Consider the following 56,296-nt stretch of genomic DNA (forward strand, 5'->3'; position numbering starts at 1 on the left):
CGGCGCTAACCTGGGGCCGGAGCAGCGCGGAGCGGAACGGGGCAGATGAGTCGGGCGGTGGAGGAGTCGAACCGGGCGATGCTGCGCGCCCGGGACGCGATGGACCGGGCGTACGCCGAGCCTCTGGACATTCCCGCGTTGGCCCGGATCGCGCACGTCTCGCAGGCGCACTTCATCCGTACCTTCCGGGCAACCTTCGGTGAAACCCCGCACCGCTACCTGCAACGCCGCCGGGTGGAGCGGGCGATGTCGTTGCTGGTGGAGACCGACCGGGACGTGACGGACATCTGCTACGCCGTCGGCTTCGGCAGCCTGGGCACGTTCAGTCGGACGTTCCGGCAGATCGTCGGGGAGTCCCCCTCGGATTTCCGGCGTCAACGCGTCGCGCCGGCCAACGTGCCGTCGTGCTTCACCAAAGCCTGGACCCGACCCAGCAGTTTTGGATAAGCCGCAGGTCACGGTCTACCTCTAGCGTCATGGGCATGACGATGAACGCGATCAGCCGCTCCCAGATCTACGTCCTCGACCAGGACGCCGCGCTTGACTTCTACGTCAACAAGCTCGGCATGGAGGTCAACACCGACCAGGACCTCGGCTTCATGCGGTGGCTCACTGTCAACCTGCCCGGCGACCCGGAGCGCGAGATCCTGTTGGAGAAGCCGGGCCCGCCCGCGCTGGACCCGGCCACCGCCGAGCAGGTCCGGGAGCTGCTCACCAAGGGCGCCCTCGGCGGGTACCTCTTCATGACCACTGACGACGCCCGCAAGACGCACGAGGATCTTGTGGCGAAGGGTGTCGAGATCACCGACGAGCCGACCGAGCGCCCGTACGGGATCGACTTCGGCATCCGGGACCCGTTCGGCAACCGGATCCGCATCGGCCAGATGTTCCCGCGGGCGTAGGGGGGCGGGCGATGAGCCAGGCCGCGGCGTTTCCAGTGGTACGACCGACCGCCGTCGGTCGGGACCGCCTGCTGTTGCTCGGCGGGGTGCTCGCCGGCCCGATCTTTGTCGGCTCGGCGATGGTGCAGGCGGCGACCCGCGACGGCTTCGACTTCCGTCGCCACCCGGTCAGCGTGTTGAGCACCGGAGAGCTGGGTTGGATTCAGATCGTCACGTTCCTGGTCACCGGGGTGCTCTGCGTGCTGGCCGCCCAAGCGTTGCGCCGCCGTACCGGCGAAGGCAGCGGATCGGTCTGGCTGCCCCGACTGCTCGCGCTGTACGGCCTGGGCCTGGTCGGGGCGGCGATCTTCAGCGCCGACCCGGCCGACGGGTTCCCGGTCGGTACGCCTCGGGGCGCCGGTGAGATCAGTTGGCACGGGGGCCTGCACTTCCTGGTGGCGGCGGTCGCCTTCGTGTCGCTGATCGTGGCGACTGTGGTGGCCGCCCGTCGGGCCGCCCGGCAGGGGGCGCGCGGTCGAGCCGCGTACAGCCTGGTGACCGGGATGTTCTTCGCGGCGGCCTGGGTGACGCTGATCGCCCGGCCGACTCCGGCGGTGATGGTGGCGTTCGGCCTGGCGGTGACGGCCGGCTGGCTGTGGGTGTCGGTCACCTTCGCGCGGGCGGCGTCCGGTCGGGTCGACTGAGCCGACGGCCGCAGGACCGGGGGGTGCGGGGTCGAACTCGTACCTCCCGGTGTGTTGAGGTGGGGCCATGGTGACCCGGTTGCTGTACCTGACCCGACACGCCGAGCAGGATCTCTCCGAGCCGAGTGGGCCGGATGCCGGCGAACCGGATACCGGCCTGTCGGAGCGCGGCCGGCGGCAGGCCACCCTGCTCGGCGAACGCCTGCGGGCCCGGCGGTTCGCCGCCGTCCACCACGGGCCGCTGCGCCGGGCCGCGCAGACCGCCGAGCTGGTCGCCAAGTCGCTGTCCGACGTTCCGGTGTACGAGACGGAGCTGGCCGGAGACCACCTCCCACACGACACGGATCCGGCTGGCCTGCCGCCCGCGTACGCCGAATTCCTGACGCAGTTCTCGGCGGCCGAGCGGGTCGACGGGCCGCGAGTGACGGCGGACGCGGTGCGGCGCTTCGCCGGCCCGGTCGCCGAGGGGCCCGCCGGCGGGGAACCGGTGCGTGAACTGGTCGTGACGCACAGCTTCCTGATCGCCTGGCTGGTGCGGCACGCCCTCGACGCGCCGGAGCGGCGGTGGCTGGGTTTGAACTCACACAACGCGGGGCTGACCGTCATCCGGTACAGCGCGGCCGGCCCGCCCAGTCTGATCGCCGTCAACGACGTGGCCCACCTGCCGCCGGAGCTGCGGGGCACCGGCCTGCCCCCGGACTACCTGGTCTGAGTGTCGGTGGCCCGCAGCAGCAGCTCGACCAGCGCGCGGGTGGCTGGCAGCCGTTGCGCGTCGTCGCTGGGGCAGTCGTCGTACCCGATCTCGGTGGTGCCGACGGTCAGCCGGTAGCTGAACACGTCTGTGCAGTTGGTCGCGCCGGCCGTCTGGCGGGCCTCGGCGGACAGCCGGGAGTCGGCGGTCAGCCCGCGCAGCCGGCCGAGGTCGGCGGGGTTGAGTTGGCCGGTACGCCGACCGCCGGCACGGTCCACGGCCATCCACCGGCCGTCCGGCTCGACGGTCACGGTGTCAGCGCGGCCGGCGAAGCCGCCGGAGCGAAACAGCATCACCCGCGTCGACGCGATATCGGTGGCCGGCAGCCCGGTCGGCAACGTGGAGGCGGGGGCCGCGGTTGGCGGCGGCGGGGCGTCGGTGGCCGACCCGGTCGGGGTGGGGCCGGCGCTGGTCGGCGTTTGGTCACGAGCGGCGCCGCTTCCGTCGGTGCTGGTGCAGCCGGCCAGGAGTGCGACCAGTAGGGCGAACGTGACGCCGGCTGTCGAGGCGGGTCTCATGTCCGTCGGACGTGCCGGGGCGGGTGTTGGTTCCCTCGTCAAGCCCCTCATCCGAACGGTCAATGTCGATGTCTGACATCGGTTCAGGCCTTCTCTTTTCTTCAACACATAGCTATATGTACATGTGTGACTACCTCCGTCACATCCTTCTCCTCACAGGAGCGCACGTGAAAAGAGCTCTTGCCGCCGTCAGTGCAGTGCTGCTCACCAGCGGCCTGCTGACCGGCGTCGTCACCCCGGCGCATGCGGCCCCGCCCACCTCTCCCGCGCCGGACGCCTCCGCCGCGGCCCGAGCGGCAACCGTCCTACGAGCGAACCCCGGAGCCGTCCAGGGTTCGAGCGCCGAGTCCTACCAGGTGCACAGCACCAAGGTGGACGCCAACGGTGCCGCGCACACCCGCTACACCCGGACCTACCACGGCCTGCGGGTGTACGGCGGTGACTTCGTCATCCACACTGCGCCGAACGGCACGTACGCTGGCAGTTCGGTCGGTTTGGCCGCGCCGCTGACCCTCGCCACCTCGGCCGGGACCACCGCGGCGGCCGCGAAGAAGGCCGCCAGTGCCCGGTTCGCCGGTAAGGCCGAGGCGGTGGGCACACCGGAACTGTTCGTCGACGCAAGCTCCGGCACGGGCCGGCTGGCGTGGGAGACCGTGGTCAGCGGGTGGCAGCCCGACGGGCAGACCCCGTCCCGGCTGCACGTGATCACCGACGCCGCCACCGGCGCGACAGTCGGGTCGTACGACGAGATCGAGTCGGTGGTCGGCAGCGGCCAGGGCATCTACACCGGCACGGTCAGCATCGACACGACGCTCTCCGGCAGCACGTACCAGATGATCGATCCGTCGCACGGCAACGGCCGTACCTGCGACATGAACAACGGCACGTCGACCTGCACCACCTTCACCGACGCGGACAACGCGTGGGGCACCGGGGCAAACTCCAACCGGCAGTCCGCCGGCGTGGACGCGCACTTCGGCGCGGCGAAGACGTTCGACTACTTCAAGAACGTGCACGCCCGCAACGGCATCTTCGGCAACGGCGCCGGCGTGCCGAGCCGGGTGCACTACGGCAACAACTACGTCAACGCCTTCTGGGACGGCGCCCAGATGACCTACGGTGACGGCTCCGGCAACTCCCGCCCCCTCGTCTCGCTGGACGTGGCTGGGCACGAGATGAGCCACGGTGTCACCGAAGCGCTGGCCGGCCTGGTCTACTCCGGCGAATCCGGCGGCCTCAACGAGGCCACCAGTGACATCTTCGGCAACATGGTGGAGTTCTACGCCGCCGCGCCGAGCGACCCGGGCGACTACCAGGTCGGCGAGAAGATCAACATCAACAACAACGGCACACCGCTGCGCTACATGTACAACCCGTCGCTGGACGGCTCGTCGGACAGCTGCTGGTCCACCAGCACCAAGAACAAGGACGTGCACTACTCCTCCGGCGTGGCCAACCACTTCTTCTTCAACCTGGCCGAGGGCACCGGCGCCACCTCGTACGGCACCTCCCCGGTCTGTGGTGCCGCCCCCGCGGTGACCGGCATCGGCCGGGCCAAGGCCGAGAAGATCTGGTTCCGGGCACTTGACGTCTACTTCACCTCCAACACGGCGTACGTCAGCACCAGCAACCCGGCGAACACCGCCCGCGCCTACAGTCTGCGGGCGGCCACCGACCTGCACGGAAGCTGCTCCACCGAGTACAAGGCCGTGCAGGCCGCCTGGACCGCGGTGAACGTCGCCGGCAACGACGCGCCCTGCTCGACCGGCAACGACTTCTCCGTGGCGCTCTCGCCGACCGCCGGCTCGGTGAACCCGGGCAGCTCCGCCGCCACCACAGTGTCGACCGCCACCACCAGTGGCTCGGCGCAGACGGTGACGTTCTCCGCGTCCGGCCTGCCCAGCGGGGCGAGCGCCGCGTTCAGCCCCGCCTCGGTGACCTCGGGCGGCTCGTCCACCCTCACCATCAGCACCTCGGCGAGCACCCCGGCCGGCACGTACTCGATCACCGTCAACGGTGCCGGCGCGGTCACCCGCAGCGCCACCTACCGGCTGACCGTGAACGGCGCCGGTGGCGGTTGCACCGCGCCGGGTCAGAAGCTGGCCAACCCGGGCTTCGAATCCGGCGCGACCGGCTGGACGGCAAGCTCCGGCGTCATCACCAACTCCAGCAGCCAGGCAGCCCGCACCGGGTCGTACAAGGCATGGCTGAACGGGTACGGCAGCACCCGCACCGAGACGCTCGCCCAGTCGGTGAGCCTGCCGGCCGGCTGCGCGTCGTACGCCCTCAGCTTCTGGTTGCACATCGACTCCGCCGAGACCACCAGCAGCGTCGCCTACGACAAGCTCAACGTGCAGGTGCTCAACTCGAGCGGAACCGTTCTGGCCACCCTGGCGACCTACTCGAACCTGAACAAGGCCACCGGCTACAGCCAGAAGTCCTTCTCCCTGGCCGCGTACGCCGGCCAGACCGTCAGCCTGAAGTTCACCGGCACCGAGGACTCCTCGCTCCAGACGTCCTTCGTGGTCGACGACACCGCGGTCACCGTCTCCTGACCTGACCACGAGCCCAGCGACCCGCACAGTGGTCGCTGGGCTCGCCGGTGCGGTGCCGGCAATCTTGGACAGTTTCCGTTCAGCGCTGACGGAAACAGTCCAAGATTGCTTCGGGCAGTCCGCGTGGTCTGACCAATCGCCGCGCCGTTAGTGTCGCCGCACTGGTGCACGGCGTCGGCTCGCCAGATCGGCGTCGTCGAACGGGTGCGCGGGAAGGGGCGGACGTGTCGGACGCGGAGTTGACCGTCGAGGTGACCGGGCCGGTCGCCACCGTTGTCATCAGCAATCCGGCCCGGCGCAACGCGATGACAGCGGCCATGTGGCGTCAGCTCCCCGAGCTGCTCGACCGGCTGGAGCCCGACCCCGACGTACGGGCTTTGGTGCTCACCGGCGCCGGCGACGCCTTCTGCGCGGGCGCCGACCTCGGTGACCTGGCCGAGTTGCTGGACGCCGGTGACGCCAGCATCGCGGTGACCGCCGAGGAACGGCTGGCCCGGTTCGCCAAGCCGACGATCGCGGCCATCCGGGGCGCCTGCGTCGGCGGCGGGGCTCAACTCGCGGTCGCCTGCGACCTGCGGATCGCCGCGGACGACTCCCGTTTCGGCGTACCGCCGGCCCGGCTCGGGCTGGTCTATCCGGCACCGACGACGCGCCGGCTGGCCCGGCTGGTCGGCCCGTCCGCCGCCAAGCATCTGCTGTTCACCGCCGAGCTGATCGACGCCGAGCGCGCCCTGCGGATCGGCCTGGTCGACGAGGTGCTGCCGGCCGACCGGCTCGCCGCCCGGGTGGACGAACTGACCGCGACGATCGCCCAGCGGTCGCCGCTGAGCATCGCCGCCGCGAAGGAGATCATCGAGGAGCGGGCCGAGCCCGCGCGGATCGCCTGGTGGCACCGGAAGGTGACGACGACCGGCGAGGCCCGCGAGGGGGTGGCGGCGATCGCCGAACGCCGACAGCCCCGCTTCGCCTGGCGGCCACCGACCGACGCCTGAACGCCTCGGCTGCTGCGGGTCCCATGACTACACGGAGCCACCCGAGCCGATGTTGAAACCTGCCGGCCCCGAGGCGCCCGACAGCTGATCGCGTTTGTCGTACGACCATCGATGGGTATCCCGAGACCAACCAGGGGCGGGGGCCTTCATGGAGATGGTGACTTCATCGCAGAGCCGCAATCGTCGGCGACTGATGCTCGTGGTACCGCTGTTGATTCTGGCGGCTGCCATCATCGTCGGCGCGGTCGTGGTTGGTCGCGACACCGGCATCGTCGGCGGCGACCCGCCGGCCTGGGCGGCCGCTCTCGGCGGCGTCCTGCAACTCGGCGGGCTCGCCCTGACGATCGCAACGCTTGTCTGGCTGGTGCGCAGCGGCCGGTTCCGTGCCGACCGCGAGTCGTTGCTGCGGCGGCTGCACCCGTCGGACACCCGAAGCCTGCAGCAACAGGTCAGGCGGGGCGCGCCGCAGGACGATGCGGACTTCGGACTACTCCGGGCCGCCGCGCGGACGATGATCAACCAAAGTTGGTATTCAATGGTGCTTCTCGGCTTCGTGATCTCGAGCTTTGGTCAGGTGCTGCTGAAGTTCACACCGCTGTTCACCGGTCTTTTCGCCGTCATGGCGACGTTGGGCGTCGGTGCCGTCGCGTTCTCCTTCCGTGATGCCAGTCGGGCCAAGGCATTCCTCTGCGCCCACCCGGAACCGGAAGAGCAGGAGTCGCACGACTGACGCGTCTCACCGCAGCATTCGGCAGTCTCGGCCCGACCGGCGGCCGGCGAGCGTTTTGGCTGCCATCGTCGATGGGTAGTTTCCCCGCCACGCGGTGATCGGGGGACCACTATGGACGCGACAGCGACGGATCCGGACCGGGCCGGGCGGAAACAACGGCGACTCCGTCTGATTCTTGGGTTCGTGCTGCTGCCCGCCGTGGTCGGCGCGCTCGCGGTCGGTGTCGCGATGGGTGGCCAGAACACCGGCATTTTCGACGGTGATCCGCCGCGCTGGGCCAGTAATCTCGGACGCGTTCTGCTGATTCTCGGAGTCATCGTCGAGGTGGCCGCTGTCGTCTGGGTCGTACGCACCGGGCGCTACCGGGCGTCCCGACAGTCCCCGTTGCTGGCCTTGAGCTGGTCGCGCCGTCGGCGGCTGGCGCGGCAGGTTCGACGCGGCACACCCGAGGCCGACGAAGACGCGGCCTTCCTGGTGGAGACCGCCCGACAGTTCGTCGAGCAGCGCTGGTTTGTGGTGCTGGTCGCGGGGTTGGCGATGACGAGCGTCGGTCAGGCATTCCTGGGGTTCGCGCCGTTCTTCGCGATGATCGGCGGGTTGCTGCTGGTGATCTGGGCGGTGCTGACCGTGTCGGTCCTGCGAAACGCCCGCCGGGGCGAGGCGTTCCTACGGGACCACCCGGATCTGAGCGGACAGTAGCCGCAAGCCGACCCCACTCATCGCGGGATTTCGATCCCGGGTGCCCGGTTCTCAGGCCGGTACGGCAGGCTGTCCGTCGTGCAGCGTGATCAGTTGCTTGCGGGCCGCTACCGGCTCCTGGAGCGCCTTGGCAGTGGCGGCATGTCGGCGGTGCATCGGGCGTACGACGAGGTGCTCGAACGGGACGTGGCGGTGAAGGTGTTGGTCGCCTCGGACACCAACGCCCGACAGCGGATCCGAGGCGAGGCCAAGGCCGCGGCCCGGCTGTCGCATCCCCACGTGACGGGCGTCTACGACTACGGCGAATCGGTGCTGGACGGTGCCCAGGTCCCGTTCGTGGTGATGGAGTTGCTCGGCGGTCACACACTCGAACACCGGCTGGTGGTCGGGCCGTTGCCGCCGCGCCCCGGTCTGCGGGTGTGCGCCGAGGTGGCCTCGGCCCTCACCGCCGCGCATGAGCAGGGGTTGGTGCACCGCGACATCAAGCCGGGCAACGTGATGCTCACGCCAACCGGTGCGAAGGTGCTCGACTTCGGCATCGCGGCAGCCGCCGGCGCGCCGGAGATCGACTTCGAGGGGCGGCTGCTGGGCACGCCGGCGTACCTGGCGCCGGAGCGGTTGCTGGCCGGCGAGGTGCTGCCGGCCAGCGACGTGTACGCCCTCGGCCTGCTGCTGTACCGGGTGCTCACCGGCCGGTTGCCGTGGCCCGCTGAGACACAGACCGGGATGCTCCGCGTGCACACGCTCGTCGAGCCGGACCCGCTGCCCCCGATCGACGGCGTACCGCCCGAGGTGCACCGGCTCTACCGCTGGTGCCTGGCCGGCGACCCCGCCGACCGGCCGTCGGCCGCCGACGCGGCCCGCATACTGCTCGCCGCCGCCAGCGGCGCCGCCCCCGAGGCGGCTGCCGCTGCCTCGGCGGCAAACGTCGCAGAGTCGACCGGCCCCGGGTCGACCGGCGCCACAACCACGGCCGCACCAACCGGCACCGGGTCAACCGGCACCGAGCCGGCCAGGGCCGGACCGACCGGCACCGGGCAGACAGGGGCTGGGCCGACCCGGGATTCGGCGGCGCGGATGAGGCGCGGGCCGTGGCGTCGGCGGCGAGCCATTCTGACGGTCGGCGGAGCCGTGATCGCCGCAGTGGCGCTCGCCGGGTCGCTCGGGGACTTCAGCAATCGTCGACAGGGACAGATCGAAGCGCCGACCGGCAGCGGCCCGGGCACCACCACGGTGGGGATGCCCCGCACCGAGGAGTCGACCGACGCTGCCGATGCCGGACCGACCGCGGTGCCGCCGACCAGGAACACCGCGCCCGCTACCCGGATCAGCCCCCCGGCCGCTCCGGGCGGGACACTGGTCCCGGGCCCGACGAGCCCCACTTCTGACCCAACCCCGACCGCGCCGACTCCCACCGCTGCCGCCGCTGTACCCGTCGACGCTCGTGGCGGGACGGTCACTGCTCGCTGCGTGGGAAGGTCGGTCGAGGTGCTCACTGTGGTGCTTGCGCCCGATTTCCGGGTCGAGGGGTACGACCCGGGTCCGGCGAAGCAGATCGTGGTCGAGTTGACCTCTGCGGAGCACCGCAGCGAGATCCGGGTGCAGTGCCCCAATGGGCAGATGCAGTCGAAGGTCAAGGAACGCGCCGTCTGACCGGGGGCCGGCGGGTGCCGCGCCCGGGACGTACCCGGGACGCGGCCCCCCGTACCCGCCGGCCGGTCCGTCACCGCCCGGCCAGCGCCGCCCAGCCCGGGTTCACCGGCTCCCGACGCAGCGGCATGCCCGCCTCCGCTGGCGTCCGGTCCCCCTTGCGCTGGTTGCAGGCGTAGCAGGCGGCGGTGGTGTTCCGCCAGGTGTTCCGGCCGCCGCGCGAGCGGGGCACGACGTGGTCAATGGTGGAGGCCGGGCCGCCGCAGTACGCGCAGCACCGGTCGTCGCGGCGCAGCACACCGGCGCGCGACCAGGCCGGCCCGGAGTTGAACCTCCACCTGGTGACCACGAAGCGGACCAGCCGCACCACCCGGGGCAGCGGGAAGACCCCGATCACCCGGTCCGGCTCGGCCTCGTGGATCTCGGCCACCCGGCGGCAGAGCATGCGGACAGCGTGTTGAACGGTGACCCGGTGCAGCGGGCCGAGGTCGGCGTTGATGACGAGGACGGCGTCCACCGGGATCTCCCTCCGTGCTGATGACGAACAAGGCGACGACTTACAAGGCGACGACGAACAGGGCGATGAGGGACGGACAGCAAGAAGCCGCCCGGTCCGGCTGTCGGACGAGGCGGCTCAGCGCGTACGGATACGCGTCAGTCGGGCCGGCCCGCCCAGGGACCTTCCGCTCGGTAACCGTCACCGGGCAGCGTCGACAGCACGGTGCTGACGTGCCATGTCGTCATGAGCTGCTCCCGCGGTGGTGGTTGACCTTGCGCGCTCACGGTAGGTCGACCCGGGAGACACGGGCAACGTATTTCGATCGGCCAGCCTCGTCGGGACGCCGCTGGCGACGGGTGCGGGGAGCTGCTTTGGCCGAGACCTGGGCGGTGGTCAGCGGCCGGTTCAGCCGCAGGGCCATCCGTGCGGTGAGTTCGCTGTCCAGCAGGGGCCGGTTGACCTCCCCGGCGACGGCGAGGGCGGGCCCGGAGACCGACCTCCAGATCGCGGCCAGCCCGGCGCCGAGGCCCACCAGGGCGACGGTGGCCCGGGTGGTCGGTGAGCCGGCGGCCGCGGCGGCACTCACCCCGACGACCGCGAAGAGCACCAACAGCAGGGGTACGAGCACCGGCCAGAAAATGCCTCGGGCCGCCTGCGCCACCAGTCGCCGGTCTCGGATGATCAGGTTCCTGGCGATCACCGCGTAGTCCTCCTCGTCGAGCAGGTCGCGCGGGTGCAGGCCGCCGGTGAGCACGTCGCGCCAGAGGTCACCCTGGCCGCGCAGCGCCCGGCTCAGGGTGGCGGGCGTCGGCTCGGTCGGGTCCCCGTGGCCGGCCCGGTCGACAGCGCTCGCCCAGGCGGCCAGCGAGCGGCGCACCACCGCGGCCGAGTACGGCGGCAGCACGCTGGCCAGCTCGTCCAACCACCTGCTGATCTGGACCTGCCGGCCGCCGAACTGCCGCAGCAACTGCGTGACGTCACCGGCTCGGACGGTGTCGGCCACTGAACGGCCCAGTCGGTAGGCCAGCCCGACCCGATGGTTGGCGGCCATCGCCCAGCGCAGCACCTCCACGTTGAGGTCGTCGAGGGCGAGCAGCAGCGGCACCGGGTCGGCGGGGTCGGGCTGGCCCAGGTCGGGGAGCAGGGTTCGGGCGGCCGACGTGTCGGGCACCGGCCCGGTGTGCCGGGTGAGGTCGGCGATCTGGGCCAGGGCTACGTCCACCCCGTCGAGGTACATCCGCATCCGGCGGTGGGCGGACATCTCGGTGAGGTTGGAGAGTTTGGCCGGCGGTACGGCTGGGCGGGCCTCGACGAAGGCGCGGGGCTCGGCGTGCTGCCCGTGGTGATAGGCGTCCGCCATCCACCAACCCAGCCGGAGCGCGGTGACGATGCAGGCGCGCTCGTCGCGCATCAGCGGGTACGCGTCGTCGCGGCCGATCTCGTCGATCGACGAACCGTTCTCCGCGCCGGCGCGGTGCAGTGGTGACATCTCCCGCTGCCCTCCCGCCCGGCCGATCGACGGTTGATCATTCGAGCGTACGGCAGCGTACGGTGGCTTATGTTGTGTTTTGTCGATTTGGCCCGGTGCGACCGGCCAACAGCCCACGCGGTCGGATCGAGCGCACCGGCTCGGCCGCGCCACCCTCCGCGCGCAGGATGTGGTTCGCGGCGATGATCCCGGTCGCCGCCGAGCGTTCCATCAACGCGCTCGGGAAGCCCGTGGCGATGCCGTCGCCAGCCAGGTAGAGGCCGTTCGCGTCGGTTCGTACCCCCGGCCGCCAGGCGTGGCTGCCCGGCGTGAACGCCGGCGCCTGCGCCTCCACCCGGGCCCGCAGCTCGCGGACCCGCAGGTCGCCAGCCTCCGGCCAGAGCGCGACCAGCTCGCGGCGCATCCGCTCGGCCAGCTCCTCGGCCGGCACGCCGGGCTCGCAGGCGTACGCATGCAGCTCGACGACCGACCCTCCGGTCTGCTGCGCCCAGCGCCGCGGCTCGTTCTCCAGCCGGTGGTAGAGCGTCACCGAGTCCAGAGTGGGCTGGCGGGACACGCCGCTGAACACCGCCCGCTCGGCGGCCACGTCCCCGTCACACCAGTACCGCGCCACCGCGTACGGCGGGCCGGGGGTGCCGAAGGCCGGCATCCGTGCCGCCAGCTCGGGTGCCTGCTCGGCCAGGTCCGGGGAGGCCGCCACCAGCGCGGCGAGCGCCGGCGGGTCGACGGCGAGCACGACGTGACCCGCCGGATGGCTGCCGCCGTCGGTGGTCGTCACCCGCCAGCCCTCGGCGTCGCGGTGCACCCCGGTGGCGGCGCAGCCGGTGAGGACCCGGCCGCCGTGCTTCTCCACGTGCCGGGTCAGCGGCTCCCAGATCGCCGTGGCGTAGTCCTCGTCGGGGCAGTCGAAGGCCAGCCCCTCCGGGTTGCCGAGCAGATAGAAGTGGAACTGGGCGACCATCTCGGCGGCCGACATCTCCGCCTCGTGGTTGAAGAACGAGTGCGAGAAGACCTCGAACAGCATCGCCCGCGCCCGGTCCGGCAGTCGCAGCGACGCCAGCAACTCGTCGGCTGTGGTGTCGTCCAGGTCGGCGTAGGTGCGCACCGGGTCGTAGCTGAGCAGCGGCAGCGCCGCGTCCCGGTCCATCAGTCGCAGGTCGGCCAGGCGCAGGCTGGGGCTGCGCAGGAGCAGCGCCAGCAGGTTCGCCGGTGGCGCGGGTGGCAACCTGCCGAACTCCTCGGTCGGCCACTGCTCGCTGAGAATCGGGTAGCCCGGGATGGGCTTGAGGAAGCCGAGGTCACTGTCGATCCGGCGGAGGATGGACCGCCAGTTGTAGTACTGCCGGAAGAACGCGTGGAAGCCGTGCTCGTTCTGCTGGCTGCCGTCGGCGAGCGCCTCCGGCCAGGCGCCCAGTCGACCACCGAGGGTGGGTGCCGCCTCCAGCACCGTGACCGCCACACCCCGCTCGGCCAGCACCACCGCCGCCGACATCCCGGCGATGCCGCCACCCACCACCAGCGCCGTGGTCGGTCGCGGCACCCGGTCGGCGCCACCGCCGCCCGGGTCCACCTGGTGCTGCCGTACGCCGATCAGCCGACCTACCACTTGCGACAGCGCCATGGGCCCAGTCTGCCCCACTTTGGATCAGTCGGCTGGTAAGCAACGGCGGGGACGGTCGGAGGCCGGCCAGACGTACTCCAGATCCTCCGGCACGTCGTCGCCGAACAGCGGGCGGTAGTGCGTCGGGTCCTTGCGCAGCAGCGACGAGCGGTGACTCAGGTGCAGGTCGTCGCGGCCCAGCCACGGTGGCAGCTCACCGGCTCGGGCCAGCTCGTCCTGGGTTCGGATCACGCCGGCGCCGCAGGCGGCGGCGAGGTCGACGGTCATCGTGGTGGCGCAGGTGTCCGCCCGCCCCGGTTCGGTCCAGACCGCGCACATGTCCAGCCCGTAGCGGACGAGCGCCTCCTCGTACCCGGCCCACATCTTCACCGCCGGGTGGTTGCGCCAGCCGTACCCGGGTCGGGTGAGTCCACGCAGCACCTGGATGGCCTCCACCCGCTGCTTGCCGAGCCGCTTCTGGTCCAGCGTACGGGCGCTGGCCAGAAAGCCCGGGTACGGGAGGAACGTCTGCATGGCGCTGCTCTACCCGTCGCCGGAGCGGACATACCTGGTCCCGGGATGATCCGGACGGGGTCGCCCACCGTGGCCGTGCTGATTACGATCCGGGCATGGCGGAGCCGTGGCGGGACCGGGCGCGACGGGCGGTCGAGTGGAACTGGCGGCTGCGGTCCGTCGGTGATCCGCGCCCGCACTACGTGATCTGTGGCAGGGACGCGCTCGCCTACTACGTGGCCCGGGCGATGCTCGAATCCGAGCTGCCGACGGGTGGGGCCCGGGTGACAGTCGTGGTGCCCGAGCGTTACCGCAGCAACGGGCCGGACGTGGCCGGGCTGCGCGGCGTCCGCGTGGTCCGTTCGGACCGGCTGGACGTGGCCACCTTCGAGGCCGCCGGTCTGGCCGGCGCGACGGGGCTGGCCCTGTTGCACCAGGACGACGTGGGCAACCTGCACGCCGCGCTCTGCGCCCAGGCTGTCGACCAGCGGGTCCGCCAGGTGCTGCGGATGTTCAACGGCACTCTCGCCGACGGCGTACGCAAGCTGCTCAAGGCCCCGGTCGAGGTGCTCTCCGACGCCGAGATGGCCGCGCCGGCCTTCGTGGCCGCCGCGCTCAACGAGGTCGACCCGAGTTCCTTCCAGCATCGGGACAAGACGCTGCGGGTGGCGCGGCGGGCCGACGTCCGACCGCAGGACGTGGTCTGCGCGTTGGCGCACCTCAGTGAGACGCAGGGGGTGGAGCTGCTGCCGGCCGAGCAGGCCGGCGCCGACCTGGTGCTCGCCGAGGCGACCGGTCAGCCAGCGGGCACCGAGGTCGCCGCCCGCCGACTGGTCAAGGCACGTCGGCGGCGTCGTCCGGTCGCGGTGGTGATGGGGGCGGTACGTGGCTTCGCCACCCGCAAGATCGGCATAGCGGTGATGGCGGTGCTCGCGCTGATCGCGGTGCTGGGAGCGCTGATCTCCCGGGCTGAGGACGTCTCTCCGCTGGAGGCGCTGTACCTGACGCTGGTCACCACGCTCAGCGGCGCCGACCCGGACACCACCAAGGCGGCGGACGCCCAGATCATGCAGGTGGTGCTCAACCTGGCCGGGTTGGCGCTGATCCCACTGATCACCGCCGTCGTGGTGGACGGCATCGTCAACGCCCGGCTGGCCCTGCACACCGGCCGCCTGCAACCCGCGCGGGTCGGGCACGTGGTGGTGATCGGCCTGGGCAACGTCGGCACCCGGGTGATGGCGCAGCTGCGCGAGTACGACGTCGAGGTGGTGGCGATCGACAAGGACCCGGAGCCGCGCGGCGCCGCACTGGCCCGCCAACTGGAGGTGCCGCTGATCGTCGGCGACGCCGCGTTGCCGGAGACGCTGGTCGCCGCGTCGGTGGCCGACTGCCAGGCGCTGGTGGTGGCGTCCACCGACGACGTGGCCAACCTGGAGGCGGCGCTCGCTGCCCGCGACCTCCGCGCCGACCTGCGCGTGGTGCTTCGGCTCTTCGACGGTGACTTCGCCGAACGGGTGGAGGAGACCTTCGCGCTCGGCGTGTCCCGCTCGGTCTCCTACCTGGCCGCCCCTGCCTTCATCGGGGCGCTCACCGAACGCGCCGTGATCAGCACCATCCCGGTCGACCGGCACGCGTTGCCGGTCGCCGAGGTGCCGGTCGCCGCCGGCTCTGAGCTGGACGGTCGACCGCTGGGTGTGGTCAACCGGGACGGGCAGGTCCGGCTGATCGCCCGCACCCCGGCGGGCGGCGCCAAGACCATCTGGTGGAAGGACCTCGACCCTCGGCAGGTGATCTTCGCCGGTGACCGGCTGACCGTGGTCGCCCGGCGGCGCGGGTTGGACTGGCTGACGCGGCAGTGCGCCCCGCCCGCCTCGGCAAAGGTGACCATGCCGCAGGGGCACGTGGGTTCGGTGCCCCGGCCCGTGCCCACCCAGTCGGGCGCCGTTGCGGCCGAGCCCACCGCTGGCGAGGAGCCGCCTGTATCGACGGCGGTCCCCGGGTCGTTGCCGGCGTCGACCGACTGGGAGGTCGCCGCCTCGGCCCCCGACGCGACAGGGCAACCGGCAGGTCACCCCGCACCTTCCAGCGGTAGTGATCCTCGAACCCGAACGAGCGAAGAGCAGTGACCAGACGCTCCGCGCCGGACGTGTCTGTCTTTTGAGCGGTATTCCTCTGAGTCATAAATATGACTCAGAGGAATACCGCTCAATGCGAGCAGGCCCATCGCGCGGGCTTGTCCCCGATGTACGTGGTGTGGGACAACGAGCACCCGGAGCGTGAGTGGCCCTCCTAAACCGAAGGGTCGACGGTTCGGGCCGCAGGAACCGGCGCGCGGTGGGCGACAATCCATGGCATGCGTTTCCGCATCCTGGGGCCGACCCAGGTGGTGCTGGCCGACGGGCGAGAGGTCCCCGTGGGCGGTCCGCGGCTGCGCGCCCTGCTGGCGCTCCTCCTGCTCGACGCGGGCCGGGTGGTCTCCGCGGAGCGCCTGATCGACGGCCTGTACGGGGAGCATCCGCCCCGGGGCGCGGCGAACGCGCTCCAGTCCCAGGTGTCGCGGCTGCGCCAGGCCCTGCCCGCCGGGCACGACCCGGTCGAGTTTCACCCGGCCGGATATCGCCTGGCGGTGGACCCCGACGACGTCGACGCGTACCGGTTTGAACGGCTCGCCGAGGCGGGGCGCCGCGCGCTCGTCGACGGCGACTGGCACCGCGCGGCGGCGGTGTTGCGCGAGGCGCTGGAGCTGTGGCGTGGTCCCGCCCTGGCCGATGCCATCGGCGCAGCCGGCGCGCCCGCGCAGGCGGCCCGGCTGGAGGAGCTGCGGTTGGCCGCCATCGAGGATCGGGTCGAGGCGGACCTGGCGTTGGGCGTACACGGCACGCTGATCGCGGAGTTACGGGAGCTGGTCGTCGCGCATCCGTTGCGGGAGCGGGCGCGGGGCCAGCTCATGCGTGCCCTGGCGGCACTGGGTCGGCCGGCGGAGGCGCTGGCCGAGTTCGAGGACGCCCGGCACACGCTGGCCGAGCAGCTCGGCGTCGACCCATCGGCGGAGTTGGCCGCGGTCCACCTGGCGGTGCTGCGCGGTGAGGAACGCGGGTCGGCCGAACCGGTGCTGCCGAGTCAACTCACCACCTTCGTCGGGCGCGAGGAGGAGCTCAAGCGTGTCGGCGACCTGCTCGGCGATCGCCGGCTCGTCACCCTCACCGGCCCCGGGGGCGCGGGCAAGACGCGCCTGGCGATCGAGGCCGCGGGCCGGGTCGACGGGGAGGTCCGTTTCGTCGAGCTGGCCGGGCTGGCCGACGGGTCGGACGTTCCGCAGGCGGTGCTGAGCGCGCTCGGCCTGCGCGACGCGGGCCTGCGCGCCCCGGCCGAGTCGGGCTGGCAGACCACCGACCGGCTGGTCGAGGCGCTCGCCGAGCGGCAACTGCTGCTGGTGCTCGACAACTGCGAACACGTCCTCGTCGACGCGGCCCGGCTGGCAGCCCGGTTGCTGAGCGCGTGCCCGGCGTTGCGCGTCCTGGCCACCAGTCGGGAGCCGCTCGGGCTGGCCGGTGAGGCGCTGTGCCCGCTGTCCGGGCTCACAGTGCCGCCGCTCGGCGCGTCCGTGCTGGACGCCGACGAGTACGCGGCGGTCGGCCTCTTCGCCCAGCGGGCCGCCGACGTCGCGCCCGACTTCACCGTCACGCCGGCCAACGTCGAGATGGTGCTGCGGATCTGCCGCAGCCTGGACGGCCTGCCGCTGGCGATCGAGTTGGCCGCCGCGCGGCTGCGTGCGCTGTCCGTGGCCGAGGTGGCCGCACGTCTCGACGACCGGTTCCGGCTGTTGTCGACGGGCAACCGGGCCGTGTCGCCGCGACACCGCACTCTGCGGGCCGTTGTCGAGTGGAGTTGGGATCTGCTCGACAACGCCGAACGGGAAGTGGCCCGACGGCTGACCGTCTTCGCCGGTGGAGCCACGCTGGAGGCGGCCGAGCGAATCTGCGGCCTGCCCACCGCCGAGTTCGTCGACGCGCTCACCGGTCTCGTCGACAAGTCCTTCGTGGAGATGACCGGCGGTCGGTACCGGATGCTCGAAACGGTGCGGGCCTTCTGCGCCGAGCGTCTCGCCGAGGCCGGCGAGGCCGACCAGCTCCGTCGCGCGCACACCGCGTACTTCCTGGAATTCGCCTGGACCGCCAGCGATCACCTTCGCTGCGCGGAGCAGCTGCACTGGCTGCGACGGCTCGACGCGGAGCGGGACAACCTGCACGCGGCGTTGCGCCGGGCCACCGCGGCCGGTGACGCGTCCGAGGCGGCCGGAATGGTCGCGGCCCTGTCGTTCTACTGGTGGCTGCGCGGCATGCGCGGGGAAGGGGCGCGGCTCGCCGCGGACGTCCTCGAACTGCTCGGCACCGAGGCGCCGCCGGGGTTGGGTGAGGAGTTCGCCCTCTGCGTCTACAACGCCTCGCTCGCCGGCTCCGGTCCTCTGCCGTCCCTCGGGACGCAGCGGTCCGTGATCCGCAGCCTCGACGGGCCGCCCCGACAGCCCTTCCTGCTGTACCTGTCGGGGATCTCGACGGGACCGCCGTCCGGCGGTGCCGAGGACGTCGACGAGCTGATGGGGGAGCTGCGACGGCTGGTCGGCCCGGACCCGTGGATCAACGCGCTCGGCGCGATGGGCACCGGCTCGGCGCTGATGTGGAGCGACCAGCGGGACCGGGCCAGGGCAGCGCTGGCCACCGCGCTCGACGGCTTCCGCGGCACCGGGGACCGGTGGGGCACCATGATCACGCTCGGTGCGCTCGGCGAACTGGCCGCCTGGCAGGGCGACCCGGAGACCGCGGGCACCCACATGGATGAGGCCATGGGACTGGTCGAGGCGCTCGGGTCGGCCGTCGACCAGGCCGACATGCTGCGTACCCGGGGCGAGATCAGGCTGCGCGCCGGTGACCTCGCGGGGGCGCACGACGACTTCGCCGGTGCGTTGCTCCTCGCGCAGCGCAGCGGCGCGCCCGAGTTCGTGGCCAGCGCCCGGCTCGGCCTCGCCCAGGTGGCCCGGGTGCGCGGGGACCTGGCCGCCGCGAGGCGGTTCTGCGAGGAGGCGTTGACCGGCGGGCTCACCGGCTGGTACGTCGGCGAGGCCGCCCGTGCGGAGATCATTCTCGTCCTGAAGGAGATCACCGAGGCGGAGAAGGCCGGTGCGCCGCCGTCAGCGGGCGGTGCGTGATCCGTCAGCGCCCCGCCGCACCGTGGGGGCATGACGACATTCGAGGTGGTCGCCGAGGGTCTGGGCAAGCGGTACGGCCCGACCCGCGCGCTCGACACGTTCGACCTGACCGTGCCGCCCGGCACGGTCCACGGACTGCTGGGACCGAACGGCGCGGGCAAGACGACTGCCGTACGGATCCTCACCACGCTGCTGCGCTTCGACACGGGAAGGGCCACAGTGGCCGGGTACGACGTGCTGCGCCGGCCGGAGGAGGTGCGCGCCCGGATCGGGCTGACCGGGCAGTACGCCGCGGTTGACGAGATCCTCAGCGGCCGGCAGAACCTGGAGCTGTTCGGCCGGCTGTTCCGGCTCGGCCGACGAGAGGCCCGCCGACGCGCCGGTGAGCTGCTGGAACGGTTCGGGCTCGACGAGGCGGCGGCTCGGTCCGCCGGTGAGTACTCGGGTGGGATGCGTCGCCGACTGGACCTCGCCGCCAGCCTGATCCGCACACCGCGCGTGCTGTTCCTGGACGAGCCGACGACCGGCCTGGACCCGCGCAGTCGCAACCAGGTGTGGGACCTGGTGCGGGGTCTCGTGGCGGACGGGACGACGGTGCTGCTCACCACGCAGTACCTGGAGGAGGCCGACCAGCTCGCCGACCGGATCTCGGTGATCGACGCCGGTCGGGTGGTGGCCGAGGGCTCACCGGACCAGCTGAAGGCGATGACCGGCGGCGACCGTATCGAGGTGGTGGTCCGCGACGCGGCCGAGCTGAGCCACGCGGCCCGCCTCGTCGCGCCGATCTGCGGTGCGGAGCCCGAACTCGACCCGGAGGTCCGACGGCTCAGCGTGCCGGTGGTCGATCGCGTCGCCGGCCTGGTCGACGTGGTTCGCGCGCTGGACGACGCCGGGATCGCGGTCGAGGACATCGGCCTGCGGCGCGCGACGTTGGACGAGGCGTTTCTGCACCTGACCGGGCACCGGCCGGACGAGGCCCGCGAGCCCGTGGCGGCGGGACGAAAGGCGGACGTGGCATGACCACTGTGATCGCTGACGGCTGGACGATGACCAGGCGGAACATGACCCATGTGATCCGCGCTCCGGAGGAACTGATCCTCTACTTCTCGCTGCCGATCATGTTCGTGCTGGTCTTCGGGTACGTGTTCGGCAGCGGCATGCAGGTGGCGGGCGGTGGCAGCTACCGCGAGTTCCTGCTGCCGGGGGTCTTTGTGATGACGATGCTCTACGGGCTGGGGGCCACCGCGACCGGCGTGGCGCTGGACCTCAGCCGGGGTGTGGTCGACCGGTTCCGGTCGATGCCGATGGCACGGTCGGCCCTGATGACCGGTCGCAGCGCCGCCGACCTGCTGCGCGCCCTACTGGAGATGTCCACCCTCCTGGTGTGTGGGCTGCTCGTCGGGTGGCAGTGGCGACAGGGTGTCGGCAAGGCGTTGCTCGCCGTCGGTCTCCTCCTGCTGCTGCGAATCGCGATCACCTGGGTCGGGATCTACCTGGCGTTGCTGGTCCGCAACCCGGACACGGTCGGTGTGATCGTCTTTCCGGCGGCGTTCCCGTTGAGCGCGATCTCCAACGTCTTCGTGTCGCCCGAGCTGATGCCTCCGGTCATCGGGACGATCTCGGAGTGGAACCCGTTGTCGGCCACCGTGGCGGCGATCCGAGAACTGTTCGGCAACCCGGGCCTGGGTGGCGACTCCTGGCCGGCGGAGCACGCGATGCTGTTGGCGGTGCTGTGGCCGGTGCTGCTGATCGCGACGTTCGCCCCGCTGGCCGTGCGCCGCTACCAGCGGTTGAGCCGATGACTCCGGCCGCCCGCCGGGGTCAGCGGCGAGCCCGCAGCGCGTAGAAGGCGGCACCGACGGCGAGCACGCCGAAGCCGGCGAGAACGCTGCCCAGCGGCAGGTTGACCGCCAGCAGCAGGCAACCGAAGAGCCCCAGACCGGCGAGCACCCGGACCGGCAAGCGTCGGTCCGGGTCCCGGCCCAGTGTGAGCGCAGCCGCGTTGGTGATCGCGTAGTAGACGAGCACCGTGCAGCTGGAGAAGCCGATCGCCTCGCGTACGTCGCCGAGCAGCACCACCACGATCACCACGCCGGCGACCGCCAGTTCGGCGCGGCGCGGCACCTGGTGCACCCGGTGCACGGCGGCCAGCGCGCCGGGCAGGTCACGGCGGCGGGCCATGGCGAGGGTGGTCCGACCGACCCCGGCGACCAGGGACAGCAGCACCCCGACGACAGCGATGGTGGCACCGGCGCGGACCACCCACGCCAGGCCGGGCAGCCCGGCGGCGGTCACCACGTCGACCAGGGGCGCGGCAGAATCGGCCAGCCGGTCGGCGCCGAGCACGCCGAGGGCGACCACGGCCAGCACCAGGTAGATCACGAGCACCACCCCGAGCGCCAGCGGCACCGCGCGCGGGATGGTCCGCTGCGGGTCGCGGACCTCCTCGCCCAGCGTGGCGATCCGGGCGTACCCGGCGAAGGCGAAGAACAGCAACCCGGCGGCGGTGAGCACGCCCCGCGCCGAACCGCCGGGCTCGCCGAGCCGGTCCAGATGCACCGGCCCACCTACCAGGCCGACGACAGTGACCACTGCCAGCACCGCCAGCACCAACGCGACCAACGCCCTGGTCACTGTGGCGGTCTTGCCGATGCCACGCAGGTTCACCGCGGTCACCGCGAGCACCGCGCCGACGGCGACCAGACGGGCCTGGCCCGGCCAGAGGTACGCCCCGACGGTCAGCGCCATCGCCGCACAGCTCGCCGTCTTGCCGACCACGAAGCCCCAACCGGCCAGAAACCCGGCGAACGGCCCGAGGCGCTCCCGGCCGTAGACGTAGGTGCCGCCGGACTCCGGGTAACGGGCCGCGAGCCGCGCCGAGCTGGTCGCGTTGCAGAAGGCGACAAAGCCGGCCAGCGCCAGCGCGGGCAGCAGGCCGGCGCCGCCGGCCGCCGCCACCGCCGGGCCGAAGACCACGAAGACGCCCGCACCCAGCATCGAGCCCAACCCGATGACAACCGCATCGGGTACGCCCAGCCGCCGCGCCAGTTGATTCACGAGCCAGAACCCTAGGGGTACGAGGTGAACGGCCGGTCCCATCCGCGTAACCGGCCCGGGAGCGGCACGCCGTCCCAGGGTGCCCGGTGCAGCAGCCGGTCCAGGAGCAGGCCCAGCAGCAGCCCGGCCACCGAGTCGGTCAGCCAGTGCCAGCCGAGATAGGTGGTGGTGGTGAGGACGACCAGCGGCGGCACGACGCGGATCACGGTGACGAGCCGGGCCGGCAGTTGGCGGCCGAAGCTGCGGGCCAGCGGGGCGAGCAGCATCGCGATGACCCCGTACCAGACGATCGCGTTGGCGACGTGCCCCGACGGGTAGGACTGGGCGAACCGCACCGGCAGGTCGTCGTGGAACAGCGGCAGGGTCTGCTCGGGCGTCAGGAACGGCTCCTTGACGCTGGCGCTCGGTGCCGCCCGCGCGGTCCAGATCTTGAGCGGGCCGATCGTCAGGTTGGTCAGCACGAACGCGACCACCGGAGGCAGGATCGGCCGCACCGACCGCAGCCGGACGGCCAGCAGCACGCCCAGCCCGGCGGCGATCAACGTCAGCGGAGTGCCCTGGCCGAGGAAGTTCAGCACCCGGGCCACCCAGTACGCGGCGGCCGGCCGGTGCCCGTCGGCCCAGTCGGCGACCGCCCGGTCCAATCCGAAGAGCTGGTCGGCGGCGAGCGCCACCGTCAACCCGACCAGACCGACCAGCAGGAGCACGTCGAACCACCAGCCGGCCGGGCGGACGGGCCGTAGCCGCAGGTCACGTCGTACCGCTGTGGGTTTGAGCACGCGACCACGCTACCGGCCCGGCGCGAGACCGGGGTGTGCGGCGCTGTGGGCCCAACCACGATCAGGGGCGGATGAGGGGGGCGACCAGTCATGCTTGTGCCCGTGCGGATCACGTCTGCCCTCGTGGACCCGGCGCTGCTCGACCTGCCCTGGTCGACACCGCTGGAGGAGTGGCCTGCCCAACACCTGGTGGCGCTGCCACAGGGCATCTCCCGGCACATCGTCCGTTTCGTCCGGTTGGGCGACTACGTGTACGCGTTCAAGGAGACCCGCGAGCGGATCGCCGAGCGGGAGTACGACCTGCTCCGGGCCCTGGAACGGATCGACTTTCCCTCGGTCGAGGCGGTGGCGGTCGTCGCCGACCGGCAGACCGAGGACGGGGAGCCGCTCGAATCGGTGCTGATCACCAGGCATCTGCAGTTCTCGCTGCCGTACCGGGCGCTCTTCTCGCACACCCTCCGGCCGGAGACGATGAGCCGGCTGCTCGACGCGCTCGCCGCCCTGATCGTGCGGATGCACCTGACCGGCTTCTTCTGGGGCGACTGCTCGCTGTCGAACACGCTGTTCCGGCGGGACGCGGGCGCCTTCGCCGCCTACCTTGTGGACGCGGAGACGGGTGCCCTGCACAACTCGCTCTCCAACGGTCAGCGCGGTGAGGACCTGGAGATCGCCCGGGTGAACATCTTCGGTGAGGCGCTGGACCTGCAGGCCGCCGGCCTGCTGCATGAGTCCATCGACCCCGAGGTGGTCTGCGAGGAGGTCGTGCAGCGCTACGAGCGGCTCTGGCACGAGATCACCTATGAGCAGGCGATCGAGCGGGAGGCCCGGCACGACATCGAGGGCCGGATCCGCCGCCTCAACGAGCTGGGCTTCGACGTCGCCGAGGTGGCCATGTCGTCCATCGACGACGGGCGGTTCCTGGTTCGGCCGAAGGTCGTCGACGCCGGCTACCACACCCGCCGGCTGCTGCGGCTGACCGGGCTGGACGCCGAGGAGAACCAGGCCCGCAAGCTGCTCAACGACCTGGACGCCTACCGCGCGGAGAGCGACCTGATCGACGAGCAGCAGGCCGCGCACCGCTGGCTCACCGAGGTCTTCGAGCCGGTGGTCCGGGCCGTCCCCGCGAACCTGCGCCGCAAGCTGGAGCCGCAGGAGCTGTTCGCCCAGATCATCGAGCACAAGTGGCTGCTCTCCGAGAAGGCCGGCCGGGACGTCGGCATGCGCCACGCGGTCCAGTCGTACCTGTCCGACGTGCTGGTGCACCGCCCCGACGAGCAGGCCGTCCTCGGCGTCGAGGTCCCCGCCATCGGCTGAGCTGGGCCTCCGCCTGCTCCGGCGGATGCGAGCGCCGGCGGGGACGGACGCCCCCGTCACTCCACCCAGGAGCCTCCGCGCAGCACCCGCACCACGTTGAGGTCGTCGTCGAGCACCACCAGGTCGGCGCGGAGACCCACCTGGAGGGCCCCGAGCCGGTCGCCGAGGCCGATGGCCCGCGCCGGGGTGGTGGCCACCATCCGAGCGGCGTCGGCGATCGGGATTCCGGCGTTCACGGCGTGCCGCAGCGCGGCGTCCATGGTCAGCGTGCTGCCGGCGATCGCGCCGTCGCGGGCGAGTCGAGCCACACCGTCGGCGACGGTGACGGCCTGGCCGCCCAACTCGTACTCGCCGTCGGGCATGCCGGCGGCGGCCATCGCGTCGGTGATCAGTGCGGCGCGGTCCGGGCCGGCGGTCGCGGTGACGAAGGTCAGCATGCCGTCGTGCAGGTGCACCCCGTCGGCGACCAGCTCGCAGATCACGGTGGGCGCGTCGAGCAGGGCCACCACCGGCCCCGGCTCACGGTGATGCACCGGCCGCATCCCGTTGAACAGGTGGGTGCCGACACTCGCGCCGGCGGCGACCGCGGCGCGGGTCTGCTCGTACGTGGCGTCGGTGTGGCCCACCGCCGTCACCACCCGCTGCGCGGTGAGCAGCTTGATCGCCTCCAGCGCACCGTCGCGCTCCGGGGCCAGGGTGACCATCCGGATCGCGCCCCGGCCCAGTTCGATCAGCTCGGTCAGCTCGTCGGTCGACGGGTCGCGCAGGTACTCCGGGTTCTGTGCGCCGCAGCGGGCGGCCGACAGGTACGGCCCCTCGAAGTGGATTCCCGCCAACACGCCCTCGTCGACCAACGGGGCGAACGCCTCGGTGGCCGTACGCATCAGCGGAAAGGGCGCGCTGACCAGGCTCGCCAGCAGCGTGGTGGTGCCGTGCGCGAGGTGGAAGTCGGCCGCCGCGCGGGCCTCGTCGGCGTCCCCGGTGGTGAAGGTGTGCCCGCCACCGCCGTGCGTGTGCATGTCCACGAATCCGGGGAGGATCCAGTGCCCGTCGCGCACCGACGGATACTCGGCCACCGCTGTGATCCGATCACCGTCCCACTCGACGCAGCCCTGTCGGACGACTCCGGTCGGGGTCACCACTCGGCCGTTCACCCGTACGGTCATCGCTTCTCCTGATGGTCACGGACACCCATGGCGTCCAGGGCGAGCAGGGCGGCACCGAGGCAACCGGCCTCGTCGCCGAGGGCTGCCGCGACCAGTTGCGGCTCCCGGTGGAAGGTCATTCGTTCGTGCAGCGCCGCCCGCAGCGGGGTCAGCAGCAGGTCTCCGGCCTGGGCCAGGCCGCCGCCGAGCACGATCGTCGCCACGTCGAACAGCGCCTGCCCGCTGGCGAGGCCGTCGGCGAGCGCCTCGACGGCCTCCTGCCAGACCTGTCCGGCGAGCTGCTCGCCGGCCGCGGCCCGCTCGGCCACCCCGGCCGCCGTCACCGGGGCGTCCGCGGTGTCGCCAGCGAGTTCGGCGTAGCGGCGGCCGATCGCGGCGGCCGACGCCATCGCCTCCAGGCAGCCGGGGCGGCCGCAGCCGCAGCGTGGACCGTCGGGCCGGACCAGGATGTGGCCGATCTCCCCGGCTGCGCCGTGGGCCCCCACCGCGGCCGTGCCGTCCACGACGTGCGCGGCGGCGATGCCGGTGCCGATCGCCACGAACAGCACGTGCCCCGCGCCGCGTCCGGCGCCGAGCCGGGCCTCGGCGAGACCACCGACACGCACGTCGTGGCCGAGCGCCGTCGGCAGGCCGAGCCGCTGCACCATCAGGTCCCGCAGGGGTACGTCCCGGAAGCCCACATTCGCCGACCAGACCGCGACGCCGCGTGCCTCGTCCACCACCCCGGGCACGGCGATGCCGACCGCGATCGGGGTGAGCCCGTCGGCGCGGGCCTTGTCGGCCAGCCCGCCGGCCACCTCCAGGATGGTGCCGACCACGGCGGCCGGGCCGCGTGCGGCGTCGGTGGGGTGCCGTTCGGTGCGCACCACGACGCCGTCCGGTCGGACCAGGGCGCACTTCATGCCGGTGCCGCCGACGTCCAGCGCAACGACCACGCGGTCGCTCACGGCGCCAGCTCGGTTCGCGACTGCGGGGCTCGCAACCCCGGCTCACTCCTCGCGCTCACGCCAACACCACGGACCGGGTCAGGTGGCGGGGCGCGTCCGGGTCGAGGCCCCGGCTGGTGGCCAGCGCGACCGCGAAGCGTTGGGCCAGGATCAGGTCGGCCATCGGGTCGACCGGGGTACGGCCGGCGGACCAGCTGCCCAGCACGGTGCGCCAGCCATGCGTGCGGCTGTGCACGAAGGCCGCGCCGGTGGCCGCCACGTCCTCGGGCAGCCCGTCGGGCAGCTCACCGAACGCCCAGACCAGCCGGCCCGGCGCGGCGACCGAGATGGGCCCGTGCCGGTAGTCCATCGCCGGGTACGCCTCGGCCCAGAAGGTGGCCGCCTCGCGGCACTTCAGCGCCGCCTCCTGGGCCAGCCCGATCGTCCACCCCCGACCGAGGAAGGTGACCTGCTCGATGGTGGCCGGGTCGATCGGCAGCGGGGATCGCACCGCGACCTCGGCGTCGGCGGCGAGCGCGGTCACCGGGTCGCCGAGCTGGGCCCGGAGCAGGGCCAGCGCGCTGGTCGCGAAGCGGGTCTGCACCACCGACCGTTCGTCGGCGAAGGGCATGGCCACGGTGGCTGCGGCCAGCTCGACCGCCGGGGACGTGGGGTCACCGACGATGACTGTGGTGGGTGTCCGTCCGCGCAGCGCGGCGAGCAGTTCCAGCACCTCGGTGGTGGTGCCGGAGCGGGTGATCGCGATCAGCCGGTCGTAGCGGCGGCCGGCGGGGAACTCGGACGCCTGGAACGCGTCGGTCTCACCCTGGCCGGCCTGCTCGCGGCGGGCCGCGTACGCCATCGCCATGAACCACGACGTGCCGCAACCGACGACGGCGACCCGCTCCCCGGGGCGCGGCAGGTCACCGCGTACGACCTCGGCCAGCCGGGCCGCCTCCCGCCAGCAGTCGGGTTGGCTCGCGATCTCCGCGTCCACGTACGCCATGGGAAACTCCTCGCAGGGCCGATCGGTGCGCAATACGGCTCGTTAGACCCGCATTTCGCGCGTTATTCTGCGCGAACGCGGGTGACCATGGCAACCGGCCGGCCGATCGCGCAGGTCAGCCTTTTGCGCCAGCCTAGTTTCGCGCACTAGTGTGCACGCAATCAATCACCGTCCGTGCAGTTGCTGGGAGGGCCCCCGCGGTGGACCGGTACGCCAGATGGAACGCCCTGCTCGAAATGCTGACCGACAACGGCCGGGTCAGCGTCGAGGCGGCAGCCGAGCGGCTGGACGTCTCCCAGGCCACCATCCGGCGTGACTTCGACCAGCTCGCGCAGCAGCAAATGATCACGAGGACCCGGGGCGGCGCGGTCGCCAACGGCGTGTCGTACGACCTGCCTCTGCGCTACAAGACGGCCAAGCACTCGGCCGAGAAGCAGCGGATCGGGGCGGCTGCCGCCGCGCTCGTCACGCCGGGCACCGTGGTCGGCCTGAACGGCGGCACCACCAGCACCGAGGTGGCGAGGGCGCTCGCCGTGCGACCGGATCTGAACACCAGTGCCGAAGGTGCCCAGCTCACAGTGGTGACAAACGCGCTGAACATCGCCAACGAGCTGCTGGTTCGATCCCGGATGAAGGTCGTGGTGGCCGGCGGCGTGGTGCGCCCGAAGTCGTTCGAGCTGGTCGGCCCGCTGGGCGGGGCGCTGCTGCGCGAGGTCACCCTGGACGTCGCCCTGCTCGGCGTGGACGCGATCGACCCGCAGCTCGGCGCCGCCGCCCACCACGAGGGGGAGGCGGCGATGAACAACCTGATGGTGGCCCGCGCCAAGCGCGTGGTGATCATCGCGGACTCGTCCAAGCTGGGGGGTCACGCCTTCGCCCGGATCTGCCCGGTCGAGCGGGTGGAGACGCTGGTGACCGACTCCGGTGCCGCGCCGGAGGTGGTGGACGCGTTCCGCGCCGGCGGCGTGCAGGTCATCTGCGCCTGAAGGGTCACGCTCCGTCGATGAACTAGCCTGATCGGCGCGTCGATGCATACCGCGTATTGCGCGCTTCTGCATACCGCGTATGGTGTCGGCTGTCACGCCCACCCATCGGGGGAGGTGCAGCTTGCCAGCTGTCCTGGAGATCGAAGGTCTACGTAAGACGTACAAGAGTCGTCGACGCGGCACCCGCAACGCGCTCGACGGCTTCGACATGCGGGTCGACGCGGGGCAGGTGCATGGCTTCCTGGGTCCCAACGGGTCCGGCAAGACCACCACGCTGCGTACCCTGCTCGGCCTGATCCGACCCGACGGCGGCCGGATGGCGCTGCTCGGACACGAGGTCCCCGACGCGCTGCCCACGGTCGCCGGCCAGGTCGGCGCGATCGTGGAGAGCCCGCAGTTCTTTCCGCACTTCACGGCCCGGGACACGCTGTCCCTGCTCGCGGGGGCGGGCGAGGTGCCGGCCGTCCGGGTCGACGAGGTGCTGGAACTCGTCGGGCTACGCGACCGGTCCGGCGAGCGGGTCAAGACGTACTCGTTGGGCATGAAGCAGCGGCTCGCCGTGGCCTCGGCCCTGCTCAAGAACCCGAAGCTGCTCATCCTCGACGAGCCCGCCAACGGCCTCGACCCGGGCGGTATCCGGGAGATGCGCACGCTGATGCGGACGCTCGCCGAGTCCGGAATGACAGTGGTGCTGTCCAGCCACATCCTCGGTGAGATCCAGCTGATCTGCGACTCGGTAACCATCATCTCGCTGGGCCGGCGGGTTGCGTTCGGTCCGGTTGACGAGGTGCTCGCGCAGCACTCGTCCGGTGCGGTCCGGATCCGGCTGGAGGCGGTCAGCGACCTGCCGGTGGCCACCGAGGCGCTCACCCAGGCCGGGATCCGGGTCACCGGTCACCCGGACCACCTGATGCTGGCCGGCGTCGACAAGCCGGCCTCGGTGACCCGGCTGCTCGCCGAGAAGAACCTCTACGTCAGTGAGTTGGCGCCGATCGCCGTCGACCTGGAGAGCGTCTTCCTCGAACTGACCGCCACCGCGCCGGTACCCGGTCAGCACCGGCAGGTCGACGAGTCCATGAAGGTCGGTGGGACGGGTCAGCCCGGTCCCGCCGGAGGAGGGTGGGGCGCGTGAGCCTCTTTCGTACCGAGCTGCGCCGGCTCAGCAAGCGGCGTTTCACCCGCTACATGACACTGCTCGGCCTGCTGGTGCTGGCCGCGGTGGTGGTCGGGGTGTTCTTCACCAACCAGAAGATCGACGCCGGCCAGCTCGCCCAGGCGGAGCGTCAGGCCGACCAGCAGTACCAGGAGCAGATGCGCTGGAGCGAGCAGGAGCGGGCCGCGTGTGAGCAGGCCAAGACGGCCGGCACGGCGACCGACGGCCGCTACCCGGACGACTGCTCGGTGATCACCCCGCCGCCCCGCGAGGAGATCAAGGCCGAGTGGTTCCTGCCCTCGACTTTCGACTTCAAGGAGACGTTCGCCGAGACCCTGATTCCGTTCGCGGCGATCCTCGCCCTGGTCGGATTCGTCATCGGCGCGTCCTTCGTCGGTGCCGAGTGGAGCACCGGCGGCATGATGAACCTGCTGCTCTGGCGGCCGAAGCGGCTCACCGTACTGCTCACCAAGCTGGCCGCGCTGCTCACCGGCATCCTGGCGGTGACGCTTCCTGCCGCGGTGCTGTGGTTCGCCGGGTTCTGGGCGGTCGCCAACTTCCGGGGCAGCACCGAGAAGATGACCTCGGGCGTCTGGCAGTCGTTCATGCTGACCGGTGTACGCGGCGTGGTGCTGGTGTTGGTGCTCACCACCATCGGCTTCGCCCTCGCCTCGCTCGGTCGGCACACCGCGATGGCCCTCGGTGGCGTGGTGGCGGTGATGGTGGTCGGCCAGTTCGGCCTCGGCATCCTGCTGTCCATGGCGAGCGTGCGGTTCGCCGAGGCCTGGCTGCTGCCCACGTACGTGCTGGCCTGGATGACGAAGACGGTCACGTTGCAGGACTGGAACTCCTGCAATGCGACCTACTACGGGGAGTGCAAGCCGGCCACGATGGACATCACCTGGCAGCAGTCCTCGATCCTGCTCTCGGTCGGGGTGGTGGTGGTCCTCGGGGCGGCGCTCTGGGCGATGCGTCGCCGCGACATCTCCTGACCTGACCGAAGCGACGCGGCGCGGCCGGCCCGGCCGTCGGGGTTCCCGGCGGTACGGACCGGCCGCGCCGCCTGCTGCGTCCCTGGTCGCCGCTGACTAGGCTGAACGACATGTCCGCCGACACCACCCCGGCCGCCCCCGAGCCGTCCATCGACGCTCGCCCGGGTGAGGCCGTGGGTGCTGCCGGGCCGACCGTCCCGAATCCCCGACCGGCGCCTCCCATCGAGACCGCCGACGAGTCGGGTCCAGCCGCCAACGAGCCGGCGCAGCCCACTGATCCCGCTGATCCCACGCCGGGGCTGACCGAGCGGGAGCGGGCCATCGTCGCCTTCGAGCAGCAGTGGTGGCGGCACGCCGGCGCCAAGGAGCAGGCCGTCCGGGACACCTTCGGGATCTCGTCGACCCGGTACTACCAGCTGCTCAACGCCCTGCTGGACAATCCGGCAGCCCTCGCCGCCGACCCCGTGCTGATCAGTCGACTCCGCCGGTTGCGCTCGTCCCGCGCCCGTAACCGCCGCCGCTGACCGAACACCGCCCCGGCGTCGTTGGCTCGCCGACCGCCCGCCCAGCCGCATGCCGGCTGGCCAGGCGGGTAGGCGGGAGGCGTTCCGGGGTCGCACGCGACCCTGGGCCCAGGAAGGGAGCGGGGTATGACGGCAACGAACCAGAGCGGCAGAGGTCAGCAGGCCCGCCAGGAGGCCTCGCGCGTCGGCCAGCAGGCCGCGCAGGCCGGGGGTCAGGTCGCCCACACCGCAGCTGAGCAGGGCGGGCAGGTGGCCGCAGAGGCGCGGCGGCAGGCCCAGCAGTTGACCGGCGAGGCGACTGGGCAGCTGCGGGACCAGGCGCAGACGCAGCAGCGGCGGGCCGCAGCGGGCCTGCGCGACCTGGGTCAGAACCTCAGTTCGATGGCCGAACGGGACGGCGATTCCGGGCTGGCCGGTCAAGTGGTACGCAAGGCAGCCGACGCCGCCCAGCAGGCAGCCGGTTGGCTCGACGAGCGCGAACCCGGCGAGGTGCTCGACGAGGTTCGCACGTACGCGCGGCAGCATCCGACGACGTTTCTCGCGGGCGCTGCGCTGGCCGGGCTGCTGGTCGGGCGGCTCACCCGTGGCCTGACCGCGCCGGCCTCGGGCAACGGTCAGGGTGGCAGTGCCTCCGGTGCTCCGTCACCCGCGCAGGGCGCACCGGCGGACGTCGGTCAGCAGCCGTACGTGGGGACGGCGCGGGCGCAGAACGTCACGCCCGCCGGTGAACAAGCGCGAGACCTGCCCGGCGGGGTGGCACCGTGAGCGCCCCGGAGAAGGAACGGACCCAGGCTTCGGTCGGCGAACTGCTGGGCGATGTGACCCGGGACGTCTCCACTCTGATGCGCAAGGAGGTCGAGCTGGCCAAGGCCGAGCTGCGCGAGGAGGTCAGCCAGGCAGGAAAGGCTGGCGGTATGTTCGGCGGTGCCGGGCTGGCCGGGTTCCTGGCGGTGCTCTTCCTGTCGTACGCCCTCTGGTGGGGGCTGTCCAACACGATGGACCAGGGGTGGGCGGCGCTGATCGTCGCGGTCATCTGGGCCGCCGTGGCCGGTGGTCTCTTCATCAACGCCCGGACCCAGCTGAAGCGGGCTCGTGCGGTTCTGCCCCGGTCGAAGCAGACTGCCCGGGAGCTGCCGGACGCCCTGCGGGGTCGGTGAACGAGTCGGGAGGGAACAGGTCATGTCCAGTGATCCGGATCAAATCCGGCGGGAGATCGAGACCACCCGCAACGAGTTGAGCAGTGACGTCGACGCGCTGACCGACAGGGTCAACCCGCGTCGGATCGCCGGTGACCGCGTCGGGCAGGCCCGCGGGGCGTTCACCCGAGCGAAGGAGAAGGTGATGGGCAGCTCGAGTCACATGGGGCAAGAGGCCACCCAGCGGATGTCGCACGCGGCCGGTTCGGTTCGTGACGAGACCCGTTCGCTCGGGCAGCAATCCCGCGAGCAGGCTCAGGGCAACCCGATGGCCGCCGGCCTGGTCGCCTTCGGAGTCGGCCTGCTGGCCGCCTCCCTGATCCCGCCGAGCGGACGTGAGCGGCAACTCGCCGGACGCGCGCGGAGCATGGTGAGTGAGCACTCCGGTGAGCTGCGCGAGCAGGCGAGCCAGGTTGGCCATCAGATGCAGGACAACCTGCGGGAGCCTGCGCAGCAGGCGGCGCAGTCGGTCCGCTCCAGCGCCCAGCAGGGCGTGTCCGCGGTACGCGACCAGGGCCGTTCGGCCGCCGGTCAGGTGCAGGGAGAGACGCATGCGGCCGTCGACGACCTTCGACAGCGCTGACCCGATCGGTGTGCCGGGGCCGGCGCCGGTGATGCGGGTACGCTCCGCGTCCGCGCCGGCCCCCGGTCGGCCGGTCAACGAGGACCTGGTCTTCCGGTTCGGCCCGCTGGTGGGTGTCCTGGACGGCGCGACGGTGCCGGACGGCTTCGACACCGGCTGCGTACACGGGCCCGAGTGGTACGTCCGGCACCTGGCGGCCCGGATCGGCGTCGCCGAGGCGGTACGCCCGGCTGCCCGGCTGACCAGCAACCTGGCCGCGGCCATCCTCGCCGTACGCGCCGACCACGGCGGGCAGTGCGACCTCGACCATCCGGGCACCCCGTCCAGCACTGTCTGCCTCCTGCGGGACTGCGGGGATCAGGTGGACTACCTGGTGCTCTGCGACAGCCCGCTGGTCCTCGACGCCGGCGGGCAGGTCAGCGTGGTCACCGACAACCGGCTGGACACGGCGATGGCGGAGCTGCGGGAGACCGTGGCCGTCGTGCCGGGCGGCGCTGCGGACCCGGTCACCCGGTTCCGGCACGCGGTGAGCGTCCAGCGGGAGCGGATGAACCGCACCCACGGCTACTGGGTGGCGGCCTCCGACCCGGACGCGGCCTTCCACGCGGTCACCGGGACCGCGCCCCGGCGCGGTCCGGGGGCGCTACGGCGGGCGGCACTGCTCAGTGACGGCGCGTCCAGCGCGGTGGAGCAGTTCGCGCTGACCGACTGGGCCGGTCTGCTGGACCTGCTGAGCGCCGACGGTCCGGGCGCGTTGATCGACCGGGTGCGGGACGCCGAGCGCGACCATCCCGATCGGCTGCGCCGACACAAGTCCACCGACGACGCTTCGGTGGTGTTCTGCGAGTTCGGGTAGGCGCTTTGGTCCACTGACACCCGGTCGGGTGACAACAGAGCGTGATGTGGAACACCCGGGCCGCCCGACCGGCCGGTACCGCTGTCCGGACCGCCAGTGGATGGCCAATGGGGTGGACTTCGGCCGATGAGCGCGGCAGACTGCGGCACGTGGCGGGTGCGGTCCGGCTGGAGCCGGTGGACGAACGGAACCTGGAGCCGTTGCTCTCCGTAGCGGCTGCGGAGGCGGAGCCGGGTGATGTGATGCCCCCGGTCGAGGCGCCCGCCGGCTGGTCGCTCGCCCGTCGCGAGGCGTTCCGCGAATTCCACCGGGCAAGCTTCGGCGGGCTGGACGGCCCGACCGGTTCGCAGATGTACGCCATCCTCGTCGGCGGCGAGGTGATGGGCATGGTCCGGATGACGCGCTGTGACGAGCCGCGCACGGTGGAGGCCGGGATGTGGCTCGGCCGGTCGGCGCGCGGGCAGGGAATCGGCGCGGCCGCCCTGCGGGAGCTGCTGAATGCCGCCGCTCGGGCGGGCATGCGGGCCGTGGTGGCCGAGACGACACCGGACAATATCGGCGCGGTCGCCGTGTTGCAGAAGTGTGGCGCGAAACTGCGCGAGGACGGCGGCAAGGTGCGCGCCGAAATCTGCCTCGATTCGACGCCGCCCGCTCTCTGAAGACTGTTTGGGCTTTTTTCCTCTCCTCGCAATCTCCCTGCTCATGACCGACTGAAAGTCCGGTCTGGGTATTCCGGTGCCGCATTTCCGGATCTCTTTTGGCGGCGTTCGACGAACATTGTCGTAGCGGTTTCGACATGACGTCGTCGGGTACTGCCGCCCGGGTCCGCAGAGGTGGACGCCTGATTGAAGGCACGGTTCGCGCTATTCCCCGGTACCCCTTCTTTGGTCCCGACCGGGCAGGCGTCCGGACCCTCCGGGAGCGAAGGAGACCTGATGAAGAACGGAACACGAATTGGTCTGGCGGTGAGCTTCGGCTACCTGCTGGGCCGTCGCCGCAAATTGCGTACCGCGCTCACCCTGGCCGCTGCGGTTGCCGCTGGCCGGGCCAGCCGGGACCCGGGCGGGCTGCTGAAGCGGGGCAGCGCGGCGCTTCAGTCGTCCCCCCAACTGAGCAACCTGAGCCGGCTCGGTGTGCCGTTGGTCAACGCCGGCCGGGCGGCCGCGACTGCGGCGGCCGGCAGCGGCGTCGACGCGCTCACGGGTCGCCTGCGCGGCTCCGCTGATGCCCTGCGTCGGCGCTCCGGCGACCAGCGCGGCGACGACAAGGGCCGCGACGCGGCGAACGACGGGAACGCGACGAACGATCAGGACGCGACGAACGACCAGGACAGCACGGCGGCCGGGCAGCGGCGGGGGAGGTGACCATGGCGGGGAACACCAACGTGGGCGGCCTAGGCGACAAGCTCCGTGGCCAGTTGGCCGACGAGGTGCGCAACCTCGCCGGAGCGATCGGCGATCGTGCGGTGAGCGTGGTGACCGAGCGGATCACCGGCGCGACCGGCCGCCTCAGCGAGTACGCGCGCCAGGGCGGGGGCCCCGGTCTGATCGCCGCCGCCACCGGCGCACAGAAGTTGGCTGAGGGCGGGTCGCCGGTGAAAGCGATGCTGCACGCCGGGGTGGCCGGCGGTAAGGAGAAGGTGATGTCAGCTCTCGGCCGCACGGGCGGCGGTAAGGGCGGCGGCAAGAAGAAGAAGGTCACCAACATCGTCGAGACGATCGAGGTCGGTGTGCCGGTACGGGCCGCGTACAACCAGTGGACGCAGTTCGGCGACTTCCCGAGCTTCATGAAGAAGGTCGAGAACGTCGACACCGACTCGGACGAGAAGCTGACCTGGAAGGCGCAGGTCTTCTGGTCGCATCGGACGTGGGAGTCGACAATCGTCCGTCAGGTGCCGGACAAGCTCATCCACTGGCGGTCGAAGGGCGAGAAGGGCTCGGTCGACGGCACCGTCAGCTTCCACGAGGTCACCCCGGACCTGACCCGCATCCTGGTGGTGCTGGAGTACCACCCGCAGGGGCTCTTCGAGCACACCGGCAACCTGTGGCGCGCCCAGGGTCGGCGGGTGCGGCTGGAGTTGAAGCACTTCGTCCGGCATGTCATGACCGAGGTGGTGCTCGACCCGGACCAGGTCGAGGGCTGGCGCGGCGAGATCCGTGACTCCCAGGTGGTCAAGGACCACGAGACCGGCCTGCGCGAGGAGCGGGAGCAACGCGAGCGGGGACAGGAGCAGCGAGGCGGGGCGCCGGCCGGCACCGAGGACGACGAGTTCGCCGAGGACGAGCCGGCCGAGGAGGAACCGCGCCGCCGGCCCGGCGGGCGACTGCGCCAGCGTCCGCGACGGCGACCGGTCGAGCCGGAGTACGAGGAGGAGTACGAGGCATCCGAGGACGGCTACGACGAGGGGTACGCGGACGAACCCGACGAGGAGCCTCCGCCGCCGCCCCGACGTCGTGCGCCGGAGCGGGCCCGCCGGCCTCAGCCCCGGGAGGAGCCGCAACGACCTCGTCCGCCTGTCCGACGTGGACCCGAGCCGCCGCGCCGGCCCGTGGTGCGCCGCCGCCGCGAGGAGGACGAGTGACGCTGGCCGCCGGCGATGCCGCCGCCGGCGGAGCCCTGGAACGCGTGGGCTCCGCCGGCGGGCTCGCCGACGTGGTGGAGACGGTGCTCGACAAGGGTGTGGTGATCGACGCGCAGGTGACGGTCGGGGTCGTCGGCATCCCCCTGGTGGAGATCAACGCCCGGGTGGTGGTGGCGAGCATCGAGACGTACCTACGGTTCGCCGAGGCAGTTGACCGTCTGGACCTCGCCCCGGCCGAGGGCGAGGGGCTGGCCGGTCTCGTCGGTGGTGTGACCGGCGCGGTCCGGGACGTCACCGGGTCGGTCCGAGACGTCACCGGCGCGGTCGGCGACGCCACCGGCAACGTGCGGGACCTCGGGAGGGGTTGACATGGCAGGGGAGACGGGACTCTTCCTCTACGGGCTGGTGCCGGCGGACGTGGAGGCGACGCCCGACGCCGACGGGGTCGGCGAGCCGCCCGGCGAGGTGACTGTGGTCCGGCACGGCGACCTCGGGGCCCTGGTCAGCGAGGTGCCGTTGGACACGCCGCTGGGCCGGTCGGCCGACCTTCGGGCGTACCAGGAACTGCTCGACGGGACAGCGGTCGTTGCGCCGGTCCTGCCGGTGCGGTTCGGCACCGTGGTCACCGGCCCGGACGCGGTGCTCGACCTGCTGCGACCACACCACGACCGGTTCGCCGCCGCGCTCGCCGAGTTGGAGGGCACTGTGCAGTACGTCGTGCAGGGCCGTTTCGAGGAGCCGGCGTTGCTGCGCGCCATCCTCGACGAGAACCCGGCCGCCGCCCGGCTCGCCGAGCAGGTGCGTGGCCGGACCGAGGCGGCCAGCCGCGAGCCCCGGATCCGGCTCGGGGAGCTGATCAGCCAGGCGGTGGAGCTGCGCCGCGAGGCGGAGAACCGACGGCTGCTCGACACGACGGCCGAGTACGTCGTCTCTACGCAGCTGCGCCCGCCCAACCACGAGATGGACGCGGCCCACGTGGCACTTCTGGTGGACAGCAACAAGGAGGACGCCCTGGTCGACGTGCTGGAGGAGTACGCGCAGGATCGCCGGGGCCTGCTGCGGATGCGGCTGCTCGGGCCGCTCGCCCCGTACGACTTCGTCGACGCGCACCAGCTGGCGGGCTGACCGATGGACCTGCTCTGGGCGCTGCTGACCTTGCCGTACGCGCCGGTGCGCGGGCTGACCGCGGTGGTCGGGGTGGTGGCCCGGGAAGCGGAGGCGCGACAGCGGAACCCGGTGAACATCCGGCGCGAGCTGGAGGCGTTGGACGCGGCGGCGGCAGCCGGTGAGCTCAGTGCCGAGGAACGCGACCGGGCCGAGCAGCGGGTGCTGGACCGGCTCACCGGGGGTGCGGGCCAGGCCGGTGAGCGGCCACGTCCGCGCCGGCAGCGCCCGGCCCGCCAGGAAGGAGTGCGCCATGACCGACGGCGACCGCGCCCGGCGACGTGATCCGACCGTCGACGGTTACTCCGACGAGGAGTACGTCGAGCCGGTGTCGGCGGCCGAGGCTGCCCGGGCGGGGCTGCGGCAACTCGTCGAGCTGACCGGTCGCGAGCCTTCGGTGACCACGTCGCTGGAGGCCACCGAGGACGGCTGGCTGGTCGGGGTGGAGGTGGTGGAGGCACGCCGGATCCCCAACTCCATCGACCTGCTCGGCCTGTACGAGGTGGAGCTGGACGTCGAGGGGAACCTGCTCGGTTATCGGCGGCTGCGGCGCTACCAGCGCGGGAAGAGTGAGGTGGATTGAGATGACCGCTGCGCAGCCGCCGCCGGTGGTGCAGAACTCCGGCCAGGTCCTGCCCGCCGGCCATGAGCCGGCGAACCTGGGCGACATCCTGGAGCGGGTGCTCGACCGGGGCATCGTGATCGCCGGGGACATCCGGGTGAGCCTGCTCGACATCGAGCTGCTGACGTTGAAGCTGCGACTGGTCATCGCCTCGGTCGACACCGCACGTCAGATCGGCATCGACTGGTGGGAGCACGACCCGTGGCTCAGCTCGCGGGCCCGTCCGCCGGTGGAGTTGGAACCGCGTGACCCGGCGCAGGTTGAGGTGGAGCGACGGTCCCGGGCGCTACGTCGCGACGCCGAAGTGGAGGAGTGGGATGGGTTCGACGGCTGAGGTGACCACCCAACGGCCTGCCCCGGTTGCCGGGGCCTGGCTGCACGGCGTGGTTCGGAACATCGAGCCGGCGGCGTTGGCGATGATCGTCGGGATGGACGGTGGCCCGGTCCGCGCGGTGCCCGCCGCTGGGCTGATCGCCGTGGTCAGCGCCGCGCCGCTGAACGAGTACGGCGAGGACTCGCTGCGCCGCAACCTGGAGGACCTGGTCTGGTTGGAGCGCGCGGCTCGGGCGCACCATGCCGTGGTCGAGACGTTGGCTCGCCGGGGGCCGGTGGCACCGGCCCGGCTCGCCACAGTGCACAGCGGCGACGACGGGGTGGCCGCCTCTCTCGCCGCCCGGCGCGCCGAACTGGTCGCCACCCTGGACCGGCTGACCGGGCGCGGCGAGTGGGGCGTGAAGGGTTACCTGGTGCCGGGTGCCGCCAGCGTGAACGCCGAAGCGGCGAGCGCCGGCGGGGTGGGGACGGCGTACCTGCGTCGCAGACGTGCCCAGTTGACCGCCCGGGAGGAACACCAGCAGGTCGCGAGCGCCGCCGCGGACGCGGTGCACGCCGCCCTCTGCGACGTTGCCGTGGCGGGCCGCCGGCACGCCCCACAGGACCGGAGGCTCTCGGGTGCGCCCACGCCGATGGTGCTCAACGGGGCGTACCTGGTCGATGTCACGGAGTTGTCCCGCTTTACCGACCTGCTCGGACAGCTGGGTGGCCGGCACCCGGGGGTTCGGCTGGAGTTGACCGGCCCGTGGCCGGCGTACTCCTTCGTGGCGGATCGGCCGGATCCCGACGGCGCCGTCGGGGAGTCGCGGTGACCGCCGTCCTCGCGCCGAACAGCGCGGACGATTCGCTGGCCTACCGGCCGGTTGCCCTCGTCGACCTGCTCGACCGGGTGCTCGCCACCGGGGTGGTGATCAGCGGTGACATCACGCTGTCCATCGCCGACGTCGACCTGGTCCGGATCTCGCTGCGCGCGTTGGTCGCCTCGGTCGGCGCGCTGGCCTCGCCGGAGAACACCGGATGACCGGACGGGACGAGGCCGCGGAGCTGGCCGCTGCACTGGGCGCCCAGTCGTGGCTGCCACCCCGGGTCACCCCGCTGGACCGTCGGATCGCGGTGGACCGTGACTCGGTCGAGCGAGGCCTGGCCAGCCTGGTGCTCACCGTCGTCGAGCTGCTGCGGCAACTGATGGAACGACAGGCCCTACGCCGGGTCGATCTTGGTGACCTCTCCGAGGAGCAGGTCGAGCGCATCGGGGTGACGCTGATGGCGCTGGAGGAGCAGATGACGGGGCTGCGCGAGCACTTCGGCCTGGCTCCGGAGGACCTGAACGTGGACCTCGGCCCACTTGGCCCGCTGCTCCCGACCGACTGACCGTGCCCGCACCGGCCAGCCGGCGGCAACCCCTACGAGGGGTCGCCGCCGACCGCCTGGGTCAGGCCGGCAGCCGAACGATGTCGTAGTCGGTGCTCGGCGTCGACTCCACGTCGAACCGGCCGTTGACCACGTACAACGCCGAGCCGAGCAGGTCGCCGGTGGCCGGCGAACGCAGCTGCGGGCCGGTGATCTCCCGCTGCACCACCCCGGCGGTGTAGCCGGCGTTCATCCGGACCACCGCGATGACGTTGGTCAGGTTCCGGATCACATAGAGAGTGCGACCGCGCAGCACCAGCCCGTCGGCCCGTTCCACCGAGTAGCCCCCGAGGTCGACGAGGCGACTGCCGCCGGTACGCGGGTCGACGCGTACGAGCTGACCGGTCAGCATCTGCGCGACCAGCAGATCGCCGTCCGGCAGTGCCACGATCCCGTTGTGGTAGACGTCCGGAGTGGCGGCCGGACCGCTGAGCTGCAGCACCCGGAAGGCGGTGGGGGCCGGAAGGCGACCACCCGGGCCAAGGGGCACCACGTACAGCACCTGCCGCGCGGAGTCGGTGAAGTAGACCGCTCGCTGGGTGATCACGAGGTCGTTGACGTAGCTGCCCGGGACATCGGTGAACTGGTAGTGGGCCAGCTTGGTGCCGGTCTCCGCGTCGTACACGCTCGCGCCCCCGCCGGAGAAGTCGGCGGTCCAGAGCCGGCCCTGCGGGTCGAGCTTGAGGCCCGCCTTGTCGGTGCCGGGTGTGCCGGGGATCAGCACCGAGCCGCGTCCGGTGCGTAAGTCACCCCGCCACACGGCACCGTCAAGAATGGATCCCACGAACACTGTGGTGCCACGACCGATCGTCAGTCCTTCCGGAGTGAACCCGTTCGGCAGCGCGATCCGGGCGGGGAACGGCTTCGCCGGATGAGCCGCCGCCGGTGCGCCGACCGAGACCACCGTCGCCGCCGCCACGAGGGGGACGATGAGAAGAGAGAGCAGCTTGCGCAAGGAACACCACCTGACGTCGCAGTGGATAACTCCACTGAGGAATGTGACGCCTTAGGAACGCCCTGGGCGCGACGAAAGGTTGTCCTGTTCTGATCACTCCCGGCCGGCGGCGTACGCGGCCAGGCCGGCGACCTGGGCCGGGTCCAGCGACGGTCGTACCCGGGCCCGTGCGGTCGACACGTGCTCGGCGGTGACCGTGGCGGCGGCGAGCGACTCCCGCATCGCGGCCAGCGCCGCCTCGCGGATCAGCGCCGCGCAGTCCGCGGCGGAGAAGCCGGTCAGCTCGTCGCCGAGGGCCGGCAGGTCGACGTCCGGTGCCAGCGGCACCTGCCGGGACGCGGCCCGCAGGATCTCCGCGCGGGCGGGACCGTCCGGCGGCGGCACGTAGACCAGCCGTTCCAACCGGCCCGGCCGAAGCAGCGCCGGGTCGACCAGGTCCGGCCGGTTCGTCGCACCGACCACCACCACGTTGCGCAGCGTCTCCACCCCGTCCAGCTCGGTGAGCAGGGCGGCGACCACCCGGTCCGTGGTGCCCCCGTCGGTGGCCTGGCCGCGGACCGGTGCCAGCGCGTCCACCTCGTCCAGGAAGATCAGCGTGGGGGCCGCCTCCCGGGCCCGACGGAACAGCTCGCGGACCGCGCGTTCGCTCTCACCGACCCACTTGGAGAGCAGTTCGGCCCCCTTGACCGACAGCACGTTGGCCCGCCCCGAGCCGGCCAGTGCGGTGACCAGGTAGGTCTTGCCGCAGCCCGGCGGCCCGTAGAGCAGCACGCCGCGCGGCGGCTGCACGCCGAGGCGGGCGAAGGTGTCCGGGTAGGTCAGCGGCCACAGCACCGACTCGGTCAGCGTCTGCTTGACCTCGTCCAGGCCGCCCACGTCGTCAAGGGTCACCGAGGCCAGATCCAGGGTGGACGCCGCCATCGTGGTGGGCCGGACCACCTCCCGGGCGGCGGTGAAGTCGGCCATCGACACCGTCGGCGTCTCGGCGGACTTCTGCCGCAGCGCCGCGCGTACCCCGGCCTCCCGGACCAGCGCGGCCAGGTCCGCCGCGACGAACCCGGGGGTACGCGCGGCCACCTCGTCCAGCCGGACGTCGTCGGCCAGCGGCACCTGCCGGGTCAGCACTGTGAGCTGTTCGCGGCGCAGCGCCTGATCCGGGAGCGGGACGCTGATCCGCAGCGACAGCAGGTCGGGGGCGCGCAGTGCCGGGTCGACCGCCTCCGGCCGGCCGGTGGTGCAGACCACGGCGACGCCGGCGCGGATGCTCTCCGCGAGGACCTGACGGAACACCGTCGCCACCGGAGGGGGATCGTCCGCGGGGGCGAGCGCCTCGACGTCGGTGACCAGCAGTACCGCCGGCCCTTCGGCCCGAGCCGCCGATGCCGCGACGCGCAACCGCTCGGCGGCGGCCTGACTGGCCAACGCGGCCACCTCCGGCGCCCAGAGCGGGTGGACGCGGGCACCGACCCGGGCGGCCACGGCCCGGACCAGCGCCGACTTCCCGGATCCCGCCGGACCGACGAGCAACACCCCCAACGAGATGGTGGTGCCGAGCCGGCCCAGCACCTCCCGGTGGTGGAAGCCGAGGTCCAGCAGCTCGGTCAGCTCCTCGGCCTGGGCCCGCAGCCCGGGCAGCTCGTCCACGTCGGGCGCGTCCTCAGCCGCAACGGCGTCGGCGCTCGTACCCGGTCGGGTCGACGCGGCACCGACCGGGGCGGGCCCGCCGTGGGTCGTCGCACCGTGCTCCCAGGCGACCGATGTGCCCATGGTGACCAGCGCGCCGGCCGCCGGCTCGACAGTGACCACGCTGAGCAGCGTGCTGGTCCAGGCGAAGCCGACGGTGTTGGCGAGGCTGCGTCGCGCCGCCTCGACCAGGCTGCGGACCGAGGCGTCCGGCAGCACGTCCTGCGGCAGCAGCGACACGTCGTCCCCGGCGGTGAGCACCTTGCCCAGCAGGGCGAGCCGGAGCATCTCCGGGCTGACCGCCGCGACGACCCCCACCGGCCCGGCCAGGACGACCCGGCTCGCCGAGACCAACGGCACCGGGCTCACCCGCACCTGACCGCCGTCGCGCAGACCCAGGTTGCCCAACGTCAGGTCGTCGGCGTACAGCAGGGCGCTGCTCGCGCCCGGCCCGGCCGCCACCGCGATCCCGGCCGTCTCCCGGCGGCCGACAAGGCGGACCGGGTCGCCGGGGCGCAGCCCCAGCGCTGTCAGTGCCTCCGGGTGCAGGCGCACGATGCCCCGTCGGGCGTCCAGCGCCGCCGGCCGCAGGCTCGCCGTCAAGGTCAGGTCGGGTTGCGCCACTGCCCGACCGTAGCCGCCGGCAGCCAGCCCCGCCGGTCAGCGCCGCGGATCCAGCTCGTCCAACAGCGTCGGGTCGCGTCGGATCAGCTCGGCCAACCGGGCCGCCGGGTCCGGGGCCAACCCGTCCGGACCGGGTGCCCAGGCGGGCACCGTCCGGCCGGAGAGCGGCCAGGCTGGCGGGGGTTCCACCGGCGTCGGCGGGGGAACCGGTCCGACCGTGACGGCAGGCCCGTTCCAGGAGACCCGCATCGGGTACGTCCGCCCGGCGTGTTCCACCTGCACGGTCACCGCCAGCCCGGGGTACGCCCCGACGACCTGGCGGATCGCCTCGGCCACCTCCTCGACCGGCCCCCATCCGGCCACCTCGCTCGGGGCCTCCACCCCCGCGTGGCGGCCCGACCGGGCGTTGCGGGTGTCACCGCCGAGGCCGGGCGGGCTCGACGGTGCTGTGGTGTCGTCACGGTCGGCGGCCCGACGGCGCGACGCCTCCTCACGTCGGGCCAGCCGGGCCAGCGTCTCGTCCAGGTCGCCCCTCACCAGATCACCTCTTCCCGCCATGGCCGGAGCTGGTCGGCTCAGGCCCTCCTGTCCCGGGTGGCGCGGTCCAGCGCGCGGTCCAGGACGACCAGTAGCGCGTCCCGCACCGAGAGCCGGTCGCGGGCATCGAACTGCACCAGGGGTACATGATCACCGATTGCCAGTGCCCAGCGGATCTCGCCGAGTTCCAGGGCCAGTCGCCCGTCGAAGGCGTTGACCCCGACGACGAACGGCAGCCCGGCCCGCTCGAAGAAGTCGATGGCCGGGAAGCAGTCGTCCAGCCGGGCGCTGTCCACCACCACCAGCGCGCCGAGCGCTCCCCGGGCCAGGTCGTCCCACATGAAGCCGAACCGGGTCTGCCCCGGCGTGCCGAACAGGTAGAGCTTCAGGCTGCGGTCGATCGTCACGCAGCCGAAATCCATCGCCACAGTGGTGGTGGTCTTGGTGGACCGGGCACCCGGGTCGTCCACGCCGATCCCGGCGGTGGTCATCTCGGCCTCGGTGGTCAGGGGCGCGATCTCGGAGATCGCACCCACTGTGGTGGTCTTGCCCACCCCGAACCCACCGGCCACCAGGATCTTGACCGGGATCGGCGGTGCGGCCGGCTTACCGGTCGGAGGGATCGACCCCGCATCGGACGAGGGCCGGTACGGAGGCGGTGCGGTCGCGGGCGGGCTCGCCCGCCCGACTATCGGCCCGGTGCCCGGGGACATGCCGTAACGGGCGGCGGCGCTGTTCGCGGCGACCCCGCCGAGCGGGGCGACCGGCCATTCAGGAGATCGCACGGAGTCCATCAATCACTCGCAGGATGAGATCGGGGTCGACAGCGTCGTCGGTGTCGGTCACGTGCACGTCCAGGTGCCCGGCGGCGCGTAGGTCGCCGACCAGGACCCGCGTCACGCCGAAGTGCAGTCGGGCGCGTGCCGAGATCTCGGCCACCGAGATCGGCTCGGCGCAGAGCGCGATGATCGTCTGAAGTTCCGGTGCCAGCAGGGCGCCGGGTGGGCCGGCCCACCAGCCGCTGTCCACGCGGACGGTCACCTGGGTCTCCAGACCGATCGCCGGGTCGGCACCCGAAACCCGCCCGGAGGTGAGCACGAACGGACGGGGACCGGCCGGTTGGTCCCCGTCCGGATCCGGCTCGGACAGCGCCGGTGTCGCCGCCGCGCCCACCCCGGTCGGGGGTGACGTGCGCAGGTACGGGCGGATCCGAACCCTCGGGTCCGGATCCGGATCCTCGCCGGCGACGTCGGGGGTCACTGCTGAACGGCGTTCTTCAACTCGACGATCAGTCGCGGGGTCAGGGCGCCACCGGCCCGTCCGGCGAAGAGCGTCATCTCGTACGCGACGGTGCCCAGGTTCGCCGAACGGTCGGCGACCACCCCGAGCACGGAACCGCTGCTGATCGCGCTGATCAGCAGGTAGCCGTCGGCCATGTCGACGATCACCCGGTTCAGGCCGCCGAGGGCGTACCAACTGGCGGCCCCACCGGCGAGGCTGGTCATTCCGGACACGACGGCGGCCAACCGCTCCGCGTTGGACCGATCCTTGATCGCCGACATGGCCATCAGCAGACCGTCCGAGGAGACCGCGATCGCCTCCAGGACCCCGGCGGTGCTGGAGGTGAACGAGTCCAGCAGCCAGTTGAACGTACGGGCCTCCGGGCTGAGATCCCCATTGGCGCTGGGCTGACTCTGGTCGACATTGTCGTGCAGGAAGGGGCTGGTCACCGTGATGATCCTTCTTCGTTCCGGTGGTCGGGGCTGACTTCGCGGAGAGCGCGGGCGACGCCCGCCTCGAACTCGCTGATGAGGTCGCGGACCTCGGCCGGGTCACCGAGGTGGGTGCTGGGCGGTTGGCAGACCGGGATGGCGGTGAGGTTCGCTCCCGGCACCCGTCGGCTCAACCGGGGCCGCTCCGGTGCGGCATCGGTCGAGCCACCACCACGCGGCACCGTGGGGCCGGCGCCTCCCGGGGTGCTGGGCAGGTCGACGGTCGTGCCCAAGTCCACCACGGCCGCCCCGGCGCTGGCCGTCGGGTCGCTGGCCGTCCGCGTCGACGCGCCGTCGAGGCCCGGCGCCACGTGCAGCTCGGCGCGGCGTACACCGGCTTGGAAGGCCTCCACCAGCGCGCGGGCAGCGGCGGGGTCTGCGCCGGTGGCGTCCACCGGCCGGGTCGTCGGGGCGGTGGCGTGCAGCGTGGCCCCGGGAACCCGCTGCCGTACCCGTGGCCCGCCCGGCTTGCCCACCGGTTCGGGACTCTGGGGTTCGGGAACGGTCTCCTCCGGCTGGCCCCGACCGAACGCGTTCCATGACGGGCCGGCGTCCAGGCTGAGGGTGGCCCGGCTCAGCAGGTCCGAGTCGAAGCGGGCCGGCACGGCGACGGCCACCGCGCTGGGCCGCGCTTCCCGCTCGGGGTTGGGCGTGGCCGTCGTACGCCGGTCCCGATCCGGCACCGCGGCGCGGGCAACGGTGGCCCCGGCGCGGTCGGCGCGGCGCAGCACCAGCGACGTCGACGGGATCTCCAGCTGTGCGGTCACCCCTCCGCCGCCGGTGGCGGCCAGGGCGACCTGCCAGCCGTGCCGACGGGCCAACCGGCCCACCACGAAGAGACCGAGCACCTCGGTCGGGGCCAGGTCGAGCCGTTCCCGGCGGGTGAGCCGGGCGTTCTCCTCAGCCAGGCGTTGCTCGCTCATGCCGATGCCGTGGTCCACCACGGTGATCCGCGCGCCGAGGCCGGACGTCTCGGCGGCCACCAGCACCCGGGTGTGCGGCGGGGAGAAGACTGTGGCGTTCTCCATCAGCTCGGCCAGCGCCAGGACGAGGTCACCGACCACCGCCGGCGCGGCCGAGACGCCCGCCGGCACCTGCACCTCCACCCGGGTGTAGTCCTCGATCTCACCGAGTGCCAACCGGACCACGTCGGCCAGCGGCACCGGCGCGGTGTGCGCGTCGGCCCCGGCCGAGCCGGAGAGCACCACAAGGCTGCCGGCGTTGCGCCGCAACCGGCTGGAGATGTGGTCGAGTCGGTACAGGTGCTCCAGGCGGCCCGGGTCGGCCTCCTGCTGCTCCAGCCGGTCGATCAACGCGATCTGCCGACCCACCAGGTTCTGGGTACGTCGTCCGACGTGGCCGAACATCTGCGCCACGTTGCGTCGGCCGGCGACCTGCCGCTCGACCAGTTGCGCCGCGGTGTTCTGCACCCGGTCGAAGGCCCGCGCCAGGTCGCCGATCTCGTCGTTGGCGCGGATGTCCACCGGCTCCAGCCGGACCGCTTGAGGTCTCTCCGCCTCGTCGTCGGTGACCCGGACCAGCTCCGCCTCCGCGACCCGGGCGACCCGGTCGGCTGAGCGGGTGAGTCGGGTCAGCGGTCGGGCCACCGTCCGCGCCACCGCCACGCTGAGCAGCACCACCAGCGTCAGGATCAACGCCGCCGCGGCGCCGACCAGGTACGCGGCGGTCAGCGCGCGCCGCTGCTCGGCCGTCACCTCGGCGAGCACGTCGGCGACAAGCTTCTTCTCGACGAACTGACCGAGCCGGATCATCGTGCGGACGGCCGGGAAGAGCGCCTCCAGCGGCACGTCGCGGACTGCGGCGGCCGGATCCCGGGCGCTCCTGACCAGGAAGTCCGGGCTGGTACGCGCGGCCACGGCGGCGTCGTTGAGCTGGGCCACAGTGAGCTGCTCGGGCGTGATCAGGCTGCGGAAGCGCGAGTTGTCGACCATGAGCGCGGCGATGCACGCCACGTACCCGGCGGTGGTGTCCGGGGTGCCGATCGCCTTGACCAGCAGGCTCAGGGTGGCGCAGGTGCCCAGGCCCTCGTCGGCGCGGAGCAGCCCGTCGAGGGCGAGCACCTGACGGCCCGGCAACGTGTCGGTGTCCACGCCGACCACCAGCCGCAGCGACTCGATGATCCCCTTGTTGACCGGGCCGAACGCGTCCATCACCTGACCCGGGTTGGCGGCCCGGGCCAGGACGGCAGTGCGCAGGTCGATGAGGCCGGACACGCCGTCGAGGGCGCTGTCGACCTGGTCGGTCAGCGCGTCGCTCCGCGCCGCCCGGAGGTCGGCCACCCGGTCGTCCACGTCGGCGGACTTACGGACCAGCTCACTGCGTTCGACCCGGCCGAGCAGGAAACCGACGGAGAGGATGCGTTCCTGCTGGAGGTCCTGGACCAGGCTGCCGACCCGGCTGGCGAGCCGGACCCGTTCGGCGGTGTCGCCGGCCCGCTGTGCCGCGGCGACCCGGTCGAGCATCACCGGCACGGCCAGGCCGACCATGCTGAGCAGCGGAATCACCACGAGCAGCGCGAGCTTGCCGCGGATCCGGAGCCTACCGAGCAGCATCGAACGCCCCCCACTGTGCGGTCTCCGGGTCACGGGCCGCGCCGACCGGTTGCAGCGCACGCGGCTCGTCAGCTGGCGGCTGCCACGGGTCGCGGTGTGGCGGGGTGTCGGGAGTCTCCGTGTGGGTCGCGGCCAGGGCGGCCCGACGCTGGGCCCGGCGAGCTGCGGCGACCAGCAACGCGGCGAGCCAACTCAGCAACAGGACGGCGACGACACCCGCCCCGGCGGTCAGCCAGCGGTCCCGGTTGAGCCGGTCGATGCGCTCGGCCAGCACCGCGTCCAGTTCGGTGAGGATGACCGGCTGAAGTTGGCGGGCCGAGCGGTGCGAGTTGAGCGCTGCGGCACTCAACTGGCCCGGGTTGACCACGCCGGTTTCCTTGCCCGGCACGGAGTACGCGGCAAGCGCCTCCACCGAACGCTGGTAGGTGTCCAGCGGGGTCAGCACGTTGGCACCGAGGTCGGTGCTCTCCGAACCGTCCACGGCCGAGCGAAGGTTGTCGACGAGATCGGCGGCGGGGGCCAGGGCGGACACCCGCAGGCCGGTCAGCTCCAGCAGGCCGCGCGGTTGGTCGGCGGCCGGCCGGCGGGATACCAGCGTGGCGAGGTCGGCCAGCCGGCCGGCGGCCACCACCGCCTCGGGCAGTTCCTGGCCGGCGCTGTCCTGGAGGAAAAAGGAGTCGGCCTCGGGGTCGCGGACCAGCCCGGAGCTCTCCCGGACCTTCCGGTGCAGGGCCAGCAGCAGGTCGGAGACCTCGCCGTAAGCGGTGTAGGCGGCCTCGGGGTCGGATGCGCTTCGCCCGCGCAGCGCCTCCAGCTTGGCCCGTACGCCGGCCCAGCGTTCCTGGCTGAGCAGTTCCCCGCCGATGCGGGCGTCCACCTCGGCGGCCTTCTCGACCGCCCCGTTCAACGCCTCCCGGGCGACGGGGCGACCGTTGACCGCGTTGGACTGGGCCTCCACGAGGGCGTCGGTGACCGCCGCCAGTGCGGTGAGGTACTGCACGCCGAGCCGTTCCCGGGCGGCGAGGTCCCGATCGTCGGTGACCTGCCGCCAGTTCGACGTGACGAGCAGGCCCAACGGTGCCAGCAGTGCTCCGATGAGCAGCAGGGGCAGTAGCCGGCCCAGCGTGGACGGCCGTCGACGGGCCCGCGGCGCGGGGACTGTCATGTGTGTCTCCTCCGGCGTGGGGCGCTGATCGGCGCGGCGTCGGGCTGGCCGACAAGTCCCGTGCACCGGACCGGAAAACTAATCGAACCCCCGCCTGGGCAGACCCAACTCGGTTAGTCAGGTTCGCGTCACTTCGAGCCATGTCACCATTTGTCCGCGTTACCGGCACGCTCTGTGTCAGCTGTGGGTGTGACATGGAGGGATCGAGGTGGATATCCGCGGAAGATCGGAATTCACGGGATCCGAACTCAACTCACTGTGCCGCGTCGATCGGTGCGCGCTCGCACCCCACTGCGCACCGATCGGGGCAACCGGACGGACGTACGGCGGATCTCAGCCAACGCTCAGGCTGCGGGCCGTACCGTGTGCCGCATGACATCGCCGTCGCCGGCCGCGTGGTTCCGGCGTGCCCTTCCCACCCGCCGCCGGGCGATCGCCGCCGCGGTGGTCGTCGTGCTGTTGGCCGCCGCCGTGACCTGGGCGGTGTGGCCACAGGGACCGGGCGTACGCACCGAGAGCGCGATGCTCACCGTCCGCTCCGGACCGTCCGGTAACCAACCGGTGAACCTGGACACCACCCTCTACCTGCCGGACGACGCCTCGTCCGGTCGGAAGGTGCCGGCGGTGCTGCTGGCGCACGGGTTCGGCGGCACGAAGGAGTCGGTGCGCTCCGACGCGGAGGAGTTCGCCGGGCGCGGCTACGCGGTGCTCACCTGGACCGCGCGGGGCTTCGGCCGCAGCGGCGGTGAGATCCACCTGGACAACCCGGACTACGAGGTACGCGACGCCGAGCGGCTGCTGGACTGGCTGGCCGCCCGGCCGGAGGTGCGCACCGACGCCGCCGGCGACCCGAAGGTCGGTGTGGTCGGCGGCTCGTACGGCGGTGGGTTGGCGTTGCTGCTGGCCGCCCAGGACCGTCGGGTTGACGCGATCGTGCCCATGATCACGTGGAACGACCTGTCCCGCGCGTTCCTGCCGGAGAGCACCGGCGGGGCGCCCACCGAGGGTGTGTTCAAGAAGGGCTGGGCCGGCCTCTTCTTCGGCGGGGGCGGCAACGTGGGCTCCGGCCCGGCCGGGCTCTCCGGCGCGACGGCCGCCCAGCCGCAGGGCGCACCGGCGTCGGCCGGCCCGCCCAGCCCCGGGCCGGGTGCCGGCCCCGGCACCGGTCCCGGTGGCGCTCCGGCCGGTGCCGCCGACCCGTCCTGCGGCCGGTTCGCCGCCGACGTCTGCGCCGCGTACCTCCGGATCGCCACCACCGGCCGCGCCGACGAGGCCGCCGTGGACCTGCTGCGCCGCTCCAGCCCAGCCGGTGTGCTGGACCGGATCAAGGCCCCCACCCTGTTGGTTCAGGGAGAGGCGGACACCCTCTTCCCGCTCGGTGAGGCGGACGCGAACGCGCGCGGCATCGCCGCCACCGGCACCCCGGTACGGGTCGCCTGGTTCACCGGCGGGCACGACGGTGGCAGTGGACCCCGTTCGGACTCCGACCGGGTGAAGTTCCTGACCGTCCAGTGGCTCGACCACTACGTCAAGGGCGAGGGCGACGCGCCCGGCGACGACTTCACCTGGTCGCGGATCGCCGGCTTCGACGCGCTCGACCGGGGTCTCGTCGCCACGGGTTTCCGCCGCGCCGACTACCCCGGCCTCACCGGCAACGCCCGCCGGGAGGTGGCGGTCGCCGGCCCCGCGCAGCCGATCGCGAACCCGCCGAACGGCAACCCGGCCGCCATCTCCTCGATCCCGTTCGCCGGCGGGCTCGCCTCGCTGCTGGACGGCGTGGCCGGTGACGTGCCCGGCCAGCACGCCCAGTTCGAGTCCACCCCGCTGACCGAGGCCGTGGACGTGGCCGGTGCGCCCACCGTCACAGTCCGGGCAGCGTCGCCGACCGGGGAGGCCGTGCTCTTCGTCAAGCTCTACGACGTCGACCCGGACGGGGCGGCCACCCTGCCGAACGGCCTGGTCGCCCCGATCCGGCTCACCGGCCTACCGCAGCAGGTGCAGGACGCCCGCCCGGTCACCGTGACGCTGCCCGGGATCGTCCGTCGGGTCGAGGCCGGGCACCGGCTGCGGCTGGTGGTGGCCACCTCCGACCAGGCGTACACCACGCCGGCCGCGCCGACCGTCTACACGGTGGCCGCGGACGGTGCGGTCAGCCTGCCCACGGTCAGCGGTGAGCCGATCCCCACCGCGGCGACGATCTGGCGCTGGGTGCTCGCCGGCCTGCTCGCCGCCATCGTGATCGGGCTCGTCGTGGTCGTCGCCCTGGTCCGCCGCCGGCACCGCCGCCAGGACCGGTCGGTGCACCCGGAGTACGCGGACACCCCGCTGGCAGTGCGCGCACTGCGCAAGGAGTACGCGGACGGCTTCGTCGCCGTGTCGAACGTGGACTTCGAGGTGCACCCCGGTCAGGTCGTGGGTCTGCTCGGGCCGAACGGTGCCGGCAAGACCACCACCCTGCGGGTGCTGATGGGGCTGACCCAGCCGACCGCCGGGGAGATCTACGTCTTCGGTCGCCGGCTGGTGCCCGGCTCGCCGGTGCTGTCCCGGATCGGGGCGCTGGTGGAGGGGCCGGGCTTCCTGCCGCACCTGTCGGGTCTGGACAACCTGAAGGCGTACTGGCGGGCCACCGGGCGGCCGTGGGAGGACGCACAGTTCGACGCGGCGCTGGAGATCGCCGGGTTGGGCGACTCGGTGCACCGGAGGATCAAGAACTACAGCCACGGGATGCGCCAGCGGCTCGCCATCGCCCAGGCCATGCTCGGTCTCCCCGAACTGCTGGTGTTGGACGAGCCGACCGACGGGCTGGACCCGCCGCAGATCGCCGAGATGCGCCGGGTGCTCCAGCGGTACGCCACGGACGGCCGGGCGGTGTTGGTCTCCAGTCACCTGCTGGCCGAGGTGGAGCAGACGTGCACGCACGCGGTGGTGGTGAACAAGGGCCGGATCGTGGCGTCCGGGCCGGTGGAGGAGATCGTGGGCGAGTCGCCGAGCGTGCTCTTCGACGTCACCGACCCGGCGGCGGCGCGGGCGGTGCTGGACCGGCTGCACGGGGTCCGCGTGTTGCCGGAGAGTGACGGCCAACTGGTGGTCGACACCAACGGCACGGCCCGCAGCGAGGTGGTGGCGGAGCTGGTGCGCGCCGGCATCGGGGTGGACCGGGTGGTGCCTCGGCGGCGCCTGGAGGACGCGTTCCTCGCCCTGGTGGGCGAGAACTCTCGGGGAAGCGGTGACCGGTGATGGTTGTTACTGACGCGGGTGAGGCCCGTGGCTACCGGCCGTCGGCCACCATGCCGTTCGTGGCGGAGTTCCGTCGGCAGGCGTCCCGGCGGCGGACCCAGTTGGCGCTCGGGTTCATGGTGTTGCTGCCGCTGATCATCCTGATCGCGTTCCAGTTCGACTCGGGCGGCGACGACGACAACGGTCGCAACGAGTTCGCCAGCCTGGTCGAGCTGGCCACCTCGGGCGGGCTCAACTTCACCCTGTTCTCGATCTTCGTGTCGGCGTCGTTCCTGCTGGTGGTGGTCGTCGCGCTGTTCTGCGGTGACACGGTGGCCAGTGAGGCGAGCTGGGGCAGCCTGCGGTATCTGCTGGCGATCCCGGTGCCCCGGGCGCGGTTGTTGACGGTGAAGCTGGTGGTCGCGCTCGCGTACTCGGGACTGGCCCTGCTGCTGTTGGCCGGCACCGCGTTGCTGGCCGGCACCCTGCGCTATGGCTGGTCGCCGCTGCGCAGCACTGTCGCCGCCGAGCTGGAACCCACCGAGGGGTTGCTCCGGTTGCTGGCCGTGCTGGGCTACCTGGCGGTCGTACTGCTGGTGGTGGCGGGCCTGGCGTTCCTGCTGTCGGTGATCACGGACGCCGCGCTGGGCGCTGTGGGTGGTGCGGTTCTGCTCTGGATCCTGTCCAGCATCCTGGACCAGATCACCGCCCTGGGAGCGCTGCGCGACTTCCTGCCCACCCACTTCAGCACCGCCTGGCTGGGTCTGCTGTCGACTCCGGTGCAGACCGACGATGTGGTGCGCGGCTGCATCTCGGCGATCAGCTACGCGACGCTGTTCTGGGGGTTGGCGTTCTGGCGCTTCACCCGCAAGGACATCACGTCGTAGCGGGTCGGCTCACAGCCGGCTGTCGGGCGGGCTCACCGACGACGGCACCGCGCTCGGCGCCGGCGGTGGGGCCGGCCGGGTCGGCACCGGCGTGGACGGGTCGGCCTTCTTCCAGGCGCTGACGCCGATCCGGCCGGTGTTGCCGAGATCGATCGGCCCGTCCGGGTCGACCTCGTCGGCCGGCTGCCCGGCGGCGGGTGCCACCGTCAGGAACTCGCCGTTGGTGGCCACCACTGTCGAGTCGGTGACCAGGTTGCGCCAGAGCACCACTGCGGTGGCCCGCTCCCCGGCGGCGAGGATGACCTGCCGGGGTGGCTGGTCGAAGCCTGAGGTGATCTCCTTGGCGCCGTTGACCACCCGCAGCATGATCGGCTCGCGCGCTTCGTCGAACACGTGCAGCACCGGGTACCCGTTGAGCTGGTAGGGGTGCTCGCCGCAGTTGACCAGCTCCAGGCCGAGGGCGCGCAGACCCATCGCGGCGTCCCCGCCGGTCGACCGGATCCGAACGCCGCTCGTCGGGCACTCGTCCGGCGTCTCGGTGCTGGCGGTCGGGCCTGCTTGCGCCCTCGAACCGGGGGGTGGCTGGCTCGGATCTCCGGACTGGCCGCGATGGTCGAGAGTGCAGCCGCCGAGCACGGAAGTCATCGCGACCGTCGCGGTGATGCGTCGCAGTGCTGCGGTGTCGCGGGAGATCATCCGTTGATCCTCGCCCACTTGCGCAGCACGTCGACGCCCGGCCCCGGCCTCGCCGGCTCTTCCTGCGCTGCCACGCGAGCTGGTGGGGGGACGTCTCCTGGTGCGCCTTTCGAGCTGAATCGTTTGCGACATCACCGGGGGAGGGCGCGGGCGTCCTCGTTCACACCGTTTTCACGAGGGATTATCCCACCAGCAAGGAACTTATGACTTTCGATGCATGCATGCCTCAGGATCGACGAGACCAATTCATACTCCTCGATGGAGGTGCCATGAACGTCTCTCGGCTCGGCGGGCCGACCCTGTCCCTGTTCCGCATCGTGATCGGCCTGCTGTTCACGTTGCACGGCCTGTCCTCGGTATTCGGGTTGTTCGGCGGCAACCCGATGACCGGCAAGGCGGTACCCCTCGGCACCTGGCCGGGCTGGTGGGCCGCCCTGATCCAACTGGTCTGCGGCGTACTGGTGCTGGTCGGGCTCTTCGCCCGACCCGCCGCGCTGCTCGCCTCCGGCTCGATGGCGTACGCCTACTTCGTGGTGCACCAGCCGAATGCTCTGCTGCCGCTGCACAACGGAGGCGAGCGGGCGGCGCTCTTCTGCTGGGCGTTCCTGCTGGTCGCGGCTCTCGGCCCGGGTGCCTGGGCACTCGACACGCTGCGCGCCCGGCGTCGCACCGACACTCCATCGGCATCGGCTTCGGCGGCCGAGCCCGACGCGGTGTCCGTCTGACCACACCCGAACCACGCGCCGTCGAAGCCTCGACGAGGCGGCTTCGGCGGCGCGTCCGGTCAGGGCCGGCCGATGCGCCCGGGCCCACTCCCGGTCGCCACTCCCGGTCGCGGCGTTACCTCTTCGCTGATGTCGTAGACGATTCAGCTCCAAAGCGAGCGTCGGTGGCAGGTCCCAGCCGAGGATGACGTGCCGCCGGCAGACCGGCTGGTGCCGCCACGCGGACTGCGGCCGTGGAGCGGGGGTGAGGCGGGGTCAGGCCGGCGGGCGCTGGGTGAGGACCGCGTCCAGCAGGCCGGGGTAGAGCTTGTCCAGCTCGTCCCGGCGGAGCCGGACCAGTCGGCTGGTGCCGGCGGCCCGGGTCCGGGTCAGCCCCGCCTCGCGCAGCACCTTGAGGTGGTGGCTACGGGTCGCCTTGGAGACGCCGAAGTCGAAACTGCCGCAGGCGGACTCGCCGCCCTCGGCGAGCGCCCGGACGATCTGTAGCCGCACGTCGTCGGCGAGTGCGGCCAGCACGCTGGTGACCGGTACGGCGGTCAGGTCGGGCTCGTGCGGCTCCATGTGACCAGTGTAACCCTTGTTCGACAACTATCGAACGACGCCCTATGGTCGGTGTCGTTGGTTCGACGATACTCGAACATTGGAGTTGCCGATGCGATCCCGCGCCACCGCGTACCCACTGGTCGCCGTGCTCGGCTGGGGCGTGATGTTCCCGATCCTGGCCAGCGCGCTCGACCGGGTCGACCCGCTCAACCTGACCACCGCGCGCTACCTGCTGGCCGCCGTCGTCCTGGTCGCCATCCTGCTGCTCCGCGAGGGTGCCGGAGCGCTCCGGCACGGTGGCCGGGCACTGGAGGTGGTGGTGCTCGGAGTGGTCGGCTTCGCCGGCTTCAACCTGCTCACCAACCTGGCGCTCGAACACGCCGCCCCGCAGCAGATCTCCCTCTTCGTGGCCACCACTCCGGTGATCACCCAGCTGGTCCGCTGGGCCCGCGACGGCGTACGCACGAAGCCGCTGCTGCTGGCCCTCTCCCTGGTGGCGCTCCTCGGCGTCGGTCTGGTGATCACGCGGGGCAGCCTGGCCGGGCTCGGCCAGTTCGGCCTCGGCGGGCTCATGATGATCGGCGCGGTGCTGGGCTGGGGCATCTACACCCACGGCGCCAGCCGGTTCGGCGAGTGGTCGCCGCTGCGCTTCACCACCCTGACCGCGCTCGCCGGCACGGCCGCGATGCTCGTCCTGAGCATCGGCGCCGACGCCGTCGGCTGGCAGCACGCGCCGGCCGCCGCCGACCTCGTGGCGGTCGCCCCGCAACTGGCGTACGCCGTGCTGGTGGGTGCCGTGATCGCGGTTCTGGCCTGGAACACCGGCGTGCAGCGACTCGGTGCCGCCAACGCCGCGCTGTTCATGAACCTGGTCCCGGTGACCACCTTCGCGGTGCAGATCGCCCGCGGCTACCGCCCGGAGCCCGTCGAACTGGTCGGGGCCGCCATCACGATCGCCGCCCTGATCGCCGCGAACCTCGCCGCCCGGCCCCGGTCCGCCGCACCGCCCCGGCCGAGCGCGGTGACGGATCCGATCGCGGTGACCGACCCGGTGGCGGTGAGCGCCCGCTGACCCAGTAGCTGGGATCTGCGGTAGCAACGACCGACAGCGTTGTCCTAGACTCGACGGCACAACTGAATACCTCATCCAGAGGGGCTGAGGGATACGGCCCGACGACGCCCCGGCAACCACCCTGCGCGCTCACCGCTGAGCGATCCGCGGGGCAGGTGCCAATTCCGTCCCCGCCGCACCGTGCGATGCGGGGAAAGATGAGAGGACTCTCGACATGACGTCGACGCTCGTCGCCTCCGGCATCGACACCTCTGCCAGCCCCGCCCGCGCCCTGGTCTGCCGTGCCTGTTCGGCCCGCTACCCGCTCGCCGCCCAGCACGCCTGTTACGAGTGTTTCGGCCCGCTGGAAGTCGACTACGACGCCGCCGCGCTGGCCACCGTCACCCGCGAGCAGATCGAGGCCGGCCCGAACA

Annotated in this window: 58 protein-coding genes and 1 riboswitch (1 of these 59 cut by a window edge); of the genes, 38 read left to right on the forward strand and 20 right to left on the reverse strand. The window is 72.2% G+C overall.

What is annotated here, in order from left to right; genetic code table 11:
* The first annotated feature begins 45 nt into the window (after positions 1–45).
* From MED15_RS06620 to MED15_RS06635, 4 genes are all read left to right on the forward strand, one after another.
* Positions 46–447 carry a helix-turn-helix domain-containing protein gene (locus MED15_RS06620; protein ID WP_112582884.1) on the forward strand — a complete coding sequence of 134 codons (402 nt, stop codon included), beginning with the start codon at positions 46–48 and terminating at the stop codon, positions 445–447.
* A gap of 35 nt (positions 448–482) precedes the next feature.
* On the forward strand, positions 483–902 hold the full coding sequence (locus tag MED15_RS06625; RefSeq protein ID WP_088952055.1) for a VOC family protein: 420 nt from the start codon (positions 483–485) through the stop codon (positions 900–902).
* 11 nt (positions 903–913) lie between these two features.
* Positions 914–1,585 carry a DUF998 domain-containing protein gene (locus MED15_RS06630; RefSeq protein WP_112582885.1) on the forward strand — a complete coding sequence of 224 codons (672 nt, stop codon included), beginning with the start codon at positions 914–916 and terminating at the stop codon, positions 1,583–1,585.
* A 67-nt stretch (positions 1,586–1,652) separates the two neighbouring features.
* The gene (locus tag MED15_RS06635; RefSeq protein ID WP_112735020.1) at positions 1,653–2,297 is read left to right on the forward strand and encodes a histidine phosphatase family protein; all 645 of its coding nucleotides are present in this window, start codon (positions 1,653–1,655) and stop codon (positions 2,295–2,297) included.
* Here MED15_RS06635 and MED15_RS06640 read toward each other — a convergent pair.
* Positions 2,285–2,854, reverse strand: coding sequence for a hypothetical protein (locus MED15_RS06640; protein ID WP_112727027.1), 570 nt, complete (start codon positions 2,852–2,854; stop codon positions 2,285–2,287). The two genes, MED15_RS06635 and MED15_RS06640, sit on opposite strands and share 13 nt — an antisense overlap.
* 167 nt (positions 2,855–3,021) lie before the next feature.
* Between MED15_RS06640 and MED15_RS06645 the strand changes: the two genes are divergently transcribed.
* The 5 genes from MED15_RS06645 (at position 3,022) to MED15_RS34520 (ending at position 9,483) form a co-directional block, all read left to right on the forward strand.
* Positions 3,022–5,409 (forward strand): M4 family metallopeptidase, encoded by a 2,388-nt coding sequence (locus MED15_RS06645; RefSeq protein ID WP_112735021.1) that lies wholly within the window; start codon positions 3,022–3,024, stop codon positions 5,407–5,409.
* A gap of 224 nt (positions 5,410–5,633) precedes the next feature.
* Positions 5,634–6,401 (forward strand): enoyl-CoA hydratase/isomerase family protein, encoded by a 768-nt coding sequence (locus MED15_RS06650; protein ID WP_112582889.1) that lies wholly within the window; start codon positions 5,634–5,636, stop codon positions 6,399–6,401.
* 148 nt (positions 6,402–6,549) lie between these two features.
* The gene (locus tag MED15_RS06655; RefSeq protein ID WP_146766694.1) at positions 6,550–7,131 is read left to right on the forward strand and encodes a hypothetical protein; all 582 of its coding nucleotides are present in this window, start codon (positions 6,550–6,552) and stop codon (positions 7,129–7,131) included.
* A gap of 183 nt (positions 7,132–7,314) precedes the next feature.
* A complete protein-coding gene (locus tag MED15_RS06660; RefSeq protein ID WP_146763262.1) occupies positions 7,315–7,830 on the forward strand; it encodes a hypothetical protein in 516 nt (171 codons plus the stop codon).
* Positions 7,831–7,908: 78 nt separating this feature from the next.
* Positions 7,909–9,483, forward strand: coding sequence for a serine/threonine-protein kinase (locus tag MED15_RS34520; protein ID WP_225855163.1), 1,575 nt, complete (start codon positions 7,909–7,911; stop codon positions 9,481–9,483).
* Between the two features lie 70 nt (positions 9,484–9,553).
* Here the strand turns inward: MED15_RS34520 and MED15_RS06670 are convergent, their stop codons facing one another.
* The 4 genes from MED15_RS06670 to MED15_RS06685 form a co-directional block, all read right to left on the reverse strand.
* Positions 9,554–9,997: an HNH endonuclease gene (locus MED15_RS06670; protein WP_112735024.1), complete on the reverse strand. Its 444-nt coding sequence runs from the start codon at positions 9,995–9,997 to the stop codon at positions 9,554–9,556.
* Positions 9,998–10,259: 262 nt separating this feature from the next.
* Positions 10,260–11,468 (reverse strand): hypothetical protein, encoded by a 1,209-nt coding sequence (locus tag MED15_RS06675; protein WP_112605152.1) that lies wholly within the window; start codon positions 11,466–11,468, stop codon positions 10,260–10,262.
* A 67-nt stretch (positions 11,469–11,535) separates the two neighbouring features.
* Positions 11,536–13,089: an FAD-dependent oxidoreductase gene (locus MED15_RS06680; protein WP_112582895.1), complete on the reverse strand. Its 1,554-nt coding sequence runs from the start codon at positions 13,087–13,089 to the stop codon at positions 11,536–11,538.
* A 24-nt stretch (positions 13,090–13,113) separates the two neighbouring features.
* Positions 13,114–13,602 carry an MSMEG_6728 family protein gene (locus MED15_RS06685; RefSeq protein WP_091403045.1) on the reverse strand — a complete coding sequence of 163 codons (489 nt, stop codon included), beginning with the start codon at positions 13,600–13,602 and terminating at the stop codon, positions 13,114–13,116.
* Between the two features lie 95 nt (positions 13,603–13,697).
* Between MED15_RS06685 and MED15_RS06690 the strand changes: the two genes are divergently transcribed.
* The 4 genes from MED15_RS06690 (at position 13,698) to MED15_RS06705 (ending at position 20,589) form a co-directional block, all read left to right on the forward strand.
* Positions 13,698–15,707 (forward strand): potassium channel family protein, encoded by a 2,010-nt coding sequence (locus MED15_RS06690; protein WP_244220392.1) that lies wholly within the window; start codon positions 13,698–13,700, stop codon positions 15,705–15,707.
* Positions 15,708–15,934: 227 nt separating this feature from the next.
* Positions 15,935–18,787, forward strand: coding sequence for an AfsR/SARP family transcriptional regulator (locus MED15_RS06695; RefSeq protein ID WP_112582896.1), 2,853 nt, complete (start codon positions 15,935–15,937; stop codon positions 18,785–18,787).
* Between the two features lie 30 nt (positions 18,788–18,817).
* Complete coding sequence (locus tag MED15_RS06700) at positions 18,818–19,807, forward strand: ATP-binding cassette domain-containing protein (protein ID WP_112582897.1); 990 nt, start codon at positions 18,818–18,820, stop codon at positions 19,805–19,807.
* A complete protein-coding gene (locus MED15_RS06705; RefSeq protein ID WP_112582898.1) occupies positions 19,804–20,589 on the forward strand; it encodes an ABC transporter permease in 786 nt (261 codons plus the stop codon). The genes MED15_RS06700 and MED15_RS06705 overlap by 4 nt, the downstream gene beginning before the upstream one ends.
* 19 nt (positions 20,590–20,608) lie before the next feature.
* Here MED15_RS06705 and MED15_RS06710 read toward each other — a convergent pair whose 3' ends face one another.
* Together MED15_RS06710 and MED15_RS06715 are read right to left on the reverse strand one after the other, a co-directional pair.
* Positions 20,609–21,844 carry an APC family permease gene (locus MED15_RS06710; RefSeq protein ID WP_112735025.1) on the reverse strand — a complete coding sequence of 412 codons (1,236 nt, stop codon included), beginning with the start codon at positions 21,842–21,844 and terminating at the stop codon, positions 20,609–20,611.
* Positions 21,845–21,855: 11 nt separating this feature from the next.
* A complete protein-coding gene (locus MED15_RS06715; protein WP_181518671.1) occupies positions 21,856–22,593 on the reverse strand; it encodes a phosphatase PAP2 family protein in 738 nt (245 codons plus the stop codon).
* Positions 22,594–22,725: 132 nt separating this feature from the next.
* Here MED15_RS06715 and MED15_RS06720 point away from each other — a divergent pair, with 132 nt between their 5' ends.
* Positions 22,726–23,937 carry a DUF4032 domain-containing protein gene (locus MED15_RS06720; RefSeq protein ID WP_373861038.1) on the forward strand — a complete coding sequence of 404 codons (1,212 nt, stop codon included), beginning with the start codon at positions 22,726–22,728 and terminating at the stop codon, positions 23,935–23,937.
* 56 nt (positions 23,938–23,993) lie between these two features.
* On the opposite strand, the gene nagA is transcribed toward MED15_RS06720, so the two are convergent.
* The 3 genes from nagA to MED15_RS06735 are packed head-to-tail and all read right to left on the reverse strand — an operon-like array spanning position 23,994 to position 27,035.
* A complete protein-coding gene (nagA, locus tag MED15_RS06725; RefSeq protein WP_112582901.1) occupies positions 23,994–25,103 on the reverse strand; it encodes an N-acetylglucosamine-6-phosphate deacetylase in 1,110 nt (369 codons plus the stop codon).
* On the reverse strand, positions 25,100–26,050 hold the full coding sequence (locus MED15_RS06730; RefSeq protein WP_112735026.1) for an ROK family protein: 951 nt from the start codon (positions 26,048–26,050) through the stop codon (positions 25,100–25,102). The genes nagA and MED15_RS06730 overlap by 4 nt, the downstream gene beginning before the upstream one ends.
* 55 nt (positions 26,051–26,105) lie before the next feature.
* A complete protein-coding gene (locus MED15_RS06735; RefSeq protein WP_112582903.1) occupies positions 26,106–27,035 on the reverse strand; it encodes an SIS domain-containing protein in 930 nt (309 codons plus the stop codon).
* Between the two features lie 200 nt (positions 27,036–27,235).
* On the opposite strand from MED15_RS06735, the gene MED15_RS06740 reads away from it, so the two are divergent.
* From MED15_RS06740 to MED15_RS06830, 19 genes are all read left to right on the forward strand, one after another.
* Positions 27,236–28,021: a DeoR/GlpR family DNA-binding transcription regulator gene (locus MED15_RS06740; RefSeq protein ID WP_112735027.1), complete on the forward strand. Its 786-nt coding sequence runs from the start codon at positions 27,236–27,238 to the stop codon at positions 28,019–28,021.
* A gap of 121 nt (positions 28,022–28,142) precedes the next feature.
* Positions 28,143–29,153 (forward strand): ABC transporter ATP-binding protein, encoded by a 1,011-nt coding sequence (locus MED15_RS06745; RefSeq protein WP_091403013.1) that lies wholly within the window; start codon positions 28,143–28,145, stop codon positions 29,151–29,153.
* Entirely contained in the window at positions 29,150–30,166 is a 1,017-nt protein-coding gene (locus MED15_RS06750; RefSeq protein WP_112735049.1) for an ABC transporter permease subunit, read from the forward strand. The genes MED15_RS06745 and MED15_RS06750 overlap by 4 nt, the downstream gene beginning before the upstream one ends.
* 110 nt (positions 30,167–30,276) lie before the next feature.
* Positions 30,277–30,690: a DUF3263 domain-containing protein gene (locus MED15_RS06755; protein ID WP_112727038.1), complete on the forward strand. Its 414-nt coding sequence runs from the start codon at positions 30,277–30,279 to the stop codon at positions 30,688–30,690.
* A 126-nt stretch (positions 30,691–30,816) separates the two neighbouring features.
* On the forward strand, positions 30,817–31,455 hold the full coding sequence (locus MED15_RS06760) for a hypothetical protein (protein ID WP_112582906.1): 639 nt from the start codon (positions 30,817–30,819) through the stop codon (positions 31,453–31,455).
* Entirely contained in the window at positions 31,452–31,847 is a 396-nt protein-coding gene (locus MED15_RS06765) for a phage holin family protein (RefSeq protein ID WP_112582907.1), read from the forward strand. Before MED15_RS06760 ends, MED15_RS06765 begins: the two co-directional genes overlap by 4 nt.
* Before the next feature lie 22 nt (positions 31,848–31,869).
* The gene (locus MED15_RS06770; RefSeq protein WP_112605177.1) at positions 31,870–32,469 is read left to right on the forward strand and encodes a DUF3618 domain-containing protein; all 600 of its coding nucleotides are present in this window, start codon (positions 31,870–31,872) and stop codon (positions 32,467–32,469) included.
* Positions 32,438–33,325 carry a hypothetical protein gene (locus MED15_RS06775; RefSeq protein WP_112582909.1) on the forward strand — a complete coding sequence of 296 codons (888 nt, stop codon included), beginning with the start codon at positions 32,438–32,440 and terminating at the stop codon, positions 33,323–33,325. Before MED15_RS06770 ends, MED15_RS06775 begins: the two co-directional genes overlap by 32 nt.
* 149 nt (positions 33,326–33,474) lie before the next feature.
* A complete protein-coding gene (locus MED15_RS06780; RefSeq protein WP_112582910.1) occupies positions 33,475–33,984 on the forward strand; it encodes a GNAT family N-acetyltransferase in 510 nt (169 codons plus the stop codon).
* A gap of 276 nt (positions 33,985–34,260) precedes the next feature.
* On the forward strand, positions 34,261–34,689 hold the full coding sequence (locus MED15_RS06785; RefSeq protein ID WP_112735028.1) for a hypothetical protein: 429 nt from the start codon (positions 34,261–34,263) through the stop codon (positions 34,687–34,689).
* 2 nt (positions 34,690–34,691) lie between these two features.
* On the forward strand, positions 34,692–35,906 hold the full coding sequence (locus MED15_RS06790) for an SRPBCC family protein (protein ID WP_112735029.1): 1,215 nt from the start codon (positions 34,692–34,694) through the stop codon (positions 35,904–35,906).
* The gene (gene gvpJ / locus MED15_RS06795) at positions 35,903–36,274 is read left to right on the forward strand and encodes a gas vesicle protein GvpJ (protein WP_112735030.1); all 372 of its coding nucleotides are present in this window, start codon (positions 35,903–35,905) and stop codon (positions 36,272–36,274) included. Before MED15_RS06790 ends, gvpJ begins: the two co-directional genes overlap by 4 nt.
* Before the next feature lies 1 nt (position 36,275).
* Positions 36,276–37,031, forward strand: coding sequence for a GvpL/GvpF family gas vesicle protein (locus tag MED15_RS06800; RefSeq protein ID WP_112735031.1), 756 nt, complete (start codon positions 36,276–36,278; stop codon positions 37,029–37,031).
* Between the two features lie 3 nt (positions 37,032–37,034).
* Entirely contained in the window at positions 37,035–37,355 is a 321-nt protein-coding gene (locus MED15_RS06805) for a gas vesicle protein GvpG (protein WP_112605192.1), read from the forward strand.
* Entirely contained in the window at positions 37,324–37,653 is a 330-nt protein-coding gene (locus tag MED15_RS06810; protein ID WP_112582916.1) for a gas vesicle protein GvpO, read from the forward strand. Before MED15_RS06805 ends, MED15_RS06810 begins: the two co-directional genes overlap by 32 nt.
* Position 37,654: 1 nt before the next feature.
* Positions 37,655–38,026, forward strand: coding sequence for a gas vesicle protein (locus MED15_RS06815; RefSeq protein ID WP_112582917.1), 372 nt, complete (start codon positions 37,655–37,657; stop codon positions 38,024–38,026).
* A complete protein-coding gene (locus MED15_RS06820; RefSeq protein WP_112735032.1) occupies positions 38,010–38,837 on the forward strand; it encodes a GvpL/GvpF family gas vesicle protein in 828 nt (275 codons plus the stop codon). Before MED15_RS06815 ends, MED15_RS06820 begins: the two co-directional genes overlap by 17 nt.
* On the forward strand, positions 38,834–39,046 hold the full coding sequence (locus tag MED15_RS06825; RefSeq protein WP_167457614.1) for a gas vesicle protein: 213 nt from the start codon (positions 38,834–38,836) through the stop codon (positions 39,044–39,046). Before MED15_RS06820 ends, MED15_RS06825 begins: the two co-directional genes overlap by 4 nt.
* On the forward strand, positions 39,043–39,396 hold the full coding sequence (locus tag MED15_RS06830) for a gas vesicle protein K (RefSeq protein ID WP_112735033.1): 354 nt from the start codon (positions 39,043–39,045) through the stop codon (positions 39,394–39,396). Before MED15_RS06825 ends, MED15_RS06830 begins: the two co-directional genes overlap by 4 nt.
* A 61-nt stretch (positions 39,397–39,457) precedes the next feature.
* Here MED15_RS06830 and MED15_RS06835 read toward each other — a convergent pair whose 3' ends face one another.
* From MED15_RS06835 to MED15_RS06870, 8 genes are all read right to left on the reverse strand, one after another.
* A complete protein-coding gene (locus tag MED15_RS06835) occupies positions 39,458–40,390 on the reverse strand; it encodes an SMP-30/gluconolactonase/LRE family protein (protein ID WP_146754566.1) in 933 nt (310 codons plus the stop codon).
* A gap of 93 nt (positions 40,391–40,483) precedes the next feature.
* On the reverse strand, positions 40,484–42,697 hold the full coding sequence (locus MED15_RS06840) for an AAA family ATPase (RefSeq protein WP_112582921.1): 2,214 nt from the start codon (positions 42,695–42,697) through the stop codon (positions 40,484–40,486).
* Positions 42,698–42,733: 36 nt separating this feature from the next.
* On the reverse strand, positions 42,734–43,234 hold the full coding sequence (locus MED15_RS06845) for a hypothetical protein (protein WP_112582922.1): 501 nt from the start codon (positions 43,232–43,234) through the stop codon (positions 42,734–42,736).
* 38 nt (positions 43,235–43,272) lie between these two features.
* Positions 43,273–44,028: a GTP-binding protein gene (locus MED15_RS06850; protein ID WP_181518670.1), complete on the reverse strand. Its 756-nt coding sequence runs from the start codon at positions 44,026–44,028 to the stop codon at positions 43,273–43,275.
* Entirely contained in the window at positions 44,006–44,494 is a 489-nt protein-coding gene (locus tag MED15_RS06855; protein ID WP_112582923.1) for a DUF742 domain-containing protein, read from the reverse strand. Before MED15_RS06855 ends, MED15_RS06850 begins: the two co-directional genes overlap by 23 nt.
* On the reverse strand, positions 44,491–44,964 hold the full coding sequence (locus tag MED15_RS06860; RefSeq protein WP_091402960.1) for a roadblock/LC7 domain-containing protein: 474 nt from the start codon (positions 44,962–44,964) through the stop codon (positions 44,491–44,493). Before MED15_RS06860 ends, MED15_RS06855 begins: the two co-directional genes overlap by 4 nt.
* On the reverse strand, positions 44,961–47,579 hold the full coding sequence (locus tag MED15_RS06865) for a sensor histidine kinase (protein ID WP_112582924.1): 2,619 nt from the start codon (positions 47,577–47,579) through the stop codon (positions 44,961–44,963). Before MED15_RS06865 ends, MED15_RS06860 begins: the two co-directional genes overlap by 4 nt.
* The gene (locus MED15_RS06870; RefSeq protein ID WP_112582925.1) at positions 47,566–48,744 is read right to left on the reverse strand and encodes a hypothetical protein; all 1,179 of its coding nucleotides are present in this window, start codon (positions 48,742–48,744) and stop codon (positions 47,566–47,568) included. Before MED15_RS06870 ends, MED15_RS06865 begins: the two co-directional genes overlap by 14 nt.
* 372 nt (positions 48,745–49,116) lie before the next feature.
* Between MED15_RS06870 and MED15_RS06875 the strand changes: the two genes are divergently transcribed.
* Together MED15_RS06875 and MED15_RS06880 are read left to right on the forward strand one after the other, a co-directional pair.
* Entirely contained in the window at positions 49,117–51,981 is a 2,865-nt protein-coding gene (locus MED15_RS06875; RefSeq protein WP_112735034.1) for an alpha/beta fold hydrolase, read from the forward strand.
* Positions 51,981–52,847 (forward strand): ABC transporter permease, encoded by an 867-nt coding sequence (locus tag MED15_RS06880; RefSeq protein WP_112582927.1) that lies wholly within the window; start codon positions 51,981–51,983, stop codon positions 52,845–52,847. The genes MED15_RS06875 and MED15_RS06880 overlap by 1 nt, the downstream gene beginning before the upstream one ends.
* Positions 52,848–52,856: 9 nt before the next feature.
* Here the strand turns inward: MED15_RS06880 and MED15_RS06885 are convergent, their stop codons facing one another.
* A complete protein-coding gene (locus MED15_RS06885) occupies positions 52,857–53,543 on the reverse strand; it encodes a DUF4232 domain-containing protein (RefSeq protein WP_244220393.1) in 687 nt (228 codons plus the stop codon).
* A gap of 269 nt (positions 53,544–53,812) precedes the next feature.
* Here MED15_RS06885 and MED15_RS06890 point away from each other — a divergent pair, with 269 nt between their 5' ends.
* Entirely contained in the window at positions 53,813–54,268 is a 456-nt protein-coding gene (locus MED15_RS06890; RefSeq protein ID WP_112582929.1) for a DoxX family protein, read from the forward strand.
* A 255-nt stretch (positions 54,269–54,523) separates the two neighbouring features.
* On the opposite strand, the gene MED15_RS06895 is transcribed toward MED15_RS06890, so the two are convergent.
* Complete coding sequence (locus MED15_RS06895; RefSeq protein WP_112601087.1) at positions 54,524–54,829, reverse strand: ArsR/SmtB family transcription factor; 306 nt, start codon at positions 54,827–54,829, stop codon at positions 54,524–54,526.
* A gap of 91 nt (positions 54,830–54,920) precedes the next feature.
* Between MED15_RS06895 and MED15_RS06900 the strand changes: the two genes are divergently transcribed.
* Complete coding sequence (locus MED15_RS06900; RefSeq protein WP_112735035.1) at positions 54,921–55,883, forward strand: DMT family transporter; 963 nt, start codon at positions 54,921–54,923, stop codon at positions 55,881–55,883.
* Positions 55,884–55,951: 68 nt separating this feature from the next.
* Positions 55,952–56,087: riboswitch (SAM riboswitch) on the forward strand.
* A 10-nt stretch (positions 56,088–56,097) separates the two neighbouring features.
* Positions 56,098–56,296 carry the 5' portion of a threonine synthase gene (gene thrC, locus MED15_RS06905; RefSeq protein ID WP_112727043.1) on the forward strand. Its footprint extends 1,088 nt past the window's final position, so only the first 199 of its 1,287 coding nucleotides appear in the window; the start codon lies at positions 56,098–56,100; its stop codon lies off the right edge, out of view.

Origin of the sequence: Micromonospora noduli (assembly GCF_003264475.1) — a bacterium.
In the GTDB taxonomy this organism is placed as follows: domain Bacteria; phylum Actinomycetota; class Actinomycetes; order Mycobacteriales; family Micromonosporaceae; genus Micromonospora; species Micromonospora noduli.

Bases quoted from the DNA above. Each gene is read 5' to 3' on its own strand.
- MED15_RS06850 (WP_181518670.1), bottom strand. From the start codon at position 44,028: ATGGACTCCGTGCGATCTCCTGAATGGCCGGTCGCCCCGCTCGGCGGG.
- MED15_RS06880 (WP_112582927.1), top strand. From the start codon at position 51,981: ATGGTTGTTACTGACGCGGGTGAGGCCCGTGGCTACCGGCCGTCGGCC.
- MED15_RS06640 (WP_112727027.1), bottom strand. From the start codon at position 2,854: ATGAGACCCGCCTCGACAGCCGGCGTCACGTTCGCCCTACTGGTCGCA.
- MED15_RS06820 (WP_112735032.1), top strand. From the start codon at position 38,010: ATGGGTTCGACGGCTGAGGTGACCACCCAACGGCCTGCCCCGGTTGCC.
- MED15_RS06635 (WP_112735020.1), top strand. From the start codon at position 1,653: ATGGTGACCCGGTTGCTGTACCTGACCCGACACGCCGAGCAGGATCTC.
- MED15_RS06815 (WP_112582917.1), top strand. From the start codon at position 37,655: ATGACCGCTGCGCAGCCGCCGCCGGTGGTGCAGAACTCCGGCCAGGTC.
- MED15_RS06800 (WP_112735031.1), top strand. From the start codon at position 36,276: ATGGCAGGGGAGACGGGACTCTTCCTCTACGGGCTGGTGCCGGCGGAC.
- MED15_RS06770 (WP_112605177.1), top strand. From the start codon at position 31,870: ATGTCCAGTGATCCGGATCAAATCCGGCGGGAGATCGAGACCACCCGC.
- MED15_RS06690 (WP_244220392.1), top strand. From the start codon at position 13,698: ATGGCGGAGCCGTGGCGGGACCGGGCGCGACGGGCGGTCGAGTGGAAC.
- MED15_RS06625 (WP_088952055.1), top strand. From the start codon at position 483: ATGACGATGAACGCGATCAGCCGCTCCCAGATCTACGTCCTCGACCAG.
- MED15_RS06700 (WP_112582897.1), top strand. From the start codon at position 18,818: ATGACGACATTCGAGGTGGTCGCCGAGGGTCTGGGCAAGCGGTACGGC.
- MED15_RS06900 (WP_112735035.1), top strand. From the start codon at position 54,921: ATGCGATCCCGCGCCACCGCGTACCCACTGGTCGCCGTGCTCGGCTGG.
- MED15_RS06775 (WP_112582909.1), top strand. From the start codon at position 32,438: ATGCGGCCGTCGACGACCTTCGACAGCGCTGACCCGATCGGTGTGCCG.
- MED15_RS06680 (WP_112582895.1), bottom strand. From the start codon at position 13,089: ATGGCGCTGTCGCAAGTGGTAGGTCGGCTGATCGGCGTACGGCAGCAC.
- MED15_RS06790 (WP_112735029.1), top strand. From the start codon at position 34,692: ATGGCGGGGAACACCAACGTGGGCGGCCTAGGCGACAAGCTCCGTGGC.
- MED15_RS06810 (WP_112582916.1), top strand. From the start codon at position 37,324: ATGACCGACGGCGACCGCGCCCGGCGACGTGATCCGACCGTCGACGGT.
- MED15_RS06675 (WP_112605152.1), bottom strand. From the start codon at position 11,468: ATGTCACCACTGCACCGCGCCGGCGCGGAGAACGGTTCGTCGATCGAC.
- MED15_RS06885 (WP_244220393.1), bottom strand. From the start codon at position 53,543: ATGATCTCCCGCGACACCGCAGCACTGCGACGCATCACCGCGACGGTC.
- MED15_RS06875 (WP_112735034.1), top strand. From the start codon at position 49,117: ATGACATCGCCGTCGCCGGCCGCGTGGTTCCGGCGTGCCCTTCCCACC.
- MED15_RS06755 (WP_112727038.1), top strand. From the start codon at position 30,277: ATGTCCGCCGACACCACCCCGGCCGCCCCCGAGCCGTCCATCGACGCT.
- MED15_RS06685 (WP_091403045.1), bottom strand. From the start codon at position 13,602: ATGCAGACGTTCCTCCCGTACCCGGGCTTTCTGGCCAGCGCCCGTACG.
- MED15_RS06895 (WP_112601087.1), bottom strand. From the start codon at position 54,829: ATGGAGCCGCACGAGCCCGACCTGACCGCCGTACCGGTCACCAGCGTG.
- MED15_RS06785 (WP_112735028.1), top strand. From the start codon at position 34,261: ATGAAGAACGGAACACGAATTGGTCTGGCGGTGAGCTTCGGCTACCTG.
- MED15_RS06870 (WP_112582925.1), bottom strand. From the start codon at position 48,744: ATGACAGTCCCCGCGCCGCGGGCCCGTCGACGGCCGTCCACGCTGGGC.
- MED15_RS06655 (WP_146766694.1), top strand. From the start codon at position 6,550: ATGGAGATGGTGACTTCATCGCAGAGCCGCAATCGTCGGCGACTGATG.
- MED15_RS06760 (WP_112582906.1), top strand. From the start codon at position 30,817: ATGACGGCAACGAACCAGAGCGGCAGAGGTCAGCAGGCCCGCCAGGAG.
- MED15_RS06630 (WP_112582885.1), top strand. From the start codon at position 914: ATGAGCCAGGCCGCGGCGTTTCCAGTGGTACGACCGACCGCCGTCGGT.
- MED15_RS06865 (WP_112582924.1), bottom strand. From the start codon at position 47,579: ATGCTGCTCGGTAGGCTCCGGATCCGCGGCAAGCTCGCGCTGCTCGTG.
- MED15_RS06735 (WP_112582903.1), bottom strand. From the start codon at position 27,035: ATGGCGTACGTGGACGCGGAGATCGCGAGCCAACCCGACTGCTGGCGG.
- MED15_RS06890 (WP_112582929.1), top strand. From the start codon at position 53,813: ATGAACGTCTCTCGGCTCGGCGGGCCGACCCTGTCCCTGTTCCGCATC.
- MED15_RS06620 (WP_112582884.1), top strand. From the start codon at position 46: ATGAGTCGGGCGGTGGAGGAGTCGAACCGGGCGATGCTGCGCGCCCGG.
- nagA (WP_112582901.1), bottom strand. From the start codon at position 25,103: ATGACCGTACGGGTGAACGGCCGAGTGGTGACCCCGACCGGAGTCGTC.
- MED15_RS06830 (WP_112735033.1), top strand. From the start codon at position 39,043: ATGACCGGACGGGACGAGGCCGCGGAGCTGGCCGCTGCACTGGGCGCC.
- MED15_RS06805 (WP_112605192.1), top strand. From the start codon at position 37,035: ATGGACCTGCTCTGGGCGCTGCTGACCTTGCCGTACGCGCCGGTGCGC.
- MED15_RS06695 (WP_112582896.1), top strand. From the start codon at position 15,935: ATGCGTTTCCGCATCCTGGGGCCGACCCAGGTGGTGCTGGCCGACGGG.
- MED15_RS06705 (WP_112582898.1), top strand. From the start codon at position 19,804: ATGACCACTGTGATCGCTGACGGCTGGACGATGACCAGGCGGAACATG.